Origin of the sequence: Yersinia ruckeri ATCC 29473 (genome assembly GCF_000754815.1) — a bacterium.
Classification (GTDB): Bacteria; Pseudomonadota; Gammaproteobacteria; order Enterobacterales; family Enterobacteriaceae; genus Yersinia; species Yersinia ruckeri.
In genome coordinates, this window is record NZ_KN150747.1 from 2,399,368 (window position 1) to 2,457,038 (window position 57,671).

Here is a 57,671-nt window from a genome sequence, read left to right on the forward strand (position 1 = left end):
TTACAGCAGCAAGGTCGTAATGTCATTTTGTTGGTGCCGCATGCCTGGTCGATAGATATTCCGGCCATGCTGCTGGCCGGGCAGGGCAAACCGGTTGCGGGGATGTTCCATCATCAACGTAACCCATTGGTCGATTATTTATGGAATAGTGCCCGCTTGCGTTTTGGTGGCCGTATTCATGCCCGTGAAAGTGGTATTAAGCCGTTTATCAGCTCTGTTCGCCAAGGTTTTTGGGGTTATTATCTACCCGATGAAGACTACGGTGCAGAACAAAGCGAGTTCGTTGATTTCTTTTCAACTTATAAAGCAACCTTGCCTGCGGTAGGTCGGTTGATGAAAGTGTGTCGGGCAGCGATTGTGCCGATGTTTCCAGTTTATAACTATCGTGAACATCGCCTTGATATTTATATTCGTCCACCAATGGATGACTTGGCAGATGCTGACGATGTTTATATTGCCCGTCGAATGAATGAAGAGGTCGAGGCGCTGGTCAGCCCGAATCTTGAGCAATACACCTGGATTCTTAAGCTGTTGAAAACCCGAAAAGAGGGTGAAATCGAGCCTTACGTGCGTAAAGATCTCTGATATTTCCGCTGCTGTTAATGGTGTATAAATAAAGAAAAAGCCAGTCAACTTCTCGCTGACTGGCTTTTTTATTAGCGATGAAAAGTTATTCCACGCGAATAATACGGCAAGTGTTGGTCGTACCCACGGTACCCATCACATCGCCTTGTGTCACAATGACCAAATTACCTGATTCGAGGTAGCCTTTATCCCGCAGACAGTTAACCGCTTCGTTGGCTGCAATCACACCGTCGGTGTGATTAGCGCAATACACCGGCGTTACACCACGGTAAATGGCGGTCAGATTCAGAGTATGCTCATGGCGAGACATAGCAAAAATCGGTAAACCCGAACTGATGCGCGACATCATCAATGCGGTACGACCTGATTCGGTCATGGCGACAATCGCCGTGATACCTTTCAGATGGTTTGCGGCATACATGGTAGACATGGCGATAGCTTCTTCGACATTATCGAATTGCACATCGAGACGGTGTTTGGATACGTTGATGCTTGGGATTTTTTCTGCACCCAGACATACGCTGGCCATCGCCGCCACGGTTTCTGCCGGATACTGACCGGCAGCAGTTTCCGCCGAAAGCATCACGGCATCGGTGCCATCCAGCACGGCGTTTGCCACATCCATGACCTCTGCCCGAGTCGGCATTGGGTTGGTGATCATCGATTCCATCATTTGTGTGGCAGTAATAACTGCGCGATTCAATTGACGGGCACGGCGGATCAATTTTTTCTGGATACCGACCAATTCTGGGTCGCCAATTTCAACGCCCAGATCGCCACGAGCGACCATCACAACATCAGATGCCAGAATAATATCATCCATTGCTTCATCGGTAGCGACGGCCTCAGCACGTTCAACTTTGGAGACAATCTTCGCCTGACAACCGGCATCACGAGCCAAGCGACGGGCATAATTCAAATCTTCGCCAGTACGCGGGAAGGAAACGGCCAAATAATCCACGCCAATTTTTGCTGCGGTGATGATGTCAGCCTTGTCTTTTTCGGTCAGGGCTTCGGCAGATAAACCGCCGCCCAGTTTATTGATACCTTTATTGTTGGACAGTGGCCCACCAACAGTCACTTCGGTGAAGACTTTCATGCCCTGAACTTCCAGCACTTTTAGCTGAACCCGGCCATCATCAAGCAACAAAATATCCCCAGGCACCACGTCGGCAGGCAAGCCTTTGTAGTCGATACCCACTTTATCTTTATCGCCATCACCTTTACCCAGATTGGCATCCAGCAGGAACTTATCGCCAATATTAAGGAAAACTTTACCTTCCTTAAAGGTGGATACGCGAATTTTTGGCCCTTGTAAATCGCCAAGAATAGCTACGTGCAGGCCTAATCGCGCGGCAATTTCACGCACTTTATTGGCGCGTTCTATTTGGTCTTCAGCGGTGCCGTGGGAAAAATTCAGGCGGACTACGTTTGCACCCGCGATAATCACCTTTTCCAGATTATTATCGCGGTCGGTAGCCGGCCCCAGGGTAGTGACAATCTTGGTCCTTCTGAGCCGTGTGGACATACATTACTCCGTTGACTGGTGAAGCTTTGGTGTTGTAAAAACCGCAGATAACGAAACCTGATTATTAAATAATATTAAACTATAAAAATGTTTCACCAAAATTATCTGCATCCGAATGTAAACAATGCTATTTAGTAGGTTATCGACTCAGAATCAAAATTGATAAGTGCTGAGCGATATTATTTTCTCTACTGTAGATCATTCAATAAGACTGGTTAAGGACGTTCCTTTATCAAAGCGCGATTCTTTCAACGCTTCTTTGACCCGCTTCAAGTTATCCCTGAATTTATCGCCGCGTCGTAATGTAAATCCGGTGGCCAGCACGTCAATCAACGTCAACTGAGCGATTCGTGACACCATTGGCATATAGACATCGGTATCTTCCGGCACATCCAGGATCAATGGCAAGGTCGCTTTTGCCGCCAGTGGTGTATCGCGCGAGGTTATCGCAATCACTGTAGCGTCATTATCCCGAGCCAATCGAGCCATTTCGACCAGATTCTTGGTTCTGCCAGTGTGGGAAATCAGTACCACGACGTCACCTTCGCCGGAATTCATACAACTCATACGCTGCATGACAACGTCATCAAAGTAGATGACCGGGATATTGAAGCGGAAAAATTTGTTCATGGCATCATGGGCGACGGCGGCAGAGGCACCCAGACCAAAGAAGGAAATTTTCTTGGCTTGAGTGAGTAAATCTACCGCTCGATTGATCGCTGCGATATCCAGATGGGTTTTCACCATATCCAGACTGGCCATTGTCGACTCGAAAATTTTGCTGGTATAAGCGGCAACGCTATCATCTTCTTCGACGTTACGATTCACATAAGGTGTGCCATTTGCCAGACTTTGAGCTAAATGCAGTTTAAAATCGGGGAAACCTTTGGTATCCAGACGACGGCAAAAACGATTGACCGTTGGTTCGCTGACATTGGCCATTTTTGCCAGTGTAGCAATACTAGAATGAATGGCAGTTTGTGGGGAGGCAAGTATTACCTCGGCGACTTTCCTTTCAGATTTGCTCAGGAGGTCCAGATTATTTTGGATCTTTTCCAGCGTATTCATATAGCGAGAGTCACCCATGGTTTTTGTCGATTTCATTCAAAGGAGAAATCTATGCCGGTTTAATGGAAATATACTACGAGCCGAGACCTGTGGGCAGAGGCATTGATGGTGAACTAAGCCTTTTTCATCAGAATATGACCTGTGTCTAATTTTCAGAATGGTAAAAGGTGATCAAAAAAGTCATAAAATTACATTTTTACTCTGTGCGGCCTGATTTGACGCGGCTTAGCGCTAATAGGGATGTTTTATAACCGTTTTGACCGTCTTTTTATCTGGGTTTACTGGCTATAGTCAAAAAGAGTACATTAGAGATGTAAGAAAATTACAAATATCCTGCAACGAGGAGAAATACATGGCGGTAACTAATACAGCCCAGGCATGCGACCTGGTTATTTTCGGCGCTAAAGGTGATCTGGCACGCCGAAAACTGCTGCCTTCCCTTTACCAGTTAGAGAAAGCGGGTCATATCCATCCTGATACACGTATTATTGGCGTGGGTCGGGCTGACTGGGATAAAGACGCGTACATTAATGTGGTGAAGGAAGCCCTCGACACCTTCATGAAAGAAAAGCTGAATGACGAACTTTGGCAGAAACTCAGCAGCCGACTGGATTTTTGTAATCTGGATGTCAACGACAGCAAGCATTTCGCCAAGCTCGGGAAGATGCTCGATCAGGAAAATCGCACTACCATCAACTACTTTGCCATGCCGCCAAGTACTTTTGGTGCCATCTGCAAAGGCTTGGGTGAAGCCAAACTGAATAAAGATCCAGCCCGGGTGGTGATGGAAAAACCTTTGGGGACCGATTTGGCCTCGTCACGGGTGATTAACGATCAGGTTGCTGAATATTTCAACGAATGTCAGGTTTACCGTATCGACCACTATTTGGGTAAGGAAACGGTGCTGAACCTATTGGCGCTGCGTTTTGCCAACTCACTGTTCGCCTCCAACTGGGATAACCGCACGATCGATCATGTGCAGATTACCGTTGCAGAAGAAGTGGGTATCGAAGGTCGTTGGGGTTACTTCGATCAGGCAGGACAAATGCGCGACATGATTCAAAACCATTTGCTGCAAATCCTGACCATGATTGCCATGTCACCGCCAGCCGATTTAACCACTGACCGTATTCGTGATGAAAAAGTCAAAGTGTTGCGCTCGCTGCGTCGTATCGATCAGACCAACGTGCGTGAAACCACCGTTCGTGGGCAGTACACCGCCGGGTTTGTTCAGGGCCACAAAGTACCAGGCTATCTGGAAGAAGAAGGCGCGAATAAAAGCAGTAAAACTGAAACCTTTGTTTCTATCCGTGTGGATATTGATGATTGGCGTTGGGCTGGTGTCCCTTTCTATCTGCGTACCGGTAAACGTTTGCCGACCAAATGTTCAGAAGTGGTGGTTTACTTTAAAAACCCTGCGTTGAACCTGTTTAGTGAATCATATCAACAGTTACCGCAGAATAAACTGACGATTCGCCTACAGCCGGATGAAGGCATTGAAATTCAGGTCCTGAATAAAGTACCGGGTCTGGATCATAAACATCGCCTGCAAACCACCAAGTTGGATTTAAGTTTCTCTGAAACTTTCAACGAAGAGCATATCGCTGATGCTTACGAACGCTTGTTGCTGGAAACCATGCGTGGCATTCAAGCGCTATTTGTTCGTCGTGATGAGGTGGAAGAGGCTTGGAAGTGGGTTGACTCCATCATGCAAGCTTGGGCGGCGGATAATGAAGCACCTAAGCCATATCAGGCCGGAACCTGGGGGCCTGTTGCCTCCGTGGCCATGATTACTCGTGATGGTCGTTCCTGGAACGAGTTCGAGTAATCGCCAACAGTCATAGTGTCATCTCGCTACCCCGTGACCCGAGGCGCAGTTAGCCACCGTTCGGCGGGGTAGTGCATCCACAAGGGAATGCCTGGATGAATTCACTGGCACGACACCTGCGCGATAATAAGAGCCATTCAACGGCTGAGTTCTGATTTCATGATGGTAGACAGTGTGAAGGACGGGTCACTTTCCTTGGGACTTCGGCTGGGTGCCATCTTTTTAACCAACGCCCTAGGGCAACCCAAATCCCCCTTGGGGCTGACGACAAGTCTGGTTCAAAGGGCATAAGTGGAGATAACAACCAATGAAAAGCTGGAAAACAAGCGCAGAACAAATTATGACCGCAGGTCCCGTGGTTCCGGTGATTGTCATCAATAAGCTTGCACAGGCTGTGCCTTTGGCTAAAGCGCTGGTTGCGGGAGGAGTGCGGGTGTTGGAAGTCACCTTGAGAACCCCTTGTGCGGTAGACGCGATTCGCGCTATTGCGCAGGAAGTACCTGAGGCGATTATCGGTGCGGGTACGGTACTCAATCCTGAGCAACTGGCTGCTGTTACCGAAGCTGGCGCGCAGTTTGCTATCAGCCCAGGCCTGACCGACGATTTACTCAAAGCGGCAACCGCAGGGTCGATCCCATTGATTCCTGGTATCAGTACCGTTTCAGAACTGATGTTAGGCATGAGCTACGGCCTGAAAGAGTTTAAATTTTTTCCGGCTGAAGCCAACGGTGGGGTTAAAGCCTTACAAGCCATTGGTGGCCCGTTCTCTCAGGTCCGTTTTTGCCCAACCGGTGGGATTACACCAAATAACTACCGTGATTATCTTGCACTGAAAAGTGTGCTATGTATCGGCGGTTCTTGGTTGGTTCCGGCAGAGGCTTTGGAAAAAGGCGATTACGCCCGCATTACCGAACTGGCAAAACAGGCTGTTGCTGGCGCTGTTGCATAAGCAGTCTAACCCACTGAAGCGGTAGAAGAATTTCCGGCTTTAGTCGAAAAACAAAACCTCCAAATTTAGGGGGTTTTGTTTTTTTGAAATAACTAACGTGCTCTTTTTAAAACTTTTTTTCTCTGTTTCTTTTTAAATTGGCGGTTTGCTTTCTATTTTTGCCTATGGTACAAATAGCTCAGTTAATTATTCTAATTTGATGAGGATTTGAGGCAAATCGCACTCGGTTCTACGAAATATGTGCGGCTAAAAAAGAGAAACATTATGATTAAAACAAACGGAATTACTTTCAAAACGTCAACCTGCCAACTTTTCCTTTCTGCCATTCTGGCCAGTGAACATCACTGGTGTAGCGAGCTTTAGCGTCACTCTCCTTTAACCGGCGCGGCATTTCCCTACCGCATAATCCGGGCATAGCATTTTTTATACGCCAAGTGAGTTTCTATTTCTTACGGCCTGTGTACGTCTGCAATCTGTGATTTCAGCCTGCGCATGAGGATAACCGTAACAAATAGACCTTAGCGTGCGTTTTCGCGTGTTAGGAGAGATTTTATGATTTATTGGATTTTTTTAGGTTTAGCGATCGTTACCGAAATTATTGGTACCCTTTCGATGAAATATGCCAGTGTCAGCGGCGAAATTACCGGTCATTTAGTGATGTATGTGATGATCACTGGCTCATATGTGTTACTGGCTTTGGCCGTCAAGAAGGTGGCATTGGGGGTAGCATATGCACTGTGGGAAGGGATCGGCATACTGATTATCACTATTTTCAGCGTGTTATGGTTTGATGAAACCTTATCTCCACTGAAAATTGCTGGTCTGGTGACGTTGGTGGGGGGAATTATGCTGGTTAAATCCGGTACACGTAAGCCAAAAAAACCGGGACAGGGCGAAGGTATCAAACTGCCAGCGGTGTTGAAAACCAGGGTAACGGGTCAGCCGACATTAACCGGCAAGTCAGGTGGGGATCATGCAGCAGCTTGAGTTCTACCACATTGCCTTTTTGATTTTAGCGGTAATTTTAGAGATTATTGCCAACATTTTATTGAAAATGTCCGACGGTTTTCGTCGTGTTTGGTTAGGTATTTTATCTCTGTTATCGGTATTAGGTGCATTTAGCGCCTTGGCTCAAGCGGTAAAAGGTATCGATCTTTCGGTGGCATACGCGTTATGGGGGGGTTTTGGTATCGCTGCAACCGTTGCGGCTGGCTGGATTATATTTAACCAGCGCCTGAATTATAAAGGCTGGATCGGTCTGACTCTGCTGCTGGCCGGGATGGTTATGATCAAAATGGCATAACCGCCAACAGACAGAAAGCGCCAAGATAGCGGGTGAAAACAGGCAGATCGTCAAAACGCCATCAATTGACTCTTCTGCCTGTCTTCCCCACCAGAGATCGCTGGATCGAGATTTGCCAGCCGTCTGAAGGTAGCCGGTCAAAACGGGGTACTTTTTTTTATTCTTTTAACGTGCAGCGATAATTTTGATTTCCACTTTATACTGCGGGTTCATCAGCTTAGCTTGCACGGTACAACGAACCGGTGCGCTGCCATCAACGACCCAGGCATCCCAGGCGGCATTCATACCGTCAAAATCAGCGGCGTCGGCGAGAAAAATCGTCGCATCCAAAATCTTGCTTTTGCTGGAGCCAACCTGATTCAGAATCATGTCGATAGCGGCCAGTGTATTGGCGGTTTGAGCCGTAATATCGGCATCCAGATTTTCAGGTACGCTGGTGTAGTAAATGGTGTCGTTATGGATGACGGCGTCAGACCAGCGCTTTTCCGGATTAATGCGTTCAATGCTCATTTTCACTCCTTAGTGTGAATATCATTATTGGTAACAATCCTAAGGGTAACATAACTGATAGCGATAATGTGTGTGGTGCCCCGGCCACTTGCTTGGCATAATCACGGCTGATTTGACCTGCCAGAGAGACAGCGTGACAGACGATTTTGCAACAAATGGCGCATTGGCGCAGGCTATAACCGGTTTTAATCCACGAGAATCCCAACAAAAGATGGCGCAGGCGATCGGTGAAGCCATTATCGCCAAGCAACAATTGGTGGTAGAAGCGGGCACGGGGACCGGTAAAACCTATGCTTATCTGGCTCCCGCTCTACGTGCGGATTGCAAAGTCATCATTTCAACCGGTTCGAAAGCCCTACAGGACCAGCTGTATTCCCGTGATTTGCCGACGGTGGCAACTGCATTGAAATTCAAAGGGAAATTGGCGCTGTTAAAAGGGCGTTCCAACTATCTGTGTCTGGAACGCCTTGAGCAACAATCGTTGGCTGGCGGTGAGTTGGCGGGTGAAACCTTGGTGGATCTGGTACATTTGCGTGGTTGGTCTGCTCAAACCGTTGATGGTGATATCAGCACCTGCGGCGATGTTGCCGAAGACAGTTTTGTCTGGCCGTTGGTCACCAGTACCAACGATAATTGTCTGGGCGGTGATTGCCCGAGGTATCAGGACTGTTTTGTGGTCAAAGCTCGTCGTCGGGCGATGGACGCGGATGTCGTGGTGGTTAATCACCATTTATTCCTGGCAGATATGGTGGTGAAAGAAAGCGGCTTTGCCGAATTGATTCCCAGCGCTGATGTCATGATCTTCGATGAAGCCCATCAGATTCCAGATATCGCTAGCCAGTATTTTGGTCAGCAACTGACCAGTCGCCAGCTAATTGATTTGGCTAAAGACATCAATATCGCTTATCGCACCGAAGTACGAGACTCTGCTCAATTGCAAAAAAGTGCTGACCGATTAAGTCAGAGTGCGCAGGATTTTCGTTTGGAGCTTGGGGAGCCGGGATACCGCGGCAACTTGCGAGACGTGCTGCAACAACCGGCGATTCAGCGGGCGTTACTGCGTTTGGATGATGCGCTGGAACTTTGTTACGACGTAATGAAATTGTCTCTGGGTCGTTCCGCCATGTTAGATGCGGCTTTTGAGCGGGCAACACTTTACCGCAATCGGCTAAAACGGCTGAAAGACGTAACCATGCCGGGCTTCAGTTATTGGTATGAATGCAATGCCCGTCACTTTGTACTGGCATTGACGCCGCTATCGGTCTCTGACCGTTTTCGCGAATTGATCGAAGAGAAGGCCGGAACCTGGATTTTTACCTCCGCGACCTTATCGGTCAATGACCAACTGGGGCATTTCACGCAACGACTCGGTTTAACCGATGCCAAAACGTTATTGCTGCCTAGCCCATTTGATTATGCGAATCAGGCTTTACTCTGTGTGCCGCGCGATCTGCCGAATGCGAATGAACCTGGTGGCGCGAAAAAACTGGCGCAGATGCTTAAGCCGTTGATTGATGCCAATCAGGGACGCTGTTTTTTCCTCTGCACTTCGCACCAAATGATGCGCGGATTGGCGGAGGAGTTTCGTGCCAGCATGACGCTGCCAGTGTTGGTGCAGGGCGAAACCAGTAAAGGGCAATTGTTAGCGCAGTTTGTCGCGGCCGGTAATGCGCTGTTGGTCGCGACCAGCAGTTTCTGGGAAGGCGTGGACGTGCGGGGTGATGCACTTTCCTGTGTGATCATCGATAAACTGCCGTTCACCTCGCCGGATGATCCATTATTGAAGGCGCGAATTGAAGATTGTCGGTTGCGCGGTGGCGATCCATTCAACGATGTGCAACTGCCTGACGCGGTGATCACCTTGAAACAAGGCGTAGGGCGCTTGATCCGGGATATTGACGATCGCGGTGTGCTGGTTATTTGCGACAACCGATTGGTTATGCGGCCTTATGGTGCGGTATTCCTGAACAGTTTACCGCCAACGCCGCGTACTCGCGATCTGACTAAAGCGATAGCCTTCCTCAAACGGCAGGAGTGAAGGTAAAGCCTTGTTGGGTGTGCTATTATGCGCGTCCTGTGTTGAATATAGATTCTTTTTCCTGCCGAGGTTGGCATGTCCACGCGAATTTTAGCGATCGATACCGCAACAGAAGCCTGTTCTGTTGCACTCTGGAACGACGGCGCGATCCTCGCCCATTTTGAACTTTGTGCCAGAGAACATACTCAGCGTATTTTACCGCTGGTGCAGCAAATTCTAACTGAATCCGGTTTGGCTCTTTCTCAACTGGATGCCTTGGCTTTTGGCCGTGGGCCGGGCAGTTTCACCGGTGTGCGCATTGGTATTGGCATCGGTCAGGGATTGGCGTTGGGAGCAAATTTACCGATGATCGGTATATCAACCCTGCAAACCATGGCGCAGGGCGCTTTTCGCCAAATCGGTGCGACACGCGTGCTGGCGGCGATTGATGCGCGCATGGGCGAAGTGTACTGGGGACAGTTTGAGCGTCAGGCTGATGGCAGTTGGTCTGGCAGCGAAACCGAAGCGGTGCTGACGCCAGCACAAGTCCAGGAGATGACGCAGGATCTCAGCGGCAGTTGGGCTCATGTCGGCACCGGCTGGCAAACCTATCCGGATCTGGTGGCTGATAGCACCGCGATACTAAGTGATGGGCAAATGTTATTGCCGCAGGCGGAAGATATGCTGCCACTGGCGTGTCAACTGTGGCAAAACGGTGCCGCCGTACCCGTTGAGCAGGCCGAGCCGGTTTATCTGCGGAATGAAGTCACTTGGAAAAAATTACCCGGACGATAAAATTTGGCAACTTGTCCCTGAATTGACGGTCTGAAAGTTTAAGGTTAATTAAGGAGCTTTGGGCTATGACAACCAGTGAATTACCACGTAAATGGCTGCTTGGGCTGGTGGGAATAAGTGCTTTATTACTCTCTGGCTGCATCACCATTCCCGATGCCATTAAAGGTACTACAGCGACACCGCAGCAAAACCTGAATGCGGTACGTCATGCCCCGCAGGCCTTTATCGGGCAGGAAGCGCGCTTTGGTGGCACAGTAGTCAGTGTGACCAACGAAAAACAGCGCACTCGACTGGAGATTGCCAGCGTACCCTTGGATTCTGCCGCCAGGCCTATTCTTGGTGAACCGTCTCAGGGCAGAGTTATTGCCTATGTGAATGCTTTTCTTGACCCGGTTGATTTTCGTGGCCATTTGGTCACCGTCGTTGGACCCATTGTCGGCAGTGAGGCAGGGAAAATCGGTATGACACCGTATAACTTCGTGGTGATTAACGCCATCGGTTATAAACGCTGGAATGTTTCCCAGCAGGTGATGTTGCCACCAGGTCCAATCGGTCCTTGGGGGTATCGGGGGAATCTGTGGGGGCCTGGCTGGGGCTGGTATGATACCGGACCGGCACAGATCCAAACCATAGTGACCGAATGATAACCGCCTGAAAATAATATGAATCAATAAACGGATGCCGAGTTTTCGACATCCGTTTTTTTTACGGCAAAAATGGCGATGACGTCAGCTGTTCTGATGTTGATCGGTTCGAAAGAGCGAGCGAGTATTATCTGACCCATCTGACTGGATTATCACCAGAACAACAAAATTACCCAGATTTCAAGATGTGATGGAGTGAAAATAGTCTATAATCAATAGGTTATAATAAATTCAAATCATGAATTTATGTAATATATTGATTTATAATATATTGATAAGGCGACGTAGATCGCCTTGTTTTTTTTTCTGACAGTGATCGCTGCAAATTAGTGATGTACATCCCAACCTCAAAATTGTTTAAAAGCAAACTGGTACGCTGAGTTAAAATATTGTTAAAGTTCTGAGGTGAATTCGGGTGAAGATATGACAATCAACAATGATTTCAGGAGTGCTACCTTGGAAAAAGCATGGCTAAAACGCTACCCGGCAGATGTTCCAGCGGAAATAGATCCGGATCGTTATTCTTCTTTGGTGGAAATGTTTGAGAATGCGGCGCAGCGCTATGCGGACCAGCCTGCATTTATCAACATGGGTGAGGTAATGACTTTCCGTAAACTGGAAGAGCGTAGTCGTGCTTTCGCCGCCTATCTACAAAATGGCTTAGGGCTGAAGCAGGGCGACCGAGTCGCGTTGATGATGCCTAATCTATTGCAATATCCTATTGCCCTATTTGGTATTTTACGGGCAGGAATGGTGGTCGTGAACGTCAATCCCCTGTACACGCCCCGAGAGCTAGAACATCAGTTGAATGACAGCGGCGCGTCAGCCATTGTGATTGTCTCAAACTTTGCTCATACGTTGGAAAAAGTTGTTTTTAATACACAGGTTAAACACGTTATTTTAACCCGGATGGGCGACCAACTCTCAGCTGCGAAGGGAACATTGGTCAACTTTGTGGTTAAATATATCAAACGGCTGGTGCCAAAATATTATTTGCCGGATGCGATTTCGTTCCGTACTGCGTTGCAGAAAGGTCGCCGCTTACAGTATGTGAAGCCGGATATCGCCAACAGTGACTTGGCTTTCTTGCAATACACCGGTGGCACGACGGGGGTCGCAAAAGGGGCGATGCTGACTCACAGGAATATGCAGGCCAACCTTGAGCAGGCAAAGGCAGCCTATTCGCCATTGCTGCTACCAGGCCAGGAGTTGGTTGTCACCGCGCTGCCGCTGTACCATATTTTCGCCTTGACCATGAACTGTTTGTTTTTCATCGAATTGGGTGGACGTAGCCTGCTTATCACTAATCCCCGCGATATTCCGGGTACCGTCAAAGAACTGTCTCGCTATCCGTTTACCGCAATGACGGGCGTGAATACCTTGTTCAATGCATTGCTAAATAATGAAGATTTCAACAAACTGGATTTCTCAACACTGCGACTTTCCGTTGGTGGCGGCATGCCAGTTCAGCAAGCGGTTGCTGAAAAATGGGAAAAACTGACGGGCAAACATTTGCTGGAAGGCTACGGTCTGACTGAATGCTCACCGCTGGTAACAGGGAATCCCTATGATTTAAAACATTATAGTGGCAGTATTGGTCTTCCTGTGCCGTCAACGGATGTTCGCCTGATCGACGATAACGGTCAGGATGTTGCTGTGGGTATGCCCGGCGAACTATGGGTGCGTGGACCGCAAGTTATGTTAGGCTATTGGCAACGCCCTGAAGCGACTGACGAAGTTCTCAAAGATGGCTGGTTGGCCACGGGCGATATCGCTACCATTGATGAAATGGGTTTCCTGCGTATTGTCGATCGCAAAAAAGATATGATTCTGGTTTCTGGCTTCAACGTTTATCCTAATGAAATCGAAGATGTGATAGCGTTGCACTCTAAGGTATTGGAATCAGCAGTTATTGGCGTGCCGAATGATTTATCCGGTGAGACGGTTAAAGTCTTCGTGGTGAGAAAAGATCCTTCCCTGACTCGAGATGAGTTACTCACCCACTGCCGCCGTTATTTGACCGGTTATAAAGTACCGAAAATTGTCGAGTTCCGTGACGAGTTGCCGAAATCAAACGTAGGCAAAATATTACGCAGAGAACTGCGTGATGAAACCGTTAAGGAGAGTAGCAAAAACGCTGCTTAACTGGCTTCGTCACAGGCTCATCATCAACAACGCCGGTAAACACCGGCGTTGTTGTGTCTGTCATAGGTTAACGACCAAGAGAATGATGTTTTGAATTATCAGTTGATCACTACCGACGCCGCGTTGCAGCAAGTCTGCGAGCAGGCTCGTCACCATGCCCAAGTGGCGTTGGATACAGAATTTGTCAGAACACGTACCTACTATCCTCAACTGGGCCTGATTCAACTGTTTGACGGTGAACAACTGTCACTGATTGACCCACTACCGATTACTGAATGGCAACCTTTCCGTGAGCTATTACAGGATCAATCAGTCGTCAAATTCTTGCACGCAGGCAGTGAAGATCTTGAGGTTTTTCTCAATGCGTTTCAGCAATTACCCACGCCAATGATTGATACGCAGGTATTAGCGGCCTTTACCGGCCGTACTTTATCCTGTGGCTTTGCTATGTTGGTGGCGGAGCTTCAGGGGGTAGAACTAGACAAAAGTGAATCCCGCACCGATTGGTTAGCGCGTCCGCTGACGGAAAAACAGTGCGATTATGCGGCGGCTGATGTGTTTTATCTGTTGCCGATGGCACAGCAACTGGTGGCCGCTACAGAGGCCGCTGGGCGCATGGCTGCGGCAGAGGACGAATGTTTACTGTTGTGCCGTCGTCGCAGTGAATCCCTCGATCCTGAGCTGGCTTACCGCGAAATTACCAATGCCTGGCAATTGCGTGGGCACCAGTTGGCCTGCCTGCAAAAACTGGCTTCCTGGCGTTTACGTCAGGCGCGGGAACGCGATCTGGCGGTTAATTTTGTCGTACGAGAAGAAAATCTGTGGCAAGTGGCGCGTTATCAGCCAACGTCTTTGGGTGAATTGGATTCTCTTGGCCTGAGTGGTCAGGAAATTCGTTATCACGGGCGTACGTTGCTGGCTTTGGTCGTCGAAGGTAATGCAGTGCCGGATGATCAGTTACCACCTCCCGTCGCGAACCTGATTGACCAACCGGGCTATAAGAAAGTCTTCAAAGATATTAAAGCATTGATTCAGGCAACCAGTGAGCGCAGTGGATTAAGCAATGAATTACTGGCTTCCCGTCGTCAAATTAACCAGTTGTTGAATTGGCATTGGAAACTTAAAATCTTTGAAGAGCAGCCTGAGTTATTAGCCGGATGGCGAGGTGATTTGCTTGGTACGGAATTAGAGGAAATACTTAAACAGTATTAATCTTATTTAAGAGCAGGGGGGTTATCTTCTGCTCTTAATATGGCTACTGCATAAAAACAAATCTATTTAAACCGGTTAATTTATCCGTTCGCTATTCGTTTTTTTTTGCAGAATATGATGATGCTAATTTTACAATAAACTTGGTTACTGTGTTTATATCCAGCCAATAGAATTCAAGCATCCCCTGTAAATAAATACAGGGAATGTTTGATATGCCGATATCATTTCGGTGTTTCTTCCGTTTCCGGTAATGTCACGTTAAGTTCTAATACCGAAATATCATCCCCCTTCTGCTCAAACTGGACGTGGAGCATTTCGGGATCGATCTGAATATATTTACAAATCACCGCCAAAATATCGCGTTTGAGGTCAGGTAAATAGTGGGGCTCACTGTCCCCACGGCGACGCTCAGCGACGATAATTTGCAGCCGTTCCTTGGCTATATTGGCTGTCGGTTTTTTGCGGGACAGAAAAAAATCTAACAAAGCCATGGTTTATCCCCCAAAAAGGCGTTTCAGGAAGCCCTTCTTTTCTTCTTCAATGAAGCGGAATGGGCGTTCTTCTCCTAGTAAACGATCAACGGTATCGTCATATGCTTTACCCGCATCTGACTCTTTATCCAGAATAACCGGCTCACCCTGATTCGATGCGCGCAGTACAGATTGGTCTTCCGGGATAACGCCGACCAGTGGAATCCTAAGGATTTCAAGGACATCTTCCATGCTAAGCATATCACCGCGATTTACCCGACCAGGGTTATAACGGGTCAATAACAAGTGTTCTTTGATCGGTTCTTCGCCTCGTTCTGCACGGCGGGATTTTGAGGATAGGATACCCAAAATACGGTCGGAGTCACGGACGGAAGAAACTTCGGGGTTGGTTGTAATCACGGCTTCATCAGCGAAATAAAGAGCCATCAGTGCACCACTTTCAATGCCAGCCGGAGAATCACAAACCACGAATTCGAAATTCATATCGCCAAGGTCATTTAGGATTTTTTCGACGCCATCAACCGTCAAGGCGTCTTTGTCACGGGTTTGAGACGCAGGCAGAATATAGAGATTATCTGTGCGCTTATCTTTTATTAGCGCCTGATTCAAGGTGGCATCACCCTGGATGACGTTAACAAAATCATAAACAACCCGACGTTCACATCCCATAATCAAATCAAGGTTACGCAGGCCGATATCAAAATCGATGACCACGGTTTTCTTACCTTTTTGGGCCAAGCCGGTCGCAATGGCCGCACTTGAAGTGGTCTTGCCAACGCCCCCTTTACCCGATGTAACAACAATAATGCGTGCCATGAAATGGATTCCTTGTTAAAAGGGCTTAATTTAGAGGTTGTATGGTTAAAGCATTATCCAACAGATGAAGACGTGCGGCTTTGCCCGAATAATCGCTTGGAATTTGGTCACTTAACCAATATTGCCCTGCAATAGAGACTAGCTCAGCACTCAGATGTGTGCAAAAAATCTGACATTGTGCATCGCCGGAAGCACCGGCTAACGCACGTCCTCGCATCATTCCATAGATATGAATATTGCCGTCTGCAATTAATTCAGCGCCGGCACTGACACTGCTGATAACAATCAAATCACAATTACGGGCATAAATCTGTTGGCCGGAACGAACCGGAGTATTAATAATACGCGTTTTGACCGGAGGCGTTTCTGGTGGGCTGACTGGCTCGGGAGCCATTTTTTTGCCTTTACCTTCATTCAATAACGGCAAACCCGTACGGGCAATTGCGCGTTTTTGACGCTCATCCCGACAACCGCTGATGCCAACAATATGAAGGCCAGCTGAAGTGACAGCCTGCTGAACATCTTTCCAGTTAGCATCGCTAGGCAACGCTGCTACATTAATGACAACAGGGGCGTTTTTCAGGAAAGCGGGAGCTTGGTCCACTTTTTCCTGCAATGCCTGACGAATTACCTCTGGCTGCGCATGATGTAAATGAACGACCGATAAGGTAAAACTACTGCCTTTTAACTCAATTGGCGATTGTGACATCTATCCTGACTCAGTTTCAGCTACGTTAAATCCCCGGAATATCACTCGGGGTACGATATTCCGAAGTACCTACGCATGTTATAGGTAATATAAACATAAATCTATCCGTATCAATATATCGAAACCTTTCTGTCACAATGATTAAGTTTTACTTTGAAATTACAGCACAAGTTTGTCATGTTCGCTAGCCTGCTACGCTATATCGCACTGTTATTTGTGACTTTATGCGGCAATTGTGCAAAAAAACAAATCGGATTCATGATTGTCTGGGACATAGGTAAACTAACCGAAAAGCAAAGTATGGCAGGTTGATTTTATCTATTTTTCCTATTGATATTTTTCACGGGAAGTTTTGCTCGCTATTTTATGTAAGATGAAATCCATCCGTCATATAATTTCGGAACAATCTCGGTATTGTATTGTTGACTGAAACGTCATTGTGAATGAATACCACCGGCGGAAATAAAATAATTGCTTTGGTAAACCCAGCGGTTTTACTGTCAGCCTGGATGTTGGTTTGATGATCGGCTTAGCGCTGTGCCGCTATATTGATGTTGCCGCAGGTTACCGGTTAACCTAGCAGGCTATAAGTCCCTGTATTCTGATTCAAGCATGATATAGTCATCAACGGATACAGGACATTATTGTCCGCTTATAATTGAGTTTAAAACATGTATTGTGTGATTTATAGAAGCCCTAAACGGGATCAAACCTACCTTTACGTTGAAAAAAAAGACGATTTCGCGCGCGTTCCACCTGAGCTACTGGCCAGTTTTGGTCAGCCACAATTCGCCATGATGCTAGCGCTCTCAGATCGTAAAAAACTGGCATCTGCCGATATTGATAAAGTAAAAGCTGCATTGAGCGAACAAGGTTTTTATCTGCAAGTCCCGCCGCCGCCAGAAAGCTTACTTAAAATGCACCTTGGCGCGGGGACGACGTCGCAATAATCTGGGTCAAGCCCGACTTCCCAAGGGTGCCTGTAGCGGAATGTTCGGGTTTTTCTTTGTTCGTCGGACTGGCATGGTTTCCGCTAATATAATGGCGGATAGCATGACAATGAGTATTGTTGAATATCGGCACTCCGGCTAGGTTTAACGTCTGGGGTACTGTGGGTTTTATCTGTCGCGATAATGACTTCAAGAGGGGCTGTATGTATCAACATCGAGACTGGCAGGGCGCGTTGCTGGATTTTCCCGTGAGTAAAGTGATTTGTGTCGGCAGTAACTATGCGGATCACATTAAGGAAATGGGGAGTACTCAACCCACGGAACCGGTGCTGTTCATCAAACCTGAAACTGCACTGTGCGATATTCGTCAACCGGTGTCGATTCCGCAAAGTTTCGGCGCAGTGCATCATGAAGTGGAACTGGCGGTATTGATGGGTACTCCGCTAAAACAGGCGAATGAGGATCGGGTTGCCCGCGCGATTGCTGGTTACGGTGTTGCGTTGGATTTGACGTTACGTGACCTACAAACCAGTTTGAAAAAGTCTGGGCAACCGTGGGAAAAAGCGAAAGCCTTTGACGGTTCTTGTCCTATTTCCGGTTTTATTCCGGCGGCTGAATTTGGTGATGCGCAACAGGCCGATTTATTACTCAAGCTTAACGGAGAAGTCCGCCAAAAGGGCAATACACGGGATATGATTACGCCGATCTTGCCGCTAATCTGTTATATCTCTCGTTTCTTTACCTTGCGCGCTGGCGATATTATCCTGACGGGAACGCCGCAGGGGGTCGGGCCGCTGACTTCTGGTGATATGCTGCAAATCGCAGTGAATGATAAAATGCTGAATACCCGTATTATTTGATGATATTGGTTGCCATCCCAGACAGCGCGCGGGTGGCAACACTTGCATCTTCGTGTCAAAACGACTATAAACACCCGCCATGAGTGATTAACACCGGATACCAATATGTCACAACTTCCTTTTTGGCAGCAAAGAACGCTGGCTGAAATGTCAGACGCAGAATGGGAATCTCTGTGCGATGGGTGCGGTCAATGCTGTTTAAACAAGCTGATTGACGAAGACACCGACGAAATTTATTTCACCAACGTTGCCTGTAATCAACTGAATATTAAAACCTGCGAGTGTCGAAATTATGAGCGCCGTTTTGAATATGAAGATGATTGCATCAAATTAACGCGTGAAAATCTGGTGACCTTTGACTGGCTCCCGCATACTTGCGCCTATCGATTGGTTGGCGAGGGTAAAGACTTGCCCGCCTGGCATCCGCTATTAACGGGTTCGAAAGCAGCAATGCACGGCGAACGTATCTCAGTACGCCATATCGCAGTACGAGAAAGCGAAGTGATCGACTGGCAAGACCATATCTTGAACAAACCAAGCTGGGCTAGATAATTTATTGATTTGAATGTATTTTTTATTTACGGTGAAATCGCGTGGGGCATTGGTAGTGGATCCTGAGTTCATTATCACCATCTGATCTCTATTGTTCTCGCTCATCCATTTGCCATAGACGCTGTAAACCATCTGGGCTGATGTATGGCTCATCTATGAAGCAACAAAGTTCGGATTGGCTCCCGAGCTTAGTGCCCAGCATGCAAAAGTATGCCTGTTTGAATTCTTCAGTGAAATTCTTGACTGACATAAACACGCCTTCATTTAGCCTCCATTATGAAGCAAAAAAGTGTCTACGAAACTCGGGTCTATTCAATCTGTTTATACCAATCTAGTTGATTAATATCTCATATTAAGACTCTGTCAAATAAGAAAAAATAAATACCGCTATTGCGACTGCAATCATCATTATGGTTGTACGTCTCATGTCGACTCTCCGTTTTCTGGGCTGAATGGAGTTATTCTACTGTGCATAGACAAAAAGCCATAATCCGTTCTATTAAACTGATAAATAACTGTGCGATAAGTAGGCTTCTCAGGTGCCCAAGTCCGGTATTATTTGTATTTCCGATCGCCATCGTTTAGTGCACCCATGACATTTTTTACCTGTTGAATCTGATGTGACATAATGAGGCTAAGATTAAAATGATAAGCAGGATACAATGAAAAAACTTAAATTGGCCCTTTACCTCTGCGGCCTGTCAGTTGCTATATGTGGACTGTCCGCTCCTGCCCAAGCTTCACCCTTAATGCGTTTACAGTGCGTGACAGATAGCGGAACAAAGTTAAACGCTTTGCTGGATGGGCCAAATCAACAGTTAACTATTGATGGTGCCATTTTCCAATTTACAGAAATTAAAAATGATAGCGCAGGCGAGCGTCTATTGTTTCAAAGAGCGGTCGATGACAGTCGCTATCAAGCGGCATTAAACATCAGTTCTTCACCGATCCTGCTAGATTTGGTAAACGGTGATAAGACACTAAATTTCAGTTGTCAGAGTTTTAAAGCCTGAACCAGGTGAACCATGGTGCGCAGAGTTTGACGGTAATATTATTCTAAAATGATAAAGGTGCCATTTGGCACCTTTATCATTTTCAGAACTCACCGTTTCTTATCGATTAAATAGACCACGTCTTTTGGGTTTAACAAATTGACTGATCAGAACCAATATAGCGACGATCAGATAGGCGGCAAAGACACCGACTAACCACTGAGGCATTTCAAGGGATAAGAAGGACCACTGTTTTACTGAACAGTCACCGCTAGCAAGGAAAACGGAAGGCAACCATTTGTCTAACGGTAACCAAGATGGAAAGTTGACAAAGAAATCACAGGTTGCAAATGGCGAAGGATTCAGTTGCAGCATGGTGTGTTCCCATGCCAGTTTGACACCTTCCCATGCGCTGTAAATCCACAATGCAATCGCCAAATAGCGTAGCGGAGATTTAGGCGCAATAGCACCGAGCAGTGAAGCACCAAGAATGCCAAATAATGCAACGCGTTCATAAATACACATCACACAAGGCTGTAATCGCATGACGTGTTGAAAATAGAGCGCGGTCAACTCAAGTGAAAGTGCAGTCAAGGCCATTAAAAGCCAAGCACCGCGCCCTTGGGAGCAGCGGTTAAAAAATTGCAACATATCTTTCTATTCCATGCAGTAAGCAATTGTAGTGGCAGTGTAAACCAATTCTTCATTGCTGCCAGCTACCCGGCGACGAAATGACGCGAAAATCATCGGTTTGTCGCTTGGGCTGCGATTTAGCGGATAAAAATTCATCTTTAATTCAGATGATGGCATTCTCAGCCAGCCCAATAGTAAAAGTGTAGGGCTGGCGAGTGGCAGAATGCAAGAAATCAGTGTGCAATCATCGTAGTGTGAATCACTTCTGGTAATCTGATCAGGCCGGATTGTGTGAGTAAATCGGTCATAGGGACTAATGCAAACTCGACACAAAGCAGGCCAACCAGAGTCATCACAATAGTATATGGCAAGGCCATATACACCATGCGACCGTAAGACAGGCGTATAAGCGGAGCCAGCGCTGAGGTTAACAGGAATAAAAAGGCGGCCTGACCATTTGGTGTTGCGACGGATGGCAAATTGGTGCCGGTATTAATGGCAACGGCTAGCAGTTCGAATTGTTGCAGGGAAATAACACCCTGTTCGAATGCGGTTCGTGCTTCGTTGATATAGACAGTGCCGACAAAAACATTATCTGAAACGGATGAAAGCAGGCCGTTAAACAGATAAAACAGTGAGAGCTGGGCAGAAGGTGAGGCTTGTAACACAAACTGGATAATCGGCGTAAACAGATGCTGCTCGATAATGACGGCGACTACGGCAAAAAATACGGTTAATAATGCGGTAAACGGTAGTGCTTCCTGGAATGCTTTACCGAGGGCATGTTCATTGGTTACACCGCACAGAGAGGTTGCCAGAATAATAACCGACAGCCCGATCAACCCGACTTCAGCCAAATGAAAGGCCAAAGCCAATACCAGCCAGACACCGATTAGTGCCTGGACAATGAGTTTCATTTTGTCCTGACGAGTGCGTTTTGCCGTAGTTTGGCGGTCGTATTCTTTCAGTATTTGCTGCACGCGATCCGGCAGTTCTGCGCCATAACCAAACAGTTTGAAACGTTCAACACACAGGCAAACCAGCAGGCCACAAATAAAGACCGGTAAAGAAACTGGCAACATGCGGATAAAGAAATCGAAGAAATTCCAGCCAGCGCTTTTGGCTATAATCAGATTTTGCGGCTCGCCTACCATTGTCATAACGCCACCCAGAGCGGTGCCGACGCCAGCATGCATCATCAGGCTGCGTAAAAAACTGCGGAACTGTTCGAGAGTTTTGCGATGTTCCTGTGAATCAATCCAGCTGTCATCGGCGATGTCCTTATCACTGTGATTGGAGGCAACATGGTGATAAATCGTGTAAAAACCAACAGATACGCTGATCACTACGGCAATAACGGTTAGGGCATCCAGAAATGCCGAGAGAAATGCCGAGGCAAGGCAAAATGCCAGAGACAGGATTATTTTTGAACGGATATTCAGTAGCAGCTTGGTGAAAACAAATAGCAGCAACTGCTTCATAAAATAGATACCGGCAACCATAAAGATTAATAGCAGCAGGACTTCAAGATTGTTGGCAATTTCCTCGGCGACCTGATGCGGGCTGGTCATGCCAATAATGATGGCCTGTATCGCCAGCAGCCCACCGGGTTGTAGTGGGTAGCATTTTAAAGCCATTGCCAGCGTGAAAATAAACTCGACGACCAACATCCAACCCGCAACGAAAGGGCTTATCAGGAAAAAGACAATAGGATTGATGATTAGAAAGCCAAGAATGGCTATTTTGTACCAGTCGGGAGAGTTGCCGAGAAAATTCTTAATCAGTGCCTGTTTATTGGTCATATCCATTATGAGTAATGATCCCCGTTATTTTGCTGTGATTCCGTTAATGATCAAGGTTAAGGCTTACTTTACGCAAGCGGTTTAATGGTTTTTCGAATAACTAGCGAAGACGGTATTCTGCATGATTTTCACCACTTTATGACCGCTTTCACCAATTGTTCTACTGCGGCGCTATATCATATACGGTCGGTCTGGTATAATACGCGCTATTAAATTGCTGATAAATATCGCTACGGAACGTCACACACATGGTTATAAAGGCGCAAAGTCCTGCCGGTTTCGCGGAAGAGTACATTATTGAAAGTATTTGGAATAATCGCTTCCCTCCAGGATCTATTTTGCCCGCGGAGCGTGAACTTTCAGAACTCATCGGGGTAACCAGAACGACATTGCGCGAAGTATTGCAACGTCTGGCCCGCGACGGATGGTTAACCATTCAGCACGGTAAGCCTACTAAAGTAAACAATTTTTGGGAGACATCGGGTCTTAATATCCTTGAGACGCTGGCTCGTCTGGATCACGACAGTGTCCCTCAATTGATAGATAACTTACTGGCTGTAAGAACGAATATTGCCTCAATTTTTGTGCGAACTGCGTTCCGCCAGCATCCTGATCAGGCGTTGGATATTTTAGCTAAAGCCGCTGAAGTAGAAGATCACGCTGAAGCGTTTACTGCGCTGGACTATGGTATTTTCCGTGGTTTGGCATTTGCTTCAGGTAATCCGATTTACGGTTTGATTCTGAACGGATTGAAAGGTCTGTATACCCGTGTTGGTCGTTATTATTTCTCCAATCCGGAAGCACGCAAGCTGGCGCTGAGTTTTTACAGCCAGTTGGCTGGGTTGTGTGAAACTCAGTCTTATGATCAGGTAATGGAATGCCTGCGTAACTATGGGAAAGAAAGTGGTGCGATCTGGCACAGTATGCAAGGCACCATGCCGAGTGATTTGGCCGAAGTTCGCCGTTAGTCGAACCTAGTTAAACGCAAAAGGGGCCGTTGGCCCCTAGAGGTTAATGACAAAGTGCTCACTGCGGTGAAAACCGCTAGATCATCAAGACGTCGTGCATACGTCCTTGTCGGCTCGTTCCGCACCCGAGATCGCAGGATCGAGGTTTGTCAGCAGTCTGAAGGAGCCGTTGGCTCCTATCTCGATGGTTGTTTTGAACCGTCCAAATTGCAAGAATCATTTTGGACGGCATGCTGAATTACAATTTGCTTTGCCTTGCTGGTGTGCTTTCCAACAGCTCACTACTGCCATCTTCATTAAGCTGTTCAATATGGACATCAAATCCCCAGAGACGATGAATATGTTTCATCACTTCCCGGCGGCTTTTATCCAGTGGAGCACGATCCTGCGGGATATAACGTAATGTCAGCGAACGATCGCCGCGCAGATTTACATTCCACACCTGAATATTCGGTTCATGATTGCTAAGGTTATATTGGGCTGATAGTTCATTGCGAATCGCTCGATAGCCTTCTTCATTATGAATAGCCGAAATCTCCAGATAATTATTCTTGTCGTCGTCCAATACGGTAAATAGCCGAAAGTCGCGCATGACTTTTGGCGAGAGAAACTGACTGATAAAGCTTTCGTCTTTAAAATCACGCATGGCGAAATGTAGCGTCTCTAGCCAGTCCGAACCGGCAATATCGGGGAACCAGTAGCGATCTTCTTCAGTGGGTGACTGACAGATACGCTTAATGTCCTGAAACATAGCAAAACCCAGCGCGTAGGGGTTTATTCCACTGTAATAAGGGCTGTTATAGGCGGGTTGATAGACCACATTGGTATGACTATGAAGAAACTCCATCATAAAGCGGTCAGTGACTCGGCCTTCATCGTAGAGATGATTTAAAATGGTGTAGTGCCAAAACGTAGCCCAACCTTCATTCATAACCTGGGTTTGTTTTTGCGGATAGAAGTACTGACTGATTTTTCGCACAATCCGCAGCACTTCTCGTTGCCATGATTCCAGCAAAGGTGCATTTTTCTCCATAAAATAGAGAATGTTTTCCTGTGGCTCACTGGGGTAGCGCAGTGCTTCCGCCTGAGTTTCTTCCCGGGCAATGCGTGGCAGGGTTTTCCATAGCGAATTCACCTGACTTTGTAGATATTCTTCTCGGCTTTTTTGCCGTGCTTTCTCTTCCTGCAATGAAATTTTTTGCGGTCGCTTGTAGCGATCAACGCCATAGTTCATCAGGGCGTGGCAGGAGTCCAGTAGACGCTCAACTTCTTCAACACCGTAACGCTCTTCGCATTCACTGATGTAGTGACGGGCAAACAGCAGATAATCGACGATAGAACTGGCATCGGTCCAAGTGCGGAAAAGATAATTATTTTTGAAGAAAGAATTGTGGCCATAACAGGCATGAGCCATGACTAATGCCTGCATGGTAATTGTATTCTCTTCCATTAAATAGGCGATACAAGGATTGGAATTAATGACGATTTCATAGGCCAAGCCTTGTTGACCATGTTTATATTTCTGTTCTGTTTCGATAAATTTTTTACCGAACGACCAGTGAGTATAATTGATTGGCATCCCGATACTGGAATAGGCATCCATCATCTGTTCCGAGGTAATGACCTCGATTTGATGTGGATAGGTATCCAACCGGTAATGTTTTGCAACCCGATCTATCTGCTCCAGATAGACCTGCAACAGTTCGAAAGTCCAGTCTGGTCCGTCAGTCAGACGCTTTTCTTGCACGCCCGTTTTTTCAGTTGAAGTTGTCATCAGCGCACCCTCACGGTTTAACATCCGGCCAAATACGTGTCCCTTGCATAATCCTAGCTCAATCTGAACAAACTGAGGCACGGCAAGACCTTATGTCAATATAGTTTATTTCTCATGCATCAGTAGTATCATCTTATTGTGTTATTTTACGATATATAATTCTGTATAAATGATTATTTATCAGAATAAAAATCTGATAAATACCGATTGTGCCATACGCGAATCATCTGTTTTATAAATAGATAAATTAAAAATTTTTCAACATTACCCCGTTTTTTAGCGAGAAAAACGAGTATTATCGCCAGTTATGTAAATCACTTGAAAATAAATGGGATTTAAATATAAATTAATTGTGAACAAACTCACAATCCATGATTAATTTGTTGGCTGGTTTTTTACACTGGGTTAACTTTCTGTCAGCAGAATATTATGCTTTATGTATCGTCGGCGGAGTAAGGTATGCGCATTATCATTTTGGGAAGTGGTGTCGTGGGAGTGGCCAGTGCCTGGTACCTGGCAAAAGAAGGCCATGAGGTTACGGTTATTGATCGTCAACCAGGTCCCGCTCAGGAGACCAGTGCAGCCAATGCTGGGCAGATCTCGCCGGGTTACGCCGCACCTTGGGCCGCACCGGGAGTACCACTGAAGGCCATCAAGTGGATGTTTCAGCGTCATGCGCCCTTGGCGGTTCGCTTGGATGGTAGCAGCTTCCAACTGCGCTGGATGTGGCAAATGCTGAAAAACTGTAGCACTTCCCATTATATGACCAATAAAAGCCGCATGGTGCGACTGGCCGAATACAGCCGCGACTGCCTGAAGGATTTGCGTGAAGATACCGGCATTCAATATGAAGGTCGTCAAGGTGGAACGCTACAGTTGTTCCGTACCGCGCAACAATTTGATAGTGCCACAAAAGACATTGCCGTACTGACGGATGCCGGAGTGCCATACCAATTACTGACGGCAGAACAGTTATCCACCATCGAGCCTGCATTGGCTAAAGTTGCCGATAAATTAACTGGCGGTTTACGTTTACCCAACGATGAAACCGGTGATTGCCGTATATTTACCGAGCAATTGGCCAAAATGGCCGAAGCGGCAGGGGTGAAGTTTATGTTCAACCGCACCGTGGATAAAGTGTTGGTGGATGGTAACCAGATTATCGGCGTGCTGTGCGGCAATGAGGTGATTAAAGGTGACGCTTATGTTGTCGCTTTTGGTTCTTACTCGACCGCTTTATTGGACGGATTGGTTTCTATCCCAGTGTATCCATTAAAAGGCTATTCATTGACGATCCCGATTATCGACCCTGCTGCTGCACCGCGCTCTACCGTATTGGATGAAACCTACAAAATTGCCATTACTCGTTTTGACGATCGTATCCGCGTGGGAGGAATGGCGGAAATCGTCGGTTTCAATACGCAACTGGAACAGGCTCGCCGCGAAACGCTGGAAATGGTAGTGCAGGATTTATATCCCGACGCTGGCAAAGTGGAGCAAGCGACTTTCTGGACAGGGTTGCGCCCAATGACACCAGACGGTACGCCGATTGTCGGGCGAACCCAGTATAAAAACCTGTATCTTAATACTGGCCACGGTACGCTGGGTTGGACAATGGCCTGTGGCTCAGGGCAACTGTTGGCGGATATTATTTCTGGCCGACAAACCACCATCGCAGCTGATGATTTGTCGGTCGCTCGCTACCGCCCGGGGTTTCATCCAGTGAGTGGTACAACGCTACATACTGCCCGTTCATTCCGTTAAGTTCCTTAATGACCTGCCAGGAGGGCAGCCCAGTGCTGACCGCCTTGGTGTGCGCCTGCAACTCATAAAATAAATATCCGTTAAAAGGAACACACATGCCTCGCCCGATATCAGCAACGCTGCATTTGTCTGCCTTTACCCATAATCTAAATCTAGTAAGAGGGTTAGCTCCTGATGCCAAGGTGTGGTCGGTGGTCAAAGCCAACGCTTATGGTCACGGTTTGGCTCGCATCTGGCGAAGTTTAGCCACCACTGACGGGTTTGCATTACTGGATTTAAATGAAGCGGTGTTGCTGCGTGAGCAGGGTTGGCAAGGGCCGATCCTATTATTAGAGGGATTCTTTCAACCACAGGATTTGGTGCTGCTGGATCATTATCGTCTGACGACGGTAGTCCATAGTGATTGGCAGTTGGAAGCCATACAACGTGCACGGCTAACGGCTCCTCTGAATGTGTATCTTAAAATCAATAGCGGTATGAATCGCTTAGGTTTCCCGGTAGGGCAGACCCATGCGGTTTGGCTCTGGGCGAAAAGTCTTGCCAATATTGGGCAGATCACATTGATGAGTCATTTTGCCAATGCAGATAATCCCACCGGAGTGACACAGCAATTTGATCACATTGTTCACGCTAGCGCTAAAATCGCCGCTCCGCGTAGTTTTGCCAACTCAGCCGCTACACTGTGGCATTCTCGCACCCATGCTGATTGGATTCGGCCGGGTATTATTTTATATGGTGCTTCGCCGAGCGGTAAGGTCGCTGATATTGCCGATAGCGGCCTGCAACCGACGATGAGTTTGCACAGCAAGATTCTGGCTATTCAGGATTTATCCAAAGGCCACAGCGTGGGTTACGGTAGTCGCTATCTGGCGAGCGATGCACAGCGCATTGGTATTGTTGCCTGCGGTTATGCCGATGGATATCCGCGCCATGCGCCAACAGGAACGCCTATATGGGTTGACGGAGTGTTAACCCGAACATTGGGAACCATTTCGATGGACATGCTGATGCTGGATCTCACCTCTTGTCCACAGGCGATGATCGGCAGTCAAGTCGAACTCTGGGGGAAAAACTTACCTATTGATGAGGTTGCTGCGACAGCCGGAACGGTCGGCTATGAACTGATGTGTGCTTTGGCGAGCAGAGTGCCAGTGACGGTTGAATCCTAAACTGAGATGGAAAGTGTTAATGCTGGCCGCAACCGGCCAGCGAAAATCAGGCAATCTTATTGATCGTTACCGGCATGCGTTTACTGGTTCGGCGAGCAATCCAAGCGAAGATACAGCCCGCTAACATCACCAATGCCAGAGAAAGCTTAGGTTCAATCGGTAATGCCATGGCAAGCAAACCCAATGCCGCACCGCCAGCCATTTGGACAAAACCCACTAAAGCTGAAGCCACGCCAGCCTCGTTAGCATAGGGTTCTAAGGCATAGCTGGTGGCAGGCCCCATCATAAAGGCCAGTCCGGCACAAGCGCTGGCCACGGGCAGCATATAAACCAGCCAGTGATTTTGTGCCTCGGCAGATAACTGTATCAAGCCAAATAATAGCCCCAGACAGCCCAATGCCATCAGTAAACTGCCGGTCATCAGGCAAAATGGGCGACCGATCTTTTGAATAATTCGATTGGCAATAAAGCTAACCAACATAATCCAGAAGCCATTGGCACCAAAAGCCAGTGAGAATTGTAGTGGACTGAGGCCCGCATCGCCCATCAACACATTGGGTGCCAGAGAAACATAGGTTAAAGCCATCCCCATAGCACCGGCATTGACCAGAGCAAAAATCAGAAAACGGTCGTCGCGCAGAATGCGCAGATAGTTTTTGAACGGTAGGCTTTTAACCGGCTGTGTCTCTGCCGGCCGCGTCTCTGGTAGGAACAGCACGACCAAAACCAAGACTGCCACTGCATACAGCACCAGGAACCAAAACGGCGCTCGCCAGCCAAAGGCTTCCGCTAGCAGACCGCCGAGTAAAGGAGCCAATGCCGGAACGATATTCAAGGTGCCATTCAAGAATCCAAAGGCGCGCGCGGCCTCATTGCCGCTCAATCGGTCACGTACCCCGCTAAATGCCACCACTGCCGTGCAACAAACAGCGGTGCCTTGCAGCAAGCGTGAAGCGACGAAAATGCTTGGCGTTGTCGCCAACGCCGCCATTGCGGCACCGATCATATAAAGTACGATACCGATAATGGCAATCGGTTTACGGCCATATTTATCCACCAATGGTCCAGCAATCAATTGCCCCAAACCCAACACCAGAATGAAGAGGGCGATGGTGGATTGGATCAGCGACTCACTGCTATTCAAGCCTTCGGCGATAGCAGGAATGGTTGGCAGATATAAATCGATCCCAAGTGGGCCAAGCAGAATCAGACTAAGCAGTAAAAACAGAAATTTTTGCATAACAGAAACACAACATCCAGGTGGCAGAGGCGCTAAGAATATGGATTCAATAGAATAATGAAAAGTCAATTAATGTGACCACGTCACGTTTCTTCGACTTTGGTGCAATAGATTGCTACAACCTAGATTGCTATGGCCTAGATTACTACAACCGATGAATATAACCCTACATTAGTTAACAAATAATTATTATAGAATCTATTTTCACACCCATGCGGGTGCCATAGGGGATGGATTAGCGCGATACCCACCGATAAGCATGGATACCGCGCAGGCAAAAGACATGATGCAGTGTTTCAGTGAAAACACGGTCATTTTGCCTCTGTTACGGTGATTGTTGTGTTTGTATTGATTAAATCAATACTGATGTTTCACACCAAACGAACACCCCGGAACGAAATCGGGTTGCTGTGGTATGTCGATCCATTGGCCGTTTACCTTCATTTTTTTCAAAGGCCTAGGCATAGGGTTAGTCGTAGGGCGGCAATCGGTGTGGGGAACAAAACTCGGCTCCTCATTAGATTCCATAGCGATATGGCTGATGCGGTAACATCTTTCCTGATCGATACCCGCACCTCGACGTGTTACTTCATTAGTCAAGCGCAATACCGTTTTGCTGTGGTCATTATAGCTGCCCAGAGCAGTACAAAGATCATCTGAACTGAATGCGGTGATTTGTTGGTCAGTCAACGACGGAAGGGGAAGTGTACAGCCGGAAATAAGTAAAAAACTCAGTGATAATATAACTCTCATGAAAAATCCTGTTTCATAAGTGACTACAATAGGTAGTGGTAAATAATTTCAATGCTAATTAATTATCCATTTTCAATTAATCGCATTGAAAGGCGAGCCTCCAGTGTAAATGATAATGACCAGAATTATTATATCTATTAAATCATTATATAAATAAATGGTAAACGAGCCGAGAATATCGATAATCGCCAGATCTCGGCGATGTTTTTATTGGCTTGATGGTTCGGCATTTCAGTGCCCGAGATGAGATTTAACCCACAGTTCAAAGTCAACGGCTTGCAGCGGTTCGGAAAATAAATAGCCCTGACCAACCTGATATCCCTGAAGGCGTAATAATTGCCGTTGGGCTTCGGTTTCCACCCCTTCAACCACCACGGCTAATTGCAAACTTTCTCCGATACGAATCACCGCTTCACTTAGCGCCCGGCTGGTTTCATCATGTTCAAGGTCGTTGACGAAGCTCTTATCCAGCTTGATTTCATCCAGTTCCAGTCGTCGCAGGTAACTCAGGCTGGAATAGCCAGTACCAAAATCATCCATAGATAGTCGTACGCCCAGTTGATGGATTTTGCCGATTATCGCAAAGATAATCGGGTTATTATCAATCAGAATATCTTCAGTAATTTCCAGCGTTAAGTGTTTTGGCGGCAAATTATTGCGCTGCAAAATATGCGCAATAATCTCAGGCAGACCCAGATTATGGAAGTTGGTTGGCGATAAATTGACGGAAATAGAGGGAACATTGATTCCGCGTAAACGCCAGTCTGCGAGTTGACGACAAGCTTCGTTAATCGTCCATAGCGCCAGTTCATTGATCAGCCCGCACTCCTGAGCCAGAGGAATAAAACGCTGTGGTGGTATTTCCCCTAATGTCGGGTGGTACCAACGACTGAGGGCTTCAACACCATAAAGCTGGCCATCGTCAAGTTGCACTTGCGGTTGATAAAAAAGCTGTAGCGTATTGAGATGAACCGCTTGGCGCAGTGCATCTTCCAACGTTTGTCGCTGCATGTTGATTTCATTCATTTCAGCGCTGAAAAATTGGAACTGACCACGACCCCTTTTTTTTGCTTTGCCTTTAGCCATATCGGCGTGGTGAAGCAGGCTATTAATTTCCAATGCATTCTCTGGGTAAAGGCTGATACCAATACCGGCGGAAGGCACAATAGTCATGCCGGAAATCTGGCACGGTTGGGATAGGCGGCTTAGCAGTCTTTCCACCCGGACAGTGGCCTGCTGTATATTACAAGGTGCTAGAATCAGGACGAATTCGTCGCCAGCCAAACGGCCGACAATGTCATTTTTGCCCATATCATCACGTAATCGCTGCGCGATGATGCACAGTAATTCGTCACCGGCGGCCTGACCCATAGAATCGTTAACCTGCTTGAAATGGTCAATATTGATCACTAGAACCAATAGCGAATAACCGCACTGCTGCGCATCGCCAATCACCTGATTCGCGTGGGTCAGGAACTGAGCCCGATTAGGTAGGCCAGTCAGGGCGTCATACAGGGCAAGCTGTTGGATTTTCATCCGCGAGCATTCCCGTTCCAGTGCCAACGCACACAGGTTAGTGGCCAGTTTTGCCAGTTTATGATGAAAATGATTAGGGCCGCGTTTTTCGCGAAAGTAGAAGGTAACAATTCCCAGCAGCTCACCTTTACTGGATAAAATCGGGTTGAACCAGCAGGCTTGTAGGCCGAGAGGAATAACCATGTGGCTAAAGTGTCGCCAAAGCGGATCGTTGGCAATATCCTCGACTAGTACCGGTTCTTTGCGGTGAGCCGCGGTGCCACAAGATCCATTCTCTGGGCTGATCGGCAAGTCGCAGAGTTTGGCGATCGTGTGTTCAGGTAAACTTGGGGCAGATAAATGTTCCAGTTTACCTTCAGTATTGACCTGTAAGATGCTGACCACGACTTCTGGTGCGATGCGCTCGATCTCCAGACAAAACATATCCATTATTTCACTCAGTCGCCGCTCAAGCACCAGGGATTCAAGTACCCGGAATTGCAGCACTTCATAAATTTTGGTGAGCGTGATATCTGTCAACACGCCGATGGTAAAGCTGGAGTGACCCTGTTCGTCATACAACGAATTGATGGTTACCGAACACCAATGCGGTTGGTGATTTTGGCCATAAAACAGTTCTTCAGGTTGAAGAGCTTGATGAATATAGGTGGTTTCGGCCGAGAGCGAGGGGGCGGTATCGCCGTTTTGTAGCAATGCTGCAATAGGTTGCCCCAATGCCTGCTGCGTGGTGTAGCCAAAAAGTTTAGTAAAACCCTGATTTATATAGAGCGTCTTTTGGCCGCTGGCGCTGTCACCAGCAATGAACATGGCGCTATCACTGCGGTCAGTCAGTTCGGTCAGTAATTGCACCCATTCATGGGTCGAAGACTCCAAGGCAACTTGTTGGGTAATATTTTTGGCTATTTTGACCATGTGGGTTGTTTTGCCGTCCGGACCGGGAACTGGTTGATAAATGGCTGCCAGCCATACCGGAGAACCGTCTTTATGCCGTCGTTCAAAACGACCTTCTAACGATTTTCCTGCTTGTAAGCAACTGAGTAACTCGTGATATTCTTTGCTGCCAACATAATCTTGTTTGCAAAATAGACTATGAGGCTGGCCGATCACCTCACCACGTTGATAGCCAAAGTAATCAAGATAGTTTTGATTAACGTTTACCACGACGCCGGTAAGATCGAACTCAATAATAGCCAGAGAGAGATTTAATGCCTGTAACAGCGCTTCATTTTCACTGTAGGAGGACCGCGCGTTATCCGCAGGTAGCGGGGCATTTAAATGGCTCATGATGAATCCTGTAGTAAGAACGGTGCCAAGGCCGTAGATTTATCAAATAAAATCATCGGATTACAGAGTCAAACATCATTATTTAGATATAAATAAAATAGGAAAAATGACAAAGTCATTAAATTGAGAGAAGGTGTTCAAGAAAAAAATAGGCTGTACACAAAATAGATTTAACTCTCTTAGCGACAGATTAACTAACCATAATCAATGACATTTATCCGATGACTGTAAAGACTAATAATAGTGCATTATTTATGGGTTAATTAATTTTTTTAATTTTCATCAGTGATTAATGTGGATGAAAAGCGCAATAAATTTTTGTAGTGGTCAGGGGCTATACAGGACGCGAGTTTAGCGAATACTATTTTTGATTAACAATCAGTTAATGGTTTTTTCCTGTGTAGAATCATCGGTAGGGAGTAATTATCGCCGAAGAGATGAATCTCCGACGACGGTTACAGGCAGGGTGATACTGACCTTTTTGTGAATGCTCAATTTTGTGAATAATCAATATCGGTTCAGTTGCGATGGCGCAAAAGGTTCACCATATTGAGCACCGCCGTTGAACGTTCATGGCGACGCCAAGCCAGTGTGATCTGGGTTTTTAGCTGGTCATCATCAATCTCGTGATAGGTAATATTGGTGGATAGCACGCTTTTCAGCGATCGCGGAATGATGGTGATACCAAAACCGGCAGAAACCATACCAATGGCTGAAACCAATTGTGGTGATTGCTGACCGAGTTCGGGTTCGAATCCAGCACGATAACAGGCGTTAATCATGGCATCAAACAGACCGGGACCGACTTCCCGCGGGAAAGTGATCAACTTCTCATGCTGTAGTGCTTTCAGACTGATTTTTTCGCAATGATGTAAAGGGTGGTATGCCGGCAGCACCAGCAACATGTCCTCTTCCACCAGAACTTCATAGGTAAATTCGGTACTGGCATGGCAGGGCTGGCGGATAAAAGCGATATCGATACGCTCACGGTGCAGATCATCCATTAAGGCCGGCATGGTTTCTTCGCTCGGTGACAGCATTACCTTCGGGTATTTTTCCCGGTAACTGTGTAGCAGGCTTAACACCGCTGGCTGAAATGCGGTCGAGCTGGCAAATCCCACCCGTAAATGACCGGTTTCTCCCCTGGCGATACTTTTCGCCCGTTCAATGGCTTCATCGGTAATCGCCAAAATATGGCAGGCATCCGCATAGAAGGCTTCACCAGCCTCAGTCAATTCAACCCCACGACTTAAACGGTGCAGAAGCGGCGTTCCTATCTCTCGTTCCAGTTTTTGAATTTGTTGACTCAATGGTGGCTGGGATATTCCCAACTGTTCAGCCGCTCGGGTGAAATGTCGGGTTGAGGCCACGGCAACAAAATAACGTAGATAACGCAGTTCCATATAATTTTGATATCAAAATAGTGGGGTTCCTATATTGGTACTTATGCTCCGCAGCCGTCAACCTTATAACAAAACATAAGTATAATTTATGTTATAGATGAGGTGGAAAGTATGATGATTGATCGGATGACTCCATATTGCTCTTGTGCGAAGGAGGTGGCGCAGGAATTCTTAGCGCATCAAAAACGCTATCCTGAGTGCGTTATTTACCAAACCTCATTAATGAGCGCGCTAATTAGTGGTGTTTATGAAGGGGATGTCACCATAAAGGAATTACTACAGCATGGTGACTTTGGATTAGGAACATTCAACCATCTGGATGGCGAGTTAGTCGCTTTCGATAGCAAAATTTATCAATTACGTGCCGATGGCAGCGCCCGTAATGCCATGCCGGAACAGAAGACACCTTTTGCCGTCATGACATTCTTTCAGCCAACAGAAGAACGTTGTTTTGAACATAAAATGAGTCGTCAACAGATTCATAACGTGATTGATGATGTTGCCGAAACGGACAATTTATTCTGCGCATTGCGCATTGACGGCAAATTCAGCCATGTCGAAACGCGAACAGTTCCACGTCAGCAGCGTCCTTACAAACCGATGTTGGATGCCATTGCTGAACAACCTACCTTTGATTTTGCCCACCGGAATGGCGTCGTTATCGGATTTCGCAGCCCCGCTTACACGCAGGGCATCAATGTGGCCGGTTATCACGAACATTTTATTACCGACGATCGTAGCGGTGGTGGGCATGTACTGGATTATCAACTGGAAAATGGCGTTCTGACTTTCGGTACTTTAACCAAACTGGTCATTGATTTGCCTCAGGGGCGAGATTTTCTTAAGGCCGACTTAATGCCTGGCAATCTCGATAAGGCCATTCGTTCGGTTGAAAGTTAATAGCACGGCTCGAGTGGCTGATTTAGCGGCAAAACAGGACAAGGTATGATGATGAATGATAAAGCTATGCAGGAATGGAAGTGCGGTGCCGATCTGGTTGTCAATCATCTGGAACAGCAGGGCGTGAAACAGGTTTTTGGTATTCCGGGTGCCAAAATTGATCGGGTATTCGATGCATTGGAAGATTCTCCGGTCAAGACCATCGTGGTACGCCATGAAGCCAACGCCGCCTTTATGGCTGGAGCCATAGGACGTTTGACCGGGAAGGCTGGGGTGGTTTTAGTCACTTCTGGACCCGGTTGCGCCAATCTGGTAACCGGATTGGCAACCGCGACTTCGGAAGGTGACCCGGTGGTAGCGTTGGGGGGCGCAGTAAAACGAGCCGACAGCCTGAAGATAACTCATCAAAGTATGGACACTGTCAGTATTTTCCGACCGGTCACCAAATTCAGTGTTGAAGTTACCGCCTCAAGCGCATTATCTGAAGTGTTGGGAAATGCTTTTAGAACCGCAGAATTTGGCCGCCCTGGAGCGGCGTTTGTCAGCCTGCCGCAGGATATCGTTAACGAGCCGGTTACCAGTCGGATTCTGACTCCCAAGTCCTGCCCAACAAATGGCAGTGCGCCGCAGGACAACATTATTGCTGTAGCGGAAATAATTAATAAGGCCAAAAATCCGATTTTGCTATTGGGATTAATGGCCAGTCAACCGGCCAACGCTGATGCGGTACGGCGCTTATTGCGGCACAGTAACCTGCCGGTGACCAGTACCTATCAAGCTGCCGGTGTGATTGATCAGGCGCACTTTGATCGTTTTGCTGGTCGTGTCGGGTTATTTAATAATCAGGCGGGTGATAAATTACTGCAACAAGCCGATGTCATTATTACCGTGGGTTATAGTCCAGTAGAGTATGATCCGGCATTATGGAATAGCGGCACCGCCATCCTTATCCATATTGATGTGTTACCCGCAGAAATTGATGCAGCCTATCAACCAGAAAAAGAGTTGGTAGGAAACATCGCCAGCACATTGGATGCTTTGACTCCGCGCATACGGGGCGAGCTGATTCTGACGTCGCAAACCGAGGCTGTTCTAGAGGAGCGCAGTCGTCAACGGCGGGATTTGGCCGATCGGGCAGAACGTATGAGTGGTTTTGCTATTCATCCATTACGTCTGGTGCGCGCCATGCAGGATATTGTCAACAGCGACGTGACGCTGTGTGTCGATATGGGCAGTTTCCACATCTGGATCGCCCGCTATTTGTATAGTTTCCGTACCCGGCAGATTCTTATGTCCAACGGTCAACAAACGATGGGCGTGGCGTTACCTTGGGCTATTGCCGCGGCGTTGGTTAATCCGCACCAGAAAGTGGTATCGGTTTCTGGTGATGGCGGATTTATGCAATCCAGCATGGAGTTGGAAACGGCAGTACGCCTAAATAGTAATTTGCTGCACATCATCTGGGTAGATAATGGTTATAACATGGTGGGAATGCAGCAGCAGAAAAAATACCACCGGTCTTCGGGAGTCAGTTTTGGCGCGATTGATTTCAAACTGTATGCCGATGCCTTTGGCGCGAAAGGTTTCGCGGTAGAGTCTGCGGATGAATTGATCACCAAATTACATCAGGCGATGGATGTGCAAGGGCCAGCAGTGATCGCCATTCCGGTGGATTATTCGGATAATTATCGATTGATGGAAGAAATGAATATTAGTCAACTGCTCTAATCGTTGTAATAGTATTTTACGTGACTAAGGCTATCGAATGACGTTCAGTTGCTGAAATGGCGGGGCATCGGCCAAGTATTTAATCTGATGCGCTGACAAGAACCCACTAAAAACCGACTAACATCAGTCGGTTTTTTATTAGGCAGGAGAATTAATTTTCCACAGTTTGCCGGCGAAATAGCTCGCGGAATACCGGATAAATATCTTCCGGATCGCGGATATGTTGCATGGCAAAATTATCAAACTGAGCCTGTAAAGCTTCATATTCACGCCATAGAGTTTGATGCGCCCGCCGGGTGATTTCTATGTAGCTATAATAACGCACCATAGGTAACAGTTTTTTCGCCAGAATTTCCCGACATAATGGTGAGTCATCGGCCCAGTTATCACCATCAGATGCTTGGGCAGCATAAATATTCCACTGTGCGGGATCGTAGCGTTGCTGAATAACTTCATCCATCAATTTCAGAGCGCTGGAAACAATAGTGCCCCCCGTTTCCTGTGAATAGAAAAATTCCTGTTCGTCCACTTCTTTGGCTTGGGTATGGTGGCGAATATACACGACATCCACGTTTTTATATGTTCGGCTCAGGAATAAGTAGAGCAGAATGTAAAAACGTTTGGCCATGTCTTTGGTGGCCTGATCCATCGAACCGGATACGTCCATTAGGCAGAACATGACTGCCTGGCTGGATGGTTCTGGGCGACGTTCATAGTTTCGATAACGTAAATCAAAGGTATCGATAAACGGAACACGTTCGATTTTTTGTCGTAATTCGGCAATGTCCTTTTTTAAGCGCTCTTCTTCCAGCAGTTGAGCCGGTTCGGACTTCTCCAGTAACGCCAGCGTTTCTTCTAACTCATGCATTAGCCGCCGTTTCCCAGCGGTCATTGCGGTGCGCCGTGCCAATGAGTTTTGTAGCGAACGAACCACGCTGATATTGGCTGGAACGCCATTGGCGGTATAACCTGCCCGATGAGTTTTAAACTCGGTCAGTTGTTTGTACTGGTTTTTTTTCAGATTCGGTAGGGCGAGATCTTCAAATAGCAGATCCAGATATTCATCTTTGGATATTTGAAACACAAATTCGTCTTCGCCAGCGCCATCTTGCCCAGCATTGCCCTGACCGCTACCTGAACCGCCGCCACTTTGTTGGCGTTCTACACGATCATTGGTAATAAAATGATCATTACCTGGATGCACCCGATGGCGTGTTCCGCCGCGACCCTGATGAAACATGGGTTCGTTGATATCGTCTATCGGGATTGAAACCGATTCTCCGCTGTCGACATCGGTCACTGACCGTTTGTTGATGGCTTCGGTGATCGACTGTTTAATCTGTGCCTTATAACGGCGTAAAAAGCGCTGGCGATTGACCGTACTTTTATTTTTGCCGTTAAGTCGCCTGTCAATGAAATAGCCCATATATCCCCCGAACGACCTTGCCCTTTATCTTTCCGGTTGCTGCCGCGCTGGCGACCTGTATTCACCCCGATCACCTTGGTGGATTGGGTGACCGGGGTGAGTTACGTTGCCCACTCGCCGTAACCCGAAATCTATTGGGGATACCCTTTATCTTCCTCGCACTCGTGGTGACTGCGGGAAACTATCGGGTCTATACCTGCTATGCCGCAGTAAATCGGCAAACGGGTTATGAAGATTTTCTTACCCGCAGATACCATTCACACAACAAGCGAACTTGTTTACGGGTATAACCTTTCTCCATCATCCGGTCGACAAAGTCATCATGTTTTTTCTGCTCATCCGTTGAAGTTTTTGCATTAAAAGAGATGACTGGCAGTAACTCTTCGGTATTTGAGAACATTTTTTTCTCGATAACCGTGCGTAATTTCTCATAGCTGGTCCAGTTAGGATTCCGGCCATTATTATTGGCACGAGCTCGTAGAACAAAATTGACAATTTCGTTACGGAAATCTTTCGGGTTGCTGATCCCAGCAGGCTTCTCTATTTTCTCCAGTTCAGCATTCAGGGCTTCGCGATCAAATAACTGACCGGTATCTGGATCGCGGTATTCTTGATCCTGAATCCAGAAATCGGCATAAATAACATAGCGGTCAAAAATATTCTGACCGTATTCGGAATAAGACTCCAGATAGGCGGTTTGAATCTCTTTACCAATAAACTCGGCGTATTTTGGAATCAGATAGCCTTTCAGATGCTCAAGATATTTCTCGGCAACGTCTTGTTGGAATTGTTCCCGCTCGATCTGCTGTTCTAATACATAAAACAGATGAACTGGGTTGGCCGCGACTTCGGCATGGTCGAAGTTAAACACGCGTGACAAAATTTTAAAGGCAAAGCGGGTCGAAAGACCGTTCATGCCTTCGTCCACACCAGCATAATCACGATATTCCTGATATGACTTGGCCTTTGGATCCGTATCTTTCAGGCTTTCGCCATCATATACCCGCATTTTTGAGTAGGTGCTGGAATTTTCCGGCTCTTTCAGCCGCGACAATACGGTAAAACGAGCCAGTGTTTCCAGCGTTCCCGGCGCACAAGGTGCATGAGTTAACTCACTATTTTCTAACAATTTATCGTAAATCTTGATTTCTTCGGAAACCCGTAGGCAGTACGGCACTTTGACGATATACACTCGGTCGAGGAACGCTTCGTTATTTTTGTTATTTCTGAATGTCACCCATTCGGATTCATTGGAGTGCGCCAGAATAATCCCGTTGAATGGCAGGGCAGAGATACCTTCCGTTCCGTTATAGTTCCCTTCCTGAGTCGCAGTCAGTAATGGATGCAGCACTTTGATTGGTGCTTTGAACATTTCGACGAACTCCATAATCCCCTGGTTAGCACGGCATAATGCACCGGAATAACCATAGGCATCGGGATCGTTTTGCGCGTGATTTTCCAACTTACGGATATCCACTTTGCCAACCAACGCGGAAATATCCTGATTATTTTCATCACCGGGTTCGGTTTTAGCAATGGCAATTTGTTCAAGGATGGATGGCCAGACTTTAACTACCTTGAATTTGGTGATATCACCACCAAACTCATGCAGACGTTTTGCCGCCCACGGCGACATGATAGTGCCGAGGTAGCGGGGTGGAATATTATATTCTTTTGCCAGAATGGTTGCGTCTTCCTGTGGATTAAACAGGCATAACGGATGGTCGTTTACCGGACTACGCTCACCATTGGCACTGAGCACATAGATAGGAACACGCTGCATCAAGGCTTTTAACCGTTCAGCTAATGAGGATTTCCCGCCGCCAACTGGACCTAATAAATAGAGGATCTGTTTCTTCTCTTCCAGCCCTTGGGCGGCATGTTTCAGGTAAGAAACGATTTGTTCTATGGCATCTTCCATACCATAAAATTCTTCAAATGCAGGATAACGGGCAATGACCCGATTGGAGAATAGCCGAGACATGCGTGAATCGAGAGCTGTGTCGACCATGACAGGATTACCGATAGCCATCAACAGGCGTTCTGCTGCATTGGCATAGGCACTGCGATCCTGTTGACAGATAGTAAGAAACTCCTGAAGTGTGAACTCTTCGTCCTTGGCCGCTTCATAGCGCTGGCGATAGTGATCAAATATGTTCATAGCATGCCCGTCCTGTTTGAATGGTTGGGAACATAAAAAAGTAGTAGGGCTTTATTGGGTTAAAATTTTGAAACTACTACCTTATTGTTATGGTCGCGTCTGTTCTAAAGGTCAAGTTGGCTATGACGATAGATTAGCCATTCTGCTGGCAGGAAAAGCATTGTTCTCGAAATTTTACGCTGAATTATTTTTATTTTTTGGTGTGAAATGTTTATTTACAGGTTTTTATATTGTAAAAATGCCAATCAGCCAGTGTAATTAAACCCTGATAATTTTTCCTTATCTACATCGGTGGTTGATAATTGCTTGCGCTATAATTCATTCGGTAAATTGATATAAACCGACTCTGGTAGTTGTAAACGCGGGTTCGCTCCCAGAGTTTCAGACTGGGTCAAGGCCGGGATAATGACGCCATACTGATCACCGTTAGCCTGATGAAAAACAGCATGGTAATGAGAAAGTCATATTTATTGTAAGGTTTTATATACAACATTTGGACTAGATAAAGAAATAATGGCTCTTTATCGCATCTTATGAGCGCGTCATACCACTAAGATTTACCTTAAAAATCATCGTAGTTATTGTGAGTTATGTAAAGATTTAGCAAATTTTGCGTGGTTGATTTACAATAATGTAGCTTATTATTTGTTTACATATGGAATAGAAAATCAGTGAAAACCTTTAAACTTAAAACGTTGGCTGCTATAGCCATCGCCATTAGTAGTGTTTCTGCGGCACATGCCGGAACTTGGTCTTTAGGGGCGTCAGCATTAGTGAGCCCGGAACCCTACCGTGGTAAGCAAGATCGGGTATACCCGGTCCCTGTGATTAATTATGAAGGTGATAATTTCTACTTCCGCACGCTCGCCACCGGTTACTATCTGTGGAAAGATGATAGCAATCGCCTAAGTTTGGATGCTTACTTCCTGCCGCTGAATTTCAAACCTGGCGACAGCGATGACTGGCGTATGAAGCAGTTGGATAAGCGCCGTAGTACCCTGATGGCAGGAGCGTCATATGCGCACACTGCGGATTGGGGGATTATTCGTACTTCGATTTCCGGCGATACTTTGGATAACAGCAATGGTCTGATTGCTGATCTGACTTATCTGTATCGGTTCCAGCTTGGTGATTGGCGCTTGACGCCAGGGGTTGGTGCCGCTTGGAACAGTAAAAACCAAAATAAATACTATTATGGTGTGACGGCAAGCGAATCTGCTCGTAGTACACTGAACACCTATGAGCCGGGTGATAGCTGGTCACCTTACTTCGAGTTGTCGGCCAATTATCAAATTAACGCCAGCTGGAATGCGTTCTTTATGGGGCGATACATTCATCTGGCTGATGAGGTCAAAAACAGTCCAATGGTTGATAAATCCTATACAGGTTTAGTCTGGACTGGCGTCACTTACACCTTCTAATGTCAAAACAGGGGCCAGTCAGGCCCCTAAAGTTATGACAAAGTGGTTGCAGCGGTGAAGTGACCGGTAGAACGTAAAAATGCCGTCAATACGTCCTTGTCGACTCGTTCCGTGCTATCTCTGGCTGGCGCGGACGCTTGACCTTTTACCCTGTCTTCCTCACTAGAATCGTAGACTAGAGGTTAGTCAGTAGTGAGATTACAGTATCTAGCGATAGGTTGAATCATAGTTCCCTCCTTTTTTCCATCAAAACAGTCTCATCTACAGTCTGATTGCATTTATTTATTTGTAACTAAAAGTGAATAATGGCAGAGATTCAGCATTTTTTGTTAAAACAGCCATATTATTTGCTGTCGTACGGGATTGTTTGGTATCATGCCGCCGATATTAGGGAAATATTATAATTATATTTAATTAATAAGATGGATTTTTTTGTATGACCAGGAACATTGTTGAATTCTTAATCACCGTATTATGCGCTTCACTAATTGTATTAGGGCTAGGGTATAACCTAAGGTCAGCAGATATTATAATAATATCTCTGATGATAAAGTTACTATCAATAAATATCATTTCACGATATTTCATTCTGCTGCCACTATTTATAACCTTTACATTATACTTCCCTATAGGGTATTTTTATGGCCCGCCTGATTTAGGGATTACTGCCTCTTTATTCGAAACGAATGTTAGAGAGTCAATGGAGTTTACTCAATCATTGCCTATCTGGCTTTTATTGGGTTCATTGCTGATTATTTCTTCTTTCTTTATCTTGAATCATTTTTTCTGGAAGAAAAACGCAACATCAAAAAAATGGCGTTATATATTTATTGTTATAATAACCGCAATTTCACTGCTGAAATATCATAGTGCGGGTATTGAAAAAATAAAAATAATCAAATTCTACTACTCTATGTATCATTCCTATCAAGATTACCTGAAAGATAAAAATGATATGACTAATGGTAGCTATATACTGCCATCTTGGCAGGTTGAAGAGGTTAAAGGGAAATACCAAAATTACGTGCTGATTATTGGGGAAAGTATGCGCAAGGATTATATGCCAGTCTATGGTTATCCTGTGGAGACCATGCCTTTTTTAAGTCACACTAACGGTGTTTTTTGGGACGGTTATGTTACTACCGCACCGAACACCGCATTGGCTCTCTCTCGGATCCTGTCGCGAACCAGTGGGAAGGACTTCAGTAAACCTGATAACATTATCACCCTGGCCAATATGGCCAATATGGAAACTTATTGGCTCTCTAATCAAGGTCGCTTTGGTGAGTTTGATTCATCTGTCTCCAGAATAGCAGCCAAAAGCCACTATACTTATTTTACCAAGCATGGGGATTATGCTTCTAGTAATATAAATGACATGGCATTATTACCTGTGCTAAAACAAAAAGTTCAACAAGACCATGTGAAAACCCGGTTATTTGTTTTACATTTAATGGGATCCCATGCTGGTTTTTGCGCAAGATTAGAAGATCAAAATCCGCCAGAATATTTTGAGAATAACCGCGATATGTCATGCTATCTTGCAACCTATACGGTAGCGGATAAGTTTATTCAGCAGGTGGTAAGTATGTTGAATGATAAAGCCGAATCTTATTCATTAATCTATTTATCAGATCATGGCCTAACGAGAAAACATGACTTTTTGGTTCATGGTTCAGAACACAAAGAGAATTATGAATCACCACTTATTATTATTTCTAGTGATGATAATAAAAGAGAATATGTTAATCTTCCCCGATCAGGATTTCAGTTTATTAACGCATTTGCCGAATGGACAGGGATAACTGAAAAAGGAATGAAGTCGCAAGATAAGTTCTTTAGCCATACACCGAATAAAATCATTAAAGTATTTAATGGTTCGGATATGGTGGATTTTGAACGCTTACCTTCCGATCCTGTGTTATTACCCAATAATAAGAAATTGGCAAACTAGCGGCATAGCGATTTGTTTAACGGATGGTGTTGGGGCGGCGGTGAAAAAAGACCGATCGTCAAGATCCCATCAACTTATTCTTATCGACGCGAACCGCGCCATTTGTGGCGCGGACATTTGACTCTTCACTCTGTCTTTTACACCAGAGATTGCAAGATCAAGGTATGTCAGCAATCTGATGGGGCGTAAAGCCCCATTTTTGTCTTGGTGCAGTGAGTGATACCGTTTAAGCGTTTTTGTGGCTGCGAAGGGTCATGGAGAGGTGTGCAGGAGCATCGATTGCAGCAACCAGTGGTTTGCTGACGCGCGCAGTTTCAACACAAACCATCGTCTTATAGCCATCATTCGGCATATCGACCATGCTGCAAGATAACTCAGAACCAGGATTCCAAGCGACAACGTCACTCTGATGACGATGATGGACTTCAATCGTACGTTGCAACGCAGCATCTTTAATGAGACTGCAGGCTTGCGGTTGGGTGTAAACCCGATCGGTCTGGCCGTTAAATACCAAATCGCCAGTTTGAGTGGCATCGCTCACTTTCAGTACCTTATCGATGTATTTTTCACCTAAGCCGCTAATTTTAATCTGGCTGATATCACCGATTTGGAAATAGGTATGCAGTGCGGCCGCCGCCTGATAATCACCGTGGGATTCCAGCTCCATTTCACATTCTTCACCCAGTTTGAAGCGAGCAATCAGGGTAAAAGCGTGTGGCCAGTATTGACGGGATTCATCACTGTCTTTAAGGGTGAACGTGAGCATTACGCCGTTGTCGTTTTCATCATGGGCACTGAGTGTCCACGGCAAAATACGGGCAAAACCGTGTGACGGTTGAGCCGTTGGGCCAAACCAAGGCCAACAAATAGGAATGCCGCCGCGAATGGCGATGCCTGCTTTAAACGGTGTGTTGTTGCTCAGCCAGATAATGGGTTGTTCACTGCCTGGCTGCCAGGCTAACAGGTGGGCACCTTGTAGGGCTATGGCTGCTTTTACTTTCGGGTGTGCGACCACCACCACCGGGAGATCGTCTAATTGACGCTGGCTAATATAAGGGGAGATTTGTTCGACAACAGGCAGAGCAAATACTTTCTCGTTCATTAGTTTGGCCTTTATAGAAGTGGGGCAGTGATCTGTTGAACCTCAGATGCTTGATAATATCACAAGCAATTGCGTTTTCATGTCAGGCTCATGCATAGCAGACTAATCATTGATATTGCGCAAATTTTCTGATTAGAAAAGGTCCAGTAAGGTTTATTGCAGAAATAAAAAAACCGCCCGGAGGCGGTTTTTACTGATTTCTACATCAATCCATTACTTGGAGATGTGGGAGATCAGATCCAGAACTTTATTTGAGTAGCCAGTTTCGTTATCGTACCAAGAAACCAGTTTCACAAAGTTGTCATTCAGCGCGATACCCGCTTTGGCATCGAATACTGAGGTCAGTTTTTCGCCGTTGAAATCGGTAGAAACAACGTCATCTTCGGTGTAGCCCAGAACACCTTTCAGCTCACCTTCTGAAGCTGCTTTGATTGCAGCACAGATTTCTTTGTAAGAAGCTGGTTTTTCCAGACGAGCAGTCAGGTCAACGACGGAAACGTTAGGGGTAGGGACGCGGAACGCCATACCTGTCAGTTTACCGTTCAGTTCTGGGATAACTTTACCTACAGCTTTAGCCGCACCGGTAGAAGATGGGATGATGTTCTGAGATGCGCCGCGGCCGCCGCGCCAGTCTTTGTGAGACGGGCCATCAACAGTTTTCTGAGTAGCGGTAGTTGCATGCACAGTGGTCATCAGTGCTTCAACGATACCGAACTTGTCGTTGATGACTTTAGCCAGTGGTGCCAGGCAGTTAGTGGTGCAAGAAGCGTTAGAAACGATTTCCTGGCCAGCATAAGACTTGTGGTTAACACCCATCACGAACATAGGAGTATCGTCTTTAGAAGGACCAGTCAGAACCACTTTTTTCGCGCCAGCAGCGATGTGCTTACGAGCAGTTTCGTCAGTCAGGAACAGGCCAGTTGCTTCAGCAACAACGTCAACCTTGACTTCGTTCCACTTCAGGTTAGCCGGATCTCTCTCTGCGGTAACACGGATGGTTTTACCGTTCACAACCAGATGGCCGTCTTTCACTTCTACAGTACCGTCGAAACGACCATGAGTTGAGTCGTACTTCAGCATGTATGCCATGTATTCCGCATCCAACAGATCGTTGATTGCAACGATTTCGATGTCAGAACGCTCTTGAGCAGCACGGAAAACAATGCGACCGATACGGCCAAAACCGTTGATACCTACTTTGATAGTCATATATTCCACCAGCTATTTGTTAGTGAATAAAAGGTTGGTTGTAAAATTACAAAAACCACACCTAGCGTCAAGCGGAATCGTGTCAATTCTTGCTACAAATCAAACCCGACCGGCTGATTTGCACATTAATTACACATTCCTGAAACGATTGGCCACATTTCTATATTGGGGCGAATAGATCAGTTTAAAGCCGAAAAATGCAAAATGTGCGAGTTTTATCACAATTGCATTCTTCAAACCGGAATCGCATAGAGTTTAGGCTAAAACCTGCTGTTTTGTTGTTAATTTTTTGTTATTATTAGCTATTGTTTTCGTTGACTTTATTCCTTGTCAGAGAACCGCACAAATGGCTAAAGAACAAAAACCGACAGAACCTCTTGATCAACTGACTGATATTCAGCGGCATGTTACGCAGAACCATGGGACTGAAGCGCCATTCTCCGGAAAATTGCTACATAATAAGCGCGCCGGAGTCTATCAGTGCCTGTGTTGCCAACAGCCGTTATTTATCTCCGACTCAAAGTTTGATTCGGGCTGCGGTTGGCCAAGTTTTTATGAGCCGATCGACGCTGATTCTATTCGTTATATTGATGATTATTCTCATAATATGCATCGGGTGGAAATTCGTTGTGGGTACTGTGATGCCCATCTCGGCCACGTTTTCCCTGATGGCCCGCAGCCGACCGGGGAACGTTATTGTGTTAATTCCGCATCGTTAAACTTTGTTGATGATGAAAATGGCGATCAGGTGGCCGGTTAATCAGTGATGATAAAGCGTTAATTTTCAGAAAAAACGATTCAGCTAATTATTCATTTATCCGAGGATGCTCACATGAAGCTTGATGATCTGATCGCCGCTATGACGCCGGAAATCTATCAGCGATTGTCTCAGGCAGTAGAACTGGGCAAATGGCCAGATGGCATTGCTCTGACGCCGGAACAAAAAGAAAACAGCCTGCAAATGGTAATGCTGTGGCAGGCACGTCATAACACCGATGCCCAGCATATGAGTATTGGCACTGACGGCCAGATTGTGATGAAGAGCAAACAACAGCTCAAACAGCAGTTTGCCAAACAGCCGTTGATTAAGATCAAAGCGCAATAACGCTTTATCGCGAGTTAATAAAAATCAGGCGATTGGCCCACCTCGACGACGCCATCGCCAGTGAGGTGGCCGAGCAGGTTTGCGTCAAGATGGCGCGATTCGAGCCGATAAGGGCGCATTGATGGCGTTGTGACATTTTGCCCGTTCTCAGCGTGGCGAGCAGGTTGTTATTACCGTTAAACCGAGCTAATTAGCTCGGTTTTCGTGGTATCCCATCGTGTATTATTCGGTAGAATCAAGCTTCTCGCTAAGTTGTGCTAAGTCTATCAGTTCGGCACCCGCTTCCCGCATTGAGGCTAACGCCAGTTCACTGTCCTGTGGTTGTAAATTGACGCCACGACAACCGTCTGTCACCACCAAAGTTTTATAACCCAACGCCAATGCGTCCAACACGCTATATTTGACACAATAGTCAGTTGCCAACCCCATGATCACCAAACGACCAATACCTTGGTTTTTCAGCCAGTTATCCAGTGCCGTTTTTGCCCGTCGGCCGTTATCAAAAAATGCACTGTAGCTATCAATCTCAGGGTCTTGCCCTTTTCGGAACACTTGTTCAATTGCCCGACGGTTTAGCTGTGGGTGAAATTCTGCGCCTGGTTGGTACTGAACACAGTGTACCGGCCACCATACCTGCGGTAATCCGTTTAGCTCGCCCAGCGTCCCTGGTTGTGCCTGAGAATTAATGGCAAAGCTCCGATGCTCAGGCGGATGCCAATCCTGACTGGCAATAACGCTAATATTACGTAACTGGCACAGGGCGATAGCCTGATTGGCGACTTGAATGGTTTTATCTCCCTCGCTAACCGGCAGTGCGCCTGCGGGGCAAAAGTCATTCTGTAAATCGATCAATAGCAGGGCGGTTTTCATTCACTCTCCTAAGTGTTAACTGACGTCGGTTAATTCACCACGCAGGTTTTGTTGCATAAGCTGGCGGATTTGTTCGGCATTCAGCGGTTGGCTCAATAGATAATGCAGTTTGGTCAGTGCTGCCTCAACGGTCATATCAAAACCACTGATTACACCGGCATGAGCCAAGGCGTTACCCGTAGCGTAACCATCCATATTGACCCGACCAGAAATACATTGGGTCAGATTCACTACCACTATGCCACGTTCGCTGGCGTGTTTCAGTTCATCCAACAGTTCGGGTTTTTGTGGCGCATTACCGACACCGTAAGAGCGCAGAATCAGTGCTTTCACCGGCTGTAGCAGAAAATTACGCACCACAGCGCCAGAAATACCCGGATAAATCGTCACGACCCCGATCGGCTGCGGTGTAATGTTATGTACAATCAGCGCACCATGACAGACGGGCGACGGCACCGAGGTTACCCGACGAATATGTATACCGGCTTCCAGCAGTACGGAAAGATTCGGGGAAGCAAAAGCATCAAAGCCATCGGCGTGGGCTTTGGTGGTGCGGTTTCCACGGAATAGCTTGTTATTAAAGAACAGGGTCACTTCGTTAACCGGATAGTTAGCCGCCAGATACAATGAATTCAACAGGTTGGTTTGCCCGTCTGAACGTAACTCCGCTAACGGGATTTGCGAACCGGTCACGATGACCGGTTTAGCCAGATTCTCCAACATAAACGACAGTGCCGAAGCGGTAAACGCCATGGTGTCGGTGCCATGCAGGATGACAAAACCATCGTACAGATCGTAATTCTTCTTAATATCATTGGCGATATGCTGCCAGTCTTCTGGCGTCATATCCGATGAGTCAATCAGTGGCGCGTATTCATGGATAGTGAAATCGGGCATTTCAGGGCGATGGAATTCCGGCATTAGCGCCAGTTGCCGCTGTAAATGACCGGAAACGGGAATATAGCCCTGATCAGAACGTTGCATACCAATAGTGCCGCCAGTGTAGGCAACGTAGATGGATTTCTTTTGCATAGGAAAGATACCGCAGAATGAGATGGCTGAATTATAGGGTGCCGGACGAATAAAAAAAGCCCGACGGGTGCCGGGCGGGATATTTATCTATTATTTGTGTGGATTATCAGCGTACATCACCACAATTCAGGCACAGAGCATAACGATTCTGTGGATCATTAAGGTTAGTAAAGAAGCCTGGTTGATCTTTGACTGCCATTGCCAATGTGGTAACCGGAGCCGGCAACCATGCCTGAAGCACCGATGGCAGCATGGCATGTACTGACGCGGTCATTTGGCCGAGAATCAGATCGGCAAAGTTGGGTTGATCGACAAACCAGTTAATCTGATAAGTTTTCAATTTAGCCAGTTCGGCGGCTTTTTTCACCGCGTCATCGAAGTCGCCCAATTGATCGACTAGACCATTATTTTTGGCATCAAGACCCAGCCAAACGTGACCCTGTGCGATTTCGTCGACTTGTTCTGGTGTTTTGTGACGCGATGTAGCCACCAAATCAACAAAGTTTTTATAACCGTTCTCAATGCTGATTTGCATGATTTGCGAGAACTCTGGCGGTAGATTTTTCGTTACAGACACGTCAGCCAGCGGTGAGGTGGCAACGCCATCAGTATGTACACCGAGGGTTTCCAGTGAGTCCTGATAGGTATTGATCACACCGAATATACCGATAGAACCGGTCAGTGTGCTTGGGCTGGCAATAATATAATTGGCTGGAGTTGAAACCCAGTAACCACCCGATGCAGCCATCCCACCCATAGAAACGACCAACGGCTTGTTAGCTGCTCGTAAGGCGACTAATTCGGAGCGAATTAACTCAGAGGCACTGACGCTGCCACCAGGGCTATTAACGCGCAACACCACGGCTTTGATCTTGGGGTTCAGACGGGCTTCACGAATTTGTGCAGCCGTATTGTCGCCACCGACACTGCCTGGCGTTTGCGGTCCATCCATAATGGCACCATTGATAAAGATGACGGCAATTTCCTCACCTTGCTGCACCGCCGGTACGGGTCGATAGTCATAAATACTGATGGCGTTATAGTCGTTACTGCGCTTATTCCAACCGAAGGTTTTAATCAGCTCAGCCTCAACGGCAGGGCGCGTAGCTAACTGGTCGACCAATTTATGTTCAAGGGCATATTTGCCAGTGTCACCACCGACGGCCTGTAGGCCACTAATGATATTTGCCGCACCGGGGAATAATTGTTCCGGCGAGAGTTGACGGTTGGCTGCAACGGCAGTCAGATAATTTTGCCACAATCCACCAATCCAGCGACTATCTGCCTCACGGGCGGCTGGCGACATATCATCACGAATCATGGGTTCGACAGCTGACTTATAGGTACCGACGCGGAAAATATTCGTGGTGACTTTCAGTTTTTCCAATAAGGATTTGTAGTAGAGGTTATTGCTGGCAAAGCCTTTCAGGTCAATCGTCCCCTGTGGAGACAAATAGATCTTATTGGCAAAACTGGCCAGATAATATTGCTGTTGATTATAGCTGTCGCCAACGGCAAAAATGGGCTTGCCGCTGTCACGGAATTCCCGTAACGCTTTACCAATATATTGCAGTGAAGGTTGATCAGCACCGGAAAAATCACTCAATGATAAAACCATGCCACTGATGTTTTTATCGGTTTTTGCCTGACGAATAGTTTCAACCACATCGAACAGGGAATTTTCCTGTAAACGATTGCTGGATGCGCCCAACAGCTCTCGGGTAAATTGCATCACTTTATTATTTACCGCTGGTGTATCGACCACGATACCGCTCAGGTTGACCAGTAATGCGCCTTTTACCGGTTCCACTGGTTTGCTCTGTACCAGCAGGTAGATACCGACACCGATAGCAATTAAGAAGATCAGGAAAAGATTAAGAATAAACTCTCTAACAAAGTTAAGCAGACGCCAGGTCCACTTGAAAAAACCAGTAATAATTCGCCACAACGTGCGCATGTTATCTCCAACAAATTCGAGCAAGTGGGGGTATCCTAATGACCTACAAATAAAAAGTCAGTATTAAATAATCAGACAGTGACGCGTATTGGTCAAGCTGGTAACAAATCCATGATTTATGTTACCGTGCTGAAAATGAAAATCGTTATCAGGAGAAGATAATGGATGCGTTAGATTTATTACTTAACCGCCGCTCTGCGTCCCGTTTGGCTGCACCTGCGCCAACGGGAAGTGCACTGAAAAACATTATTCATGCTGGTTTGCGGGCACCGGATCACGGGGCGTTACAGCCTTGGCGTTTTGTGCTCATTGAAAATGCCGGGTTGGAGCGTTTCAGCGAATTATTGCAAAAAGCGGTACGACATGATGGTGCCGATGAAACGGTATTGGAAAAAGCCAAAATGGCACCTTTCCGCGCCCCGTTGATCATTACCGTTATTGCCCATGTAACGGAAAATCCGAAAGTACCCCATTGGGAGCAGGTCGTTTCTGCTGGTTGTGCGGTGCAGGCGATGCAAATGGCGGCATTGGCACAAGGTTTCAACGGTATCTGGCGCACTGGCTCCTGGACACATCATCCGGTCATTCGTGAAGGTTTTGCTTGTCGCGAACAGGACGAAATTGTTGGATTCCTTTATCTGGGCACGCCGCAATTAAAAGGATCCGGTAAAGTGACGCCGCCGGATATCGACATCTTCGTTAGCCACTTTTAAACTTTTCTTGATGCAGCTTAGGTCAAAGATTGTGGATAAGCTGCTTTTCCGTCTGCTTTGTGAGCAGGCTAACTGCTGAACCGGCAGTGCGACTTATCAATTCTCTCCGTAAGCGCTACCATAGGTGCTAGGTTCTTTGCCTATCATAATCAGTACTAATTAGTCAGATGATGGTTAACCGAGGGAAGTGATCGATGACATTGCCAGCAATACGTCTTACCCAATACAGTCATGGTGCCGGATGTGGATGTAAAATCTCCCCGAAAGTGCTGGAAACCATTTTGCATACTGAGCAACAGAAGTTTCTTGATCCACGGTTGTTGGTCGGCAATGAAACTCGGGATGACGCGGCGGTATACGATATCGGTAATGGTGTCGGTATTATCAGTACTACCGACTTTTTTATGCCGATCGTTGACGATCCTTTCGATTTTGGTCGTATCGCTGCCACCAATGCCATCAGCGACGTGTATGCCATGGGAGGAAAACCCATTATGGCCATTGCCATCCTCGGTTGGCCGATTGACAAACTGGCACCAGAAGTCGCTCGTCGGGTGATTGAAGGTGGGCGTCAGGTGTGCGAGCAGGCTGGGATTTCGTTAGCCGGAGGGCACTCCATCGATGCGCCAGAACCGATATTCGGCTTGGCTGTCACCGGAGTCGTCAGTACCGAACAGGTGAAGAAAAACAGTGCGGCGCAGGCAGGTTGTCAACTGTTTCTGACCAAACCGTTGGGGATTGGCGTGCTGACCACGGCGGAGAAGAAAAGTAAGCTGCGACCAGAACATTATGGTGTTGCTACCGAAACGATGTGCCAGTTGAATAAATCCGGCGCGGATTTCGCCCATATCCAGGGCGTGACTGCGATGACGGATGTGACGGGGTTTGGTCTGTTGGGGCACCTGAGCGAGATTTGTCAGGGTTCCGGCGTACAGGCAACGTTACATTTCTCCGCCATTCCTAAACTGCCCGCAGTGGAAGAGTATATTGCCGAAGGCTGCGTACCGGGCGGTACTCAGCGCAACTTTGACAGCTACGGACATCTGATTGGAGAACTGTCTGATTTACAAAGAAAACTATTATGCGATCCTCAAACCTCCGGTGGTTTACTGCTCGCGGTATTACCGGATTCAGTGGATGAAGTTCAGGGCATTGCCGAACGTCACGGCATGCAGCTTAGCTCCATAGGTGAGTTGACGGCGGCCTGCGCCGATCGCGCATTAATCGAGATTGTAGAATGATTTTTTCTTTGTTACCGATGTTACCGACGTTTTTTCAGGGCCAATAATGCAACTGTTTATTGCCGAAAAACCTAGCCTGGCTCGCGCTATTGCCGATATTCTGCCGAAACCTCATAAACGCGGCGATGGCTTTATTGCCTGTGGTCACGAGTATGTTGTCACTTGGTGTGTCGGGCATTTGCTAGAACAGGCGCAGCCCGATGCTTATGACAACCGCTATGCCCGCTGGTCTTTGGCTGACTTACCCATTATTCCTGAAAAATGGCAGCTAAAACCCCGACCATCGGTTAGCAAGCAGCTAAATGTGATTAAACAGTTGTTGCAGCAGGCGGATAGCGTTATTCATGCGGGTGACCCGGATCGAGAAGGGCAATTGCTGGTGGACGAAGTCCTGGATTATTTGGCACTGGCTCCGGAGAAACGTCAACATGTCCGCCGTTGTCTAATCAATGACTTAAATCCCCAGGCCGTGGAACGCGCAGTTGCGCGGCTGCGAGACAACAAAGAGTTTATCCCACTTTGCGTGTCGGCTTTAGCCCGATCTAGAGCAGATTGGCTTTATGGCATCAATATGACTCGAGCCTATACCATTCTGGGACGAAATGCAGGATATGACGGTGTACTCTCCGTTGGCCGGGTTCAAACTCCGGTTTTGGGGCTGGTGGTGCGGCGGGATGAAGAAATTGAAGACTTCGTACCAAAGGATTTCTTCGAAGTAAAAGCACATATTGTTACTCCACTGGAAGAGCGTTTTATCGCGCTTTGGCAGCCTAGTGATTCCTGCGAATCCTATCAGGATGAAGAAGGGCGCTTATTGCATCGTCCGTTGGCTGAGCATGTGGTTAAGCGGATTACTGGCCAGCCGGCTCAGGTCACCTCCTATAATGATAAACGGGAATCAGAAACCGCACCGCTGCCTTTTTCATTGTCAACGCTGCAAATCGAAGCGGCCAAACGTTTTGGCCTCAGCGCGCAACAAGTGCTGGATGTGTGTCAGCGATTATATGAAACCCATAAATTAATTACCTATCCTCGTTCCGATAGTCGTTATCTGCCAGAGGAGCATTTTGCTGGGCGCCATACGGTATTGAATGCGATTGCTACTCACTTACCCGACTTACAACCGCCCACGGTGATGGATAGCGATCGACGAAATCGTTGCTGGGATGATAAAAAAGTGGATGCCCATCACGCCATCATTCCCACTGCACGATCGAGTAAAGTCAATCTGACGCAAGATGAAGCCAAAATTTACACCTTGGTGGCGACACAATATCTCATGCAATTCTGCCCAGATGCCCAATTCCGCAAGTGTGTGATCGAACTGGACATTGCGGGTGGAAAATTCATTGCCAAAGCACGTTTCCTGGCTGAGGCAGGTTGGCGAACCCTGCTAGGCAGCAAAGAAAGGGATGAAGAGAATGAAGGCTCTCCACTGCCGGTCGTCGCAGAAGGTGACGAATTACTGTGCGAAAAAGGTGAAGTAGTGGAGCGGCAAACTCAGCCGCCACGGCCATTTACCGATGCCAGTTTATTATCGGCAATGACGGGCATTGCACGTTTCGTACAAGATAAAGAACTGAAAAAAGTATTACGTGCCACGGACGGATTAGGTACCGAGGCTACGCGCGCCGGTATTATTGAGTTATTGTTCAAAAGGACATTTTTGTTCAAAAAAGGCCGCTATATTCATGCCACCCCAGCGGGACGTGCATTAATTCATGCTTTGCCGGATATTGCTGCTCGCCCTGATATGACGGCGCACTGGGAGTCAACGCTGACCCAAATCAGCGAAAAAAACTGCCGCTATCAGGATTTTATGCAGCCGCTAGTCTCAACGCTACAAAACTTAATCAGTCAGGCGAAACAGAATCGTATCCCGCAAGCGTTTCGCGGTTTACCTGCGACGCCAACCATACCGGCTAAAAAACGTAAAAAAGCCAGCGTAAAATCCAAGGAGAGTTAATTATGAAAAAAAGTATCTTGCTGGGTTGTGTCGTGCTGGCGGGGTTATTCAGCAGTGTGGTATCGGCAAACCGCCTAACGACGGGTGGCAATATTGATGTAGTCGTACCATTACCACCAGAGGTTTGGAATAATGCTGGGACGCGTGGAACAAATAATAATAACTGTAGCCGTTGTTGCATTTATCAGAATCAGAATTACTCTGAGGGGGCGATAGTACGCGTTGAAGGTGAGATTTTACAATGTGTCCGTGATCCTAATGTGGTCGGAACAAATCCGCTGATTTGGAAACGTCTGACGCGTTAGTGGACAGTTTTGCCTGCTGAGTAATAAAGGCCTCCAATAACGGAATATCTGCTGGAGCCAATGGATAATGCCGCGCCTGTTCCGGGGTGACCCAAATAATAGCCGAGTGACACTGTATTTGCGGTTCACCACGGAATTCTGCTACGTGCCAGGCATGTAAATAAATTCTGCGTGACGGTAAGTCACTTTGCTGGCTGGCAATATAATGACCAATATCTGCCTCGATCATCAGTTCTTCGGCCAATTCTCGTCGAAGCGCCTGTGGTTGACTTTCTCCCACGTCAACTTTTCCTCCAGGAAACTCCCATAGACCTGCTTGATCGCTGTTCTCACCTCGCTGAGCCAACAGAATTTTATCTTGGCGTTGAATAATCGCGGCGACAACATCGATGATCTTCATGGAGAGAGGGGTATCCGATTAAAATAATAATAGTCCGCGTTGCCACGGATATGAGGTTAATGGCAAAGTGCTCGCAGCGGTGAAAACAGGCAGATCGTCAAGTCGTTGTTAATCCGCTTTTGTAGACGTCCCTCGCCATCCCTGGCGTGGACGTTTAGACTCTTCTGCTTATCTTCCCCACCAGAGAGCGCAGGGCCGAAGTTTGTCAACAGTCTGAGCCCGTGCTGTTTTACAGCGAGAACTCCGACCACACCGGCGCATGATCCGATGGTTTTTCCATACTGCGAATATCGTAATCAATACCGGTTGCAATACAACGTTCAGCCAAAGGCTTGCTTGCCATCAATACATCAATACGCAGGCCACGGTTTTCATCAAAACCGCGGGAACGGTAATCGAACCAGGAATAACGATCTTCACAATCAGGATTCGCGGCGCGGAACGTATCCACCAATCCCCAGTTTTGTAGGCGTTCCAGCCATTCGCGCTCTTCTGGCAAGAACGAACATTTACCGGTGCGCAACCAACGTTTACGATTATCTTCACCGATACCAATATCACGATCCGTTGGGCTGATATTAATATCACCCATAATTAAAACCTGCGCTTCTGGGGTTAATTCCTGTGCCAGATAGTTTTGCAGATCCTGATAGAAACGGGCTTTAGCGGGAAATTTGGTCGGATGGTCGCGACTTTCCCCCTGAGGGAAATAACCGTTAATTACGGTTAATGTCCCTTGTGGTGTGGCTAGATCAGCCATGATGATTCTGCGCTGTGCATCCTCTTCATCGGTTGGAAAACCGCGACGAACGGCCAGAGGCTTTTGTTTTGTCAGTAAAGCAACGCCATAATGGCCTTTTTGCCCGTGATAGAACACGTGGTAACCATGCTGACTGACTTCTTCGAGAGGGAACATATCATCGTGAACTTTAGTCTCTTGTAACCCAATGACATCGGGTTGGTGTTGTTCGATGATCGCCGCTAATTGGTGAGGACGGGCTCGTAGCCCATTGATATTAAAAGAGACAAATTTCATAACCAGCGTCGTTTCCTGATAAAAATGTGGATGAATAGTAGCAGATATTCAACAAAAATGTAATGACAGTGGGACGTGTTAAAGTGGGGGATCATACGTCTAATGGCTAAAAAATTAGACGTGTTCAATACGACTTAATACTGCTCCGTTTTATGCTTCTTTCGTCATAAACAACTTCATTTCTTTCTCTCGCCGCTTGACTAAACTAGGGGAACGTATTGACCCCATGTAGATCCAATATGAAAACTCATCTGCTGCATCAACGAAATTACCTTTATTTATATTTATTAACATATTAGAAGGTTGACCCGATTTCAAATATTGGAAACCACTTTTTACACCGGGATGACCTACTCCTACATTGAATAAAAATGAAACAAGCGCATCGAATTGATTTTGATTTAAGGGTACTGCAACGATATTATTCAGACATTCTTCACATATCATAATATCGGACTGTAACAATGACATTGCGGTCAGTTCTTCAATTTTTTGTCCTTGAATAACATTATCTGAATGGCTATAGCCAATATTCCAGATTCCATTGCTATCCTGATAAGACTCTAGACTAAGGGATTCGAACGACATGATAAGTTCAAAACCAGTTTCAGATATCATCCTATACATCTTCACCTGCCCATTGATATACGATTAACGTTATTTTACGAGAGATAACAAGGCCATTCTTCTTGTAATGACCTGTTCCACCCTATGCTATATTTATTTTATAATGTTCGCCTTGAATTTATTACACTGATGCTAATAGGTCATTTGTGACTAGGTGACTTTATATGTAATGAGTAAAATAGGCAAATATAAACCTGTTAATTTTTATTGTGACAACTTAGTTGATTTTTATTCAATT

General features: G+C 46.7%; 51 protein-coding genes and 1 pseudogene (1 of these 52 running past the window's edge). 28 read left to right on the forward strand and 24 right to left on the reverse strand.

Annotated features, from left to right (window positions below):
• A protein-coding gene (gene lpxM, locus DJ39_RS10620) for a lauroyl-Kdo(2)-lipid IV(A) myristoyltransferase (protein WP_004719795.1) crosses the window boundary here: on the forward strand, nucleotides 1–585 show its 3' portion. 378 nt of this gene lie to the left of the window's left edge; the window shows 585 of its 963 coding nt (coding positions 379–963); its start codon lies beyond the left edge, outside the window; it ends in the stop codon at nucleotides 583–585.
• Between the two features lie 85 nt (nucleotides 586–670).
• On the opposite strand, the gene pyk is transcribed toward lpxM, so the two are convergent.
• Together pyk and DJ39_RS10630 are read right to left on the reverse strand one after the other, a co-directional pair.
• Nucleotides 671–2,113 (reverse strand): pyruvate kinase, encoded by a 1,443-nt coding sequence (pyk, locus tag DJ39_RS10625; protein WP_038242417.1) that lies wholly within the window; start codon nucleotides 2,111–2,113, stop codon nucleotides 671–673.
• A 198-nt stretch (nucleotides 2,114–2,311) separates the two neighbouring features.
• Nucleotides 2,312–3,217 (reverse strand): MurR/RpiR family transcriptional regulator, encoded by a 906-nt coding sequence (locus DJ39_RS10630; RefSeq protein ID WP_004719799.1) that lies wholly within the window; start codon nucleotides 3,215–3,217, stop codon nucleotides 2,312–2,314.
• Between the two features lie 316 nt (nucleotides 3,218–3,533).
• On the opposite strand from DJ39_RS10630, the gene zwf reads away from it, so the two are divergent.
• From zwf to mdtI, 4 genes are all read left to right on the forward strand, one after another.
• A complete protein-coding gene (zwf, locus tag DJ39_RS10635) occupies nucleotides 3,534–5,009 on the forward strand; it encodes a glucose-6-phosphate dehydrogenase (RefSeq protein ID WP_004719802.1) in 1,476 nt (491 codons plus the stop codon).
• Between the two features lie 307 nt (nucleotides 5,010–5,316).
• A complete protein-coding gene (locus DJ39_RS10640; protein ID WP_004719804.1) occupies nucleotides 5,317–5,958 on the forward strand; it encodes a bifunctional 4-hydroxy-2-oxoglutarate aldolase/2-dehydro-3-deoxy-phosphogluconate aldolase in 642 nt (213 codons plus the stop codon).
• Nucleotides 5,959–6,510: 552 nt separating this feature from the next.
• On the forward strand, nucleotides 6,511–6,945 hold the full coding sequence (gene mdtJ / locus DJ39_RS10645) for a multidrug/spermidine efflux SMR transporter subunit MdtJ (protein WP_004719806.1): 435 nt from the start codon (nucleotides 6,511–6,513) through the stop codon (nucleotides 6,943–6,945).
• Nucleotides 6,932–7,261, forward strand: coding sequence for a multidrug/spermidine efflux SMR transporter subunit MdtI (gene mdtI / locus DJ39_RS10650; RefSeq protein ID WP_038251349.1), 330 nt, complete (start codon nucleotides 6,932–6,934; stop codon nucleotides 7,259–7,261). Before mdtJ ends, mdtI begins: the two co-directional genes overlap by 14 nt.
• A 165-nt stretch (nucleotides 7,262–7,426) precedes the next feature.
• Here mdtI and DJ39_RS10655 read toward each other — a convergent pair whose 3' ends face one another.
• Nucleotides 7,427–7,771 (reverse strand): RidA family protein, encoded by a 345-nt coding sequence (locus tag DJ39_RS10655; protein ID WP_038242424.1) that lies wholly within the window; start codon nucleotides 7,769–7,771, stop codon nucleotides 7,427–7,429.
• Nucleotides 7,772–7,904: 133 nt separating this feature from the next.
• On the opposite strand from DJ39_RS10655, the gene yoaA reads away from it, so the two are divergent.
• The 5 genes from yoaA to rnd all read left to right on the forward strand — a co-directional run bounded on the left by yoaA (nucleotide 7,905) and on the right by rnd (nucleotide 14,584).
• Nucleotides 7,905–9,809 carry a DNA repair helicase YoaA gene (gene yoaA, locus DJ39_RS10660; RefSeq protein WP_038242427.1) on the forward strand — a complete coding sequence of 635 codons (1,905 nt, stop codon included), beginning with the start codon at nucleotides 7,905–7,907 and terminating at the stop codon, nucleotides 9,807–9,809.
• 75 nt (nucleotides 9,810–9,884) lie between these two features.
• Complete coding sequence (gene tsaB / locus DJ39_RS10665) at nucleotides 9,885–10,583, forward strand: tRNA (adenosine(37)-N6)-threonylcarbamoyltransferase complex dimerization subunit type 1 TsaB (RefSeq protein WP_004719813.1); 699 nt, start codon at nucleotides 9,885–9,887, stop codon at nucleotides 10,581–10,583.
• A 65-nt stretch (nucleotides 10,584–10,648) separates the two neighbouring features.
• Entirely contained in the window at nucleotides 10,649–11,227 is a 579-nt protein-coding gene (locus tag DJ39_RS10670) for a Slp family lipoprotein (protein WP_004719814.1), read from the forward strand.
• Nucleotides 11,228–11,683: 456 nt separating this feature from the next.
• Nucleotides 11,684–13,372, forward strand: a complete 1,689-nt coding sequence (gene fadD, locus DJ39_RS10675; protein WP_038242430.1) for a long-chain-fatty-acid--CoA ligase FadD — start codon at nucleotides 11,684–11,686, stop codon at nucleotides 13,370–13,372.
• A 90-nt stretch (nucleotides 13,373–13,462) separates the two neighbouring features.
• Nucleotides 13,463–14,584 (forward strand): ribonuclease D, encoded by a 1,122-nt coding sequence (gene rnd, locus DJ39_RS10680; protein ID WP_004719818.1) that lies wholly within the window; start codon nucleotides 13,463–13,465, stop codon nucleotides 14,582–14,584.
• A gap of 221 nt (nucleotides 14,585–14,805) precedes the next feature.
• Here rnd and minE read toward each other — a convergent pair whose 3' ends face one another.
• From minE to minC, 3 genes are read right to left on the reverse strand one after another with little or no spacing between them, the layout of a single operon-like run.
• Entirely contained in the window at nucleotides 14,806–15,075 is a 270-nt protein-coding gene (gene minE, locus DJ39_RS10685) for a cell division topological specificity factor MinE (protein ID WP_002211180.1), read from the reverse strand.
• Nucleotides 15,076–15,078: 3 nt separating this feature from the next.
• Nucleotides 15,079–15,891 carry a septum site-determining protein MinD gene (minD, locus tag DJ39_RS10690; protein ID WP_004719820.1) on the reverse strand — a complete coding sequence of 271 codons (813 nt, stop codon included), beginning with the start codon at nucleotides 15,889–15,891 and terminating at the stop codon, nucleotides 15,079–15,081.
• 25 nt (nucleotides 15,892–15,916) lie between these two features.
• Nucleotides 15,917–16,600, reverse strand: coding sequence for a septum site-determining protein MinC (minC, locus tag DJ39_RS10695; protein WP_004719822.1), 684 nt, complete (start codon nucleotides 16,598–16,600; stop codon nucleotides 15,917–15,919).
• A gap of 671 nt (nucleotides 16,601–17,271) precedes the next feature.
• On the opposite strand from minC, the gene DJ39_RS10700 reads away from it, so the two are divergent.
• The 3 genes from DJ39_RS10700 (at nucleotide 17,272) to DJ39_RS10710 (ending at nucleotide 18,962) form a co-directional block, all read left to right on the forward strand.
• Nucleotides 17,272–17,550 carry a YcgL domain-containing protein gene (locus DJ39_RS10700; RefSeq protein WP_004719824.1) on the forward strand — a complete coding sequence of 93 codons (279 nt, stop codon included), beginning with the start codon at nucleotides 17,272–17,274 and terminating at the stop codon, nucleotides 17,548–17,550.
• Nucleotides 17,551–17,753: 203 nt separating this feature from the next.
• A complete protein-coding gene (locus tag DJ39_RS10705) occupies nucleotides 17,754–18,410 on the forward strand; it encodes a fumarylacetoacetate hydrolase family protein (RefSeq protein WP_004719826.1) in 657 nt (218 codons plus the stop codon).
• 105 nt (nucleotides 18,411–18,515) lie between these two features.
• Nucleotides 18,516–18,962: a YcgN family cysteine cluster protein gene (locus DJ39_RS10710; RefSeq protein ID WP_004719827.1), complete on the forward strand. Its 447-nt coding sequence runs from the start codon at nucleotides 18,516–18,518 to the stop codon at nucleotides 18,960–18,962.
• Between the two features lie 42 nt (nucleotides 18,963–19,004).
• On the opposite strand, the pseudogene DJ39_RS17475 reads toward DJ39_RS10710, so the two are convergent.
• Nucleotides 19,005–19,178, reverse strand: a pseudogene (locus DJ39_RS17475) (site-specific integrase); the annotation flags it as partial.
• Nucleotides 19,179–19,624: 446 nt separating this feature from the next.
• Here DJ39_RS17475 and DJ39_RS10715 point away from each other — a divergent pair.
• Nucleotides 19,625–19,975, forward strand: coding sequence for a hypothetical protein (locus tag DJ39_RS10715; RefSeq protein ID WP_049688124.1), 351 nt, complete (start codon nucleotides 19,625–19,627; stop codon nucleotides 19,973–19,975).
• Nucleotides 19,976–20,074: 99 nt separating this feature from the next.
• Here DJ39_RS10715 and dsbB read toward each other — a convergent pair whose 3' ends face one another.
• Together dsbB and nhaB are read right to left on the reverse strand one after the other, a co-directional pair.
• Complete coding sequence (dsbB, locus tag DJ39_RS10720; protein WP_004719832.1) at nucleotides 20,075–20,605, reverse strand: disulfide bond formation protein DsbB; 531 nt, start codon at nucleotides 20,603–20,605, stop codon at nucleotides 20,075–20,077.
• 215 nt (nucleotides 20,606–20,820) lie between these two features.
• Nucleotides 20,821–22,395: a sodium/proton antiporter NhaB gene (gene nhaB / locus DJ39_RS10725; RefSeq protein WP_004719835.1), complete on the reverse strand. Its 1,575-nt coding sequence runs from the start codon at nucleotides 22,393–22,395 to the stop codon at nucleotides 20,821–20,823.
• Between the two features lie 242 nt (nucleotides 22,396–22,637).
• Here nhaB and fadR point away from each other — a divergent pair, with 242 nt between their 5' ends.
• Nucleotides 22,638–23,357: a fatty acid metabolism transcriptional regulator FadR gene (fadR, locus tag DJ39_RS10730; protein ID WP_004719836.1), complete on the forward strand. Its 720-nt coding sequence runs from the start codon at nucleotides 22,638–22,640 to the stop codon at nucleotides 23,355–23,357.
• Nucleotides 23,358–23,595: 238 nt separating this feature from the next.
• Here fadR and DJ39_RS10735 read toward each other — a convergent pair whose 3' ends face one another.
• Nucleotides 23,596–25,131, reverse strand: a complete 1,536-nt coding sequence (locus DJ39_RS10735) for a SpoVR family protein (RefSeq protein ID WP_038242497.1) — start codon at nucleotides 25,129–25,131, stop codon at nucleotides 23,596–23,598.
• 459 nt (nucleotides 25,132–25,590) lie between these two features.
• On the opposite strand from DJ39_RS10735, the gene DJ39_RS10740 reads away from it, so the two are divergent.
• Together DJ39_RS10740 and dadX are read left to right on the forward strand one after the other, a co-directional pair.
• On the forward strand, nucleotides 25,591–26,895 hold the full coding sequence (locus DJ39_RS10740) for a D-amino acid dehydrogenase (RefSeq protein ID WP_004719840.1): 1,305 nt from the start codon (nucleotides 25,591–25,593) through the stop codon (nucleotides 26,893–26,895).
• A gap of 95 nt (nucleotides 26,896–26,990) precedes the next feature.
• Nucleotides 26,991–28,064 carry a catabolic alanine racemase DadX gene (dadX, locus tag DJ39_RS10745; protein ID WP_004719842.1) on the forward strand — a complete coding sequence of 358 codons (1,074 nt, stop codon included), beginning with the start codon at nucleotides 26,991–26,993 and terminating at the stop codon, nucleotides 28,062–28,064.
• Between the two features lie 46 nt (nucleotides 28,065–28,110).
• On the opposite strand, the gene DJ39_RS10750 is transcribed toward dadX, so the two are convergent.
• From DJ39_RS10750 to DJ39_RS10765, 4 genes are all read right to left on the reverse strand, one after another.
• Nucleotides 28,111–29,304 (reverse strand): multidrug effflux MFS transporter, encoded by a 1,194-nt coding sequence (locus DJ39_RS10750; protein ID WP_004719843.1) that lies wholly within the window; start codon nucleotides 29,302–29,304, stop codon nucleotides 28,111–28,113.
• Nucleotides 29,305–29,661: 357 nt separating this feature from the next.
• The gene (locus tag DJ39_RS17135) at nucleotides 29,662–30,057 is read right to left on the reverse strand and encodes a hypothetical protein (RefSeq protein ID WP_049688126.1); all 396 of its coding nucleotides are present in this window, start codon (nucleotides 30,055–30,057) and stop codon (nucleotides 29,662–29,664) included.
• 231 nt (nucleotides 30,058–30,288) lie between these two features.
• Complete coding sequence (locus DJ39_RS10760) at nucleotides 30,289–32,877, reverse strand: bifunctional diguanylate cyclase/phosphodiesterase (protein WP_004719845.1); 2,589 nt, start codon at nucleotides 32,875–32,877, stop codon at nucleotides 30,289–30,291.
• Nucleotides 32,878–33,395: 518 nt separating this feature from the next.
• Nucleotides 33,396–34,280 carry a LysR family transcriptional regulator gene (locus tag DJ39_RS10765; protein ID WP_004719847.1) on the reverse strand — a complete coding sequence of 295 codons (885 nt, stop codon included), beginning with the start codon at nucleotides 34,278–34,280 and terminating at the stop codon, nucleotides 33,396–33,398.
• A gap of 114 nt (nucleotides 34,281–34,394) precedes the next feature.
• Here DJ39_RS10765 and budA point away from each other — a divergent pair, with 114 nt between their 5' ends.
• Nucleotides 34,395–35,180 carry an acetolactate decarboxylase gene (gene budA, locus DJ39_RS10770; RefSeq protein ID WP_038251739.1) on the forward strand — a complete coding sequence of 262 codons (786 nt, stop codon included), beginning with the start codon at nucleotides 34,395–34,397 and terminating at the stop codon, nucleotides 35,178–35,180.
• Nucleotides 35,181–35,225: 45 nt separating this feature from the next.
• Nucleotides 35,226–36,908: an acetolactate synthase AlsS gene (gene alsS / locus DJ39_RS10775; RefSeq protein ID WP_004719852.1), complete on the forward strand. Its 1,683-nt coding sequence runs from the start codon at nucleotides 35,226–35,228 to the stop codon at nucleotides 36,906–36,908.
• A gap of 151 nt (nucleotides 36,909–37,059) precedes the next feature.
• Here alsS and DJ39_RS10780 read toward each other — a convergent pair whose 3' ends face one another.
• Together DJ39_RS10780 and yeaG are read right to left on the reverse strand one after the other, a co-directional pair.
• The gene (locus DJ39_RS10780; protein ID WP_004719853.1) at nucleotides 37,060–38,334 is read right to left on the reverse strand and encodes a YeaH/YhbH family protein; all 1,275 of its coding nucleotides are present in this window, start codon (nucleotides 38,332–38,334) and stop codon (nucleotides 37,060–37,062) included.
• A gap of 226 nt (nucleotides 38,335–38,560) precedes the next feature.
• A complete protein-coding gene (yeaG, locus tag DJ39_RS10785) occupies nucleotides 38,561–40,495 on the reverse strand; it encodes a protein kinase YeaG (RefSeq protein ID WP_004719855.1) in 1,935 nt (644 codons plus the stop codon).
• 16 nt (nucleotides 40,496–40,511) lie between these two features.
• Between yeaG and DJ39_RS17935 the strand changes: the two genes are divergently transcribed.
• From DJ39_RS17935 to DJ39_RS10800, 3 genes are all read left to right on the forward strand, one after another.
• Nucleotides 40,512–40,757 carry a hypothetical protein gene (locus DJ39_RS17935; RefSeq protein WP_038242449.1) on the forward strand — a complete coding sequence of 82 codons (246 nt, stop codon included), beginning with the start codon at nucleotides 40,512–40,514 and terminating at the stop codon, nucleotides 40,755–40,757.
• 409 nt (nucleotides 40,758–41,166) lie between these two features.
• Nucleotides 41,167–41,916, forward strand: coding sequence for a MipA/OmpV family protein (locus tag DJ39_RS10795; RefSeq protein ID WP_004719859.1), 750 nt, complete (start codon nucleotides 41,167–41,169; stop codon nucleotides 41,914–41,916).
• A gap of 700 nt (nucleotides 41,917–42,616) precedes the next feature.
• Nucleotides 42,617–43,870 (forward strand): phosphoethanolamine transferase family protein, encoded by a 1,254-nt coding sequence (locus tag DJ39_RS10800; protein WP_004719861.1) that lies wholly within the window; start codon nucleotides 42,617–42,619, stop codon nucleotides 43,868–43,870.
• Nucleotides 43,871–44,096: 226 nt separating this feature from the next.
• On the opposite strand, the gene DJ39_RS10805 is transcribed toward DJ39_RS10800, so the two are convergent.
• Both DJ39_RS10805 and gapA read right to left on the reverse strand, forming a co-directional pair.
• Nucleotides 44,097–44,972, reverse strand: coding sequence for a D-hexose-6-phosphate mutarotase (locus DJ39_RS10805; protein ID WP_004719863.1), 876 nt, complete (start codon nucleotides 44,970–44,972; stop codon nucleotides 44,097–44,099).
• A 213-nt stretch (nucleotides 44,973–45,185) separates the two neighbouring features.
• Complete coding sequence (gapA, locus tag DJ39_RS10810) at nucleotides 45,186–46,181, reverse strand: glyceraldehyde-3-phosphate dehydrogenase (RefSeq protein WP_038242457.1); 996 nt, start codon at nucleotides 46,179–46,181, stop codon at nucleotides 45,186–45,188.
• Between the two features lie 346 nt (nucleotides 46,182–46,527).
• Between gapA and msrB the strand changes: the two genes are divergently transcribed.
• Nucleotides 46,528–46,941 (forward strand): peptide-methionine (R)-S-oxide reductase MsrB, encoded by a 414-nt coding sequence (gene msrB / locus DJ39_RS10815; protein ID WP_004719867.1) that lies wholly within the window; start codon nucleotides 46,528–46,530, stop codon nucleotides 46,939–46,941.
• A gap of 72 nt (nucleotides 46,942–47,013) precedes the next feature.
• Complete coding sequence (locus DJ39_RS10820) at nucleotides 47,014–47,286, forward strand: YeaC family protein (RefSeq protein WP_004719869.1); 273 nt, start codon at nucleotides 47,014–47,016, stop codon at nucleotides 47,284–47,286.
• Nucleotides 47,287–47,508: 222 nt separating this feature from the next.
• On the opposite strand, the gene pncA is transcribed toward DJ39_RS10820, so the two are convergent.
• From pncA to sppA, 3 genes are all read right to left on the reverse strand, one after another.
• Nucleotides 47,509–48,156 (reverse strand): bifunctional nicotinamidase/pyrazinamidase, encoded by a 648-nt coding sequence (gene pncA / locus DJ39_RS10825; protein ID WP_004719870.1) that lies wholly within the window; start codon nucleotides 48,154–48,156, stop codon nucleotides 47,509–47,511.
• Between the two features lie 15 nt (nucleotides 48,157–48,171).
• Nucleotides 48,172–49,188: an asparaginase gene (gene ansA, locus DJ39_RS10830; RefSeq protein WP_004719872.1), complete on the reverse strand. Its 1,017-nt coding sequence runs from the start codon at nucleotides 49,186–49,188 to the stop codon at nucleotides 48,172–48,174.
• Between the two features lie 106 nt (nucleotides 49,189–49,294).
• A complete protein-coding gene (gene sppA, locus DJ39_RS10835; protein ID WP_004719874.1) occupies nucleotides 49,295–51,145 on the reverse strand; it encodes a signal peptide peptidase SppA in 1,851 nt (616 codons plus the stop codon).
• Between the two features lie 161 nt (nucleotides 51,146–51,306).
• Here sppA and DJ39_RS10840 point away from each other — a divergent pair, with 161 nt between their 5' ends.
• From DJ39_RS10840 to DJ39_RS10855, 4 genes are all read left to right on the forward strand, one after another.
• Entirely contained in the window at nucleotides 51,307–51,858 is a 552-nt protein-coding gene (locus DJ39_RS10840; RefSeq protein WP_004719876.1) for an NAD(P)H nitroreductase, read from the forward strand.
• Between the two features lie 194 nt (nucleotides 51,859–52,052).
• The gene (gene selD / locus DJ39_RS10845; RefSeq protein ID WP_004719878.1) at nucleotides 52,053–53,099 is read left to right on the forward strand and encodes a selenide, water dikinase SelD; all 1,047 of its coding nucleotides are present in this window, start codon (nucleotides 52,053–52,055) and stop codon (nucleotides 53,097–53,099) included.
• 46 nt (nucleotides 53,100–53,145) lie between these two features.
• The gene (locus tag DJ39_RS10850; protein WP_004719880.1) at nucleotides 53,146–55,065 is read left to right on the forward strand and encodes a DNA topoisomerase III; all 1,920 of its coding nucleotides are present in this window, start codon (nucleotides 53,146–53,148) and stop codon (nucleotides 55,063–55,065) included.
• A gap of 2 nt (nucleotides 55,066–55,067) precedes the next feature.
• Nucleotides 55,068–55,370, forward strand: a complete 303-nt coding sequence (locus DJ39_RS10855; RefSeq protein ID WP_038242461.1) for a DUF1496 domain-containing protein — start codon at nucleotides 55,068–55,070, stop codon at nucleotides 55,368–55,370.
• Here DJ39_RS10855 and DJ39_RS10860 read toward each other — a convergent pair.
• From DJ39_RS10860 to DJ39_RS10870, 3 genes are all read right to left on the reverse strand, one after another.
• Nucleotides 55,321–55,764: a pyrimidine (deoxy)nucleoside triphosphate diphosphatase gene (locus DJ39_RS10860; RefSeq protein ID WP_080547534.1), complete on the reverse strand. Its 444-nt coding sequence runs from the start codon at nucleotides 55,762–55,764 to the stop codon at nucleotides 55,321–55,323. The two genes, DJ39_RS10855 and DJ39_RS10860, sit on opposite strands and share 50 nt — an antisense overlap.
• Before the next feature lie 235 nt (nucleotides 55,765–55,999).
• The gene (gene xthA, locus DJ39_RS10865) at nucleotides 56,000–56,806 is read right to left on the reverse strand and encodes an exodeoxyribonuclease III (protein WP_004719883.1); all 807 of its coding nucleotides are present in this window, start codon (nucleotides 56,804–56,806) and stop codon (nucleotides 56,000–56,002) included.
• Between the two features lie 150 nt (nucleotides 56,807–56,956).
• Nucleotides 56,957–57,424 (reverse strand): lysozyme, encoded by a 468-nt coding sequence (locus DJ39_RS10870; protein ID WP_230596572.1) that lies wholly within the window; start codon nucleotides 57,422–57,424, stop codon nucleotides 56,957–56,959.
• Nucleotides 57,425–57,671: the final 247 nt, after the last annotated feature.

What these genes read in the sequence shown, in the direction of transcription:
- DJ39_RS10840 (WP_004719876.1), top strand. Translation starts at nt 51,307, where the DNA reads ATGGATGCGTTAGATTTATTACTTAACCGCCGCTCTGCGTCCCGTTTG.
- alsS (WP_004719852.1), top strand. Translation starts at nt 35,226, where the DNA reads ATGATGATGAATGATAAAGCTATGCAGGAATGGAAGTGCGGTGCCGAT.
- DJ39_RS10750 (WP_004719843.1), bottom strand. Translation starts at nt 29,304, where the DNA reads ATGCAAAAATTTCTGTTTTTACTGCTTAGTCTGATTCTGCTTGGCCCA.
- DJ39_RS10655 (WP_038242424.1), bottom strand. Translation starts at nt 7,771, where the DNA reads ATGAGCATTGAACGCATTAATCCGGAAAAGCGCTGGTCTGACGCCGTC.
- DJ39_RS10735 (WP_038242497.1), bottom strand. Translation starts at nt 25,131, where the DNA reads ATGACAACTTCAACTGAAAAAACGGGCGTGCAAGAAAAGCGTCTGACT.
- DJ39_RS10820 (WP_004719869.1), top strand. Translation starts at nt 47,014, where the DNA reads ATGAAGCTTGATGATCTGATCGCCGCTATGACGCCGGAAATCTATCAG.
- minE (WP_002211180.1), bottom strand. Translation starts at nt 15,075, where the DNA reads ATGGCTTTGTTAGATTTTTTTCTGTCCCGCAAAAAACCGACAGCCAAT.
- mdtJ (WP_004719806.1), top strand. Translation starts at nt 6,511, where the DNA reads ATGATTTATTGGATTTTTTTAGGTTTAGCGATCGTTACCGAAATTATT.
- DJ39_RS10765 (WP_004719847.1), bottom strand. Translation starts at nt 34,280, where the DNA reads ATGGAACTGCGTTATCTACGTTATTTTGTTGCCGTGGCCTCAACCCGA.
- zwf (WP_004719802.1), top strand. Translation starts at nt 3,534, where the DNA reads ATGGCGGTAACTAATACAGCCCAGGCATGCGACCTGGTTATTTTCGGC.
- ansA (WP_004719872.1), bottom strand. Translation starts at nt 49,188, where the DNA reads ATGCAAAAGAAATCCATCTACGTTGCCTACACTGGCGGCACTATTGGT.
- DJ39_RS10850 (WP_004719880.1), top strand. Translation starts at nt 53,146, where the DNA reads ATGCAACTGTTTATTGCCGAAAAACCTAGCCTGGCTCGCGCTATTGCC.
- dsbB (WP_004719832.1), bottom strand. Translation starts at nt 20,605, where the DNA reads ATGTTGCAATTTTTTAACCGCTGCTCCCAAGGGCGCGGTGCTTGGCTT.
- pncA (WP_004719870.1), bottom strand. Translation starts at nt 48,156, where the DNA reads ATGAAAACCGCCCTGCTATTGATCGATTTACAGAATGACTTTTGCCCC.
- nhaB (WP_004719835.1), bottom strand. Translation starts at nt 22,395, where the DNA reads ATGGATATGACCAATAAACAGGCACTGATTAAGAATTTTCTCGGCAAC.
- selD (WP_004719878.1), top strand. Translation starts at nt 52,053, where the DNA reads ATGACATTGCCAGCAATACGTCTTACCCAATACAGTCATGGTGCCGGA.
- fadR (WP_004719836.1), top strand. Translation starts at nt 22,638, where the DNA reads ATGGTTATAAAGGCGCAAAGTCCTGCCGGTTTCGCGGAAGAGTACATT.
- DJ39_RS10780 (WP_004719853.1), bottom strand. Translation starts at nt 38,334, where the DNA reads ATGGGCTATTTCATTGACAGGCGACTTAACGGCAAAAATAAAAGTACG.
- DJ39_RS10705 (WP_004719826.1), top strand. Translation starts at nt 17,754, where the DNA reads ATGTATCAACATCGAGACTGGCAGGGCGCGTTGCTGGATTTTCCCGTG.
- tsaB (WP_004719813.1), top strand. Translation starts at nt 9,885, where the DNA reads ATGTCCACGCGAATTTTAGCGATCGATACCGCAACAGAAGCCTGTTCT.
- budA (WP_038251739.1), top strand. Translation starts at nt 34,395, where the DNA reads ATGATTGATCGGATGACTCCATATTGCTCTTGTGCGAAGGAGGTGGCG.
- DJ39_RS10870 (WP_230596572.1), bottom strand. Translation starts at nt 57,424, where the DNA reads ATGATATCTGAAACTGGTTTTGAACTTATCATGTCGTTCGAATCCCTT.
- dadX (WP_004719842.1), top strand. Translation starts at nt 26,991, where the DNA reads ATGCCTCGCCCGATATCAGCAACGCTGCATTTGTCTGCCTTTACCCAT.
- DJ39_RS10800 (WP_004719861.1), top strand. Translation starts at nt 42,617, where the DNA reads ATGGAGTTTACTCAATCATTGCCTATCTGGCTTTTATTGGGTTCATTG.
- xthA (WP_004719883.1), bottom strand. Translation starts at nt 56,806, where the DNA reads ATGAAATTTGTCTCTTTTAATATCAATGGGCTACGAGCCCGTCCTCAC.
- mdtI (WP_038251349.1), top strand. Translation starts at nt 6,932, where the DNA reads ATGCAGCAGCTTGAGTTCTACCACATTGCCTTTTTGATTTTAGCGGTA.
- DJ39_RS10855 (WP_038242461.1), top strand. Translation starts at nt 55,068, where the DNA reads ATGAAAAAAAGTATCTTGCTGGGTTGTGTCGTGCTGGCGGGGTTATTC.
- gapA (WP_038242457.1), bottom strand. Translation starts at nt 46,181, where the DNA reads ATGACTATCAAAGTAGGTATCAACGGTTTTGGCCGTATCGGTCGCATT.
- DJ39_RS10805 (WP_004719863.1), bottom strand. Translation starts at nt 44,972, where the DNA reads ATGAACGAGAAAGTATTTGCTCTGCCTGTTGTCGAACAAATCTCCCCT.
- minC (WP_004719822.1), bottom strand. Translation starts at nt 16,600, where the DNA reads ATGTCACAATCGCCAATTGAGTTAAAAGGCAGTAGTTTTACCTTATCG.
- yeaG (WP_004719855.1), bottom strand. Translation starts at nt 40,495, where the DNA reads ATGAACATATTTGATCACTATCGCCAGCGCTATGAAGCGGCCAAGGAC.
- DJ39_RS10715 (WP_049688124.1), top strand. Translation starts at nt 19,625, where the DNA reads ATGAAAAAACTTAAATTGGCCCTTTACCTCTGCGGCCTGTCAGTTGCT.
- DJ39_RS17135 (WP_049688126.1), bottom strand. Translation starts at nt 30,057, where the DNA reads ATGAGAGTTATATTATCACTGAGTTTTTTACTTATTTCCGGCTGTACA.
- DJ39_RS10710 (WP_004719827.1), top strand. Translation starts at nt 18,516, where the DNA reads ATGTCACAACTTCCTTTTTGGCAGCAAAGAACGCTGGCTGAAATGTCA.
- DJ39_RS10700 (WP_004719824.1), top strand. Translation starts at nt 17,272, where the DNA reads ATGTATTGTGTGATTTATAGAAGCCCTAAACGGGATCAAACCTACCTT.
- DJ39_RS10630 (WP_004719799.1), bottom strand. Translation starts at nt 3,217, where the DNA reads ATGAAATCGACAAAAACCATGGGTGACTCTCGCTATATGAATACGCTG.
- msrB (WP_004719867.1), top strand. Translation starts at nt 46,528, where the DNA reads ATGGCTAAAGAACAAAAACCGACAGAACCTCTTGATCAACTGACTGAT.
- pyk (WP_038242417.1), bottom strand. Translation starts at nt 2,113, where the DNA reads ATGTCCACACGGCTCAGAAGGACCAAGATTGTCACTACCCTGGGGCCG.
- DJ39_RS10670 (WP_004719814.1), top strand. Translation starts at nt 10,649, where the DNA reads ATGACAACCAGTGAATTACCACGTAAATGGCTGCTTGGGCTGGTGGGA.
- sppA (WP_004719874.1), bottom strand. Translation starts at nt 51,145, where the DNA reads ATGCGCACGTTGTGGCGAATTATTACTGGTTTTTTCAAGTGGACCTGG.
- minD (WP_004719820.1), bottom strand. Translation starts at nt 15,891, where the DNA reads ATGGCACGCATTATTGTTGTTACATCGGGTAAAGGGGGCGTTGGCAAG.
- DJ39_RS10640 (WP_004719804.1), top strand. Translation starts at nt 5,317, where the DNA reads ATGAAAAGCTGGAAAACAAGCGCAGAACAAATTATGACCGCAGGTCCC.
- DJ39_RS10760 (WP_004719845.1), bottom strand. Translation starts at nt 32,877, where the DNA reads ATGAGCCATTTAAATGCCCCGCTACCTGCGGATAACGCGCGGTCCTCC.
- DJ39_RS10740 (WP_004719840.1), top strand. Translation starts at nt 25,591, where the DNA reads ATGCGCATTATCATTTTGGGAAGTGGTGTCGTGGGAGTGGCCAGTGCC.